At 73.4% G+C, this 52,499-nt stretch carries 51 protein-coding genes and 1 riboswitch (1 of these 52 cut by a window edge); of the genes, 29 read left to right on the top strand and 22 right to left on the bottom strand.

Going from position 1 to position 52,499, the window contains the following annotated elements:
• The 5 genes from cobN to ABZ861_RS04370 form a co-directional block, all read right to left on the bottom strand.
• Positions 1 to 413 carry the 5' end (the start) of a cobaltochelatase subunit CobN gene (gene cobN, locus ABZ861_RS04350; RefSeq protein WP_361623425.1) on the bottom strand. 3,253 nt of this gene lie to the left of the window's left edge, so only the first 413 of its 3,666 coding nucleotides appear in the window; its start codon is at positions 411 to 413; its stop codon lies beyond the left edge, outside the window.
• Positions 410 to 1,933 carry a cobyric acid synthase gene (locus tag ABZ861_RS04355; RefSeq protein ID WP_361623428.1) on the bottom strand — a complete coding sequence of 508 codons (1,524 nt, stop codon included), beginning with the start codon at positions 1,931 to 1,933 and terminating at the stop codon, positions 410 to 412. Before ABZ861_RS04355 ends, cobN begins: the two co-directional genes overlap by 4 nt.
• Entirely contained in the window at positions 1,930 to 2,907 is a 978-nt protein-coding gene (locus ABZ861_RS04360; RefSeq protein WP_361623431.1) for a cobalamin biosynthesis protein, read from the bottom strand. Before ABZ861_RS04360 ends, ABZ861_RS04355 begins: the two co-directional genes overlap by 4 nt.
• 120 nt (positions 2,908 to 3,027) lie before the next feature.
• Positions 3,028 to 3,101, bottom strand: a riboswitch (cobalamin riboswitch).
• A 204-nt stretch (positions 3,102 to 3,305) separates the two neighbouring features.
• Entirely contained in the window at positions 3,306 to 3,533 is a 228-nt protein-coding gene (locus tag ABZ861_RS04365; protein WP_361623434.1) for a hypothetical protein, read from the bottom strand.
• Positions 3,534 to 3,574: 41 nt separating this feature from the next.
• Positions 3,575 to 4,879, bottom strand: coding sequence for an inorganic phosphate transporter (locus ABZ861_RS04370; RefSeq protein ID WP_361623437.1), 1,305 nt, complete (start codon positions 4,877 to 4,879; stop codon positions 3,575 to 3,577).
• 378 nt (positions 4,880 to 5,257) lie between these two features.
• Here ABZ861_RS04370 and ABZ861_RS04375 point away from each other — a divergent pair, with 378 nt between their 5' ends.
• The 3 genes from ABZ861_RS04375 to ABZ861_RS04385 all read left to right on the top strand — a co-directional run bounded on the left by ABZ861_RS04375 (position 5,258) and on the right by ABZ861_RS04385 (position 9,179).
• Positions 5,258 to 5,890, top strand: coding sequence for a class II aldolase/adducin family protein (locus tag ABZ861_RS04375; protein ID WP_361623631.1), 633 nt, complete (start codon positions 5,258 to 5,260; stop codon positions 5,888 to 5,890).
• A gap of 89 nt (positions 5,891 to 5,979) precedes the next feature.
• Positions 5,980 to 7,107, top strand: a complete 1,128-nt coding sequence (locus ABZ861_RS04380) for an alpha/beta fold hydrolase (protein ID WP_361623440.1) — start codon at positions 5,980 to 5,982, stop codon at positions 7,105 to 7,107.
• A gap of 629 nt (positions 7,108 to 7,736) precedes the next feature.
• On the top strand, positions 7,737 to 9,179 hold the full coding sequence (locus ABZ861_RS04385) for a hypothetical protein (RefSeq protein WP_361623443.1): 1,443 nt from the start codon (positions 7,737 to 7,739) through the stop codon (positions 9,177 to 9,179).
• A 149-nt stretch (positions 9,180 to 9,328) separates the two neighbouring features.
• Here ABZ861_RS04385 and ABZ861_RS04390 read toward each other — a convergent pair whose 3' ends face one another.
• Positions 9,329 to 9,742 carry a VOC family protein gene (locus ABZ861_RS04390; RefSeq protein ID WP_361623446.1) on the bottom strand — a complete coding sequence of 138 codons (414 nt, stop codon included), beginning with the start codon at positions 9,740 to 9,742 and terminating at the stop codon, positions 9,329 to 9,331.
• A gap of 238 nt (positions 9,743 to 9,980) precedes the next feature.
• Between ABZ861_RS04390 and abc-f the strand changes: the two genes are divergently transcribed.
• The 8 genes from abc-f (at position 9,981) to amaP (ending at position 15,728) form a co-directional block, all read left to right on the top strand.
• Positions 9,981 to 11,579 carry a ribosomal protection-like ABC-F family protein gene (gene abc-f / locus ABZ861_RS04395; protein ID WP_361623449.1) on the top strand — a complete coding sequence of 533 codons (1,599 nt, stop codon included), beginning with the start codon at positions 9,981 to 9,983 and terminating at the stop codon, positions 11,577 to 11,579.
• Positions 11,580 to 11,970: 391 nt separating this feature from the next.
• Positions 11,971 to 12,192, top strand: coding sequence for a helix-turn-helix domain-containing protein (locus ABZ861_RS04400; protein WP_009337982.1), 222 nt, complete (start codon positions 11,971 to 11,973; stop codon positions 12,190 to 12,192).
• Between the two features lie 129 nt (positions 12,193 to 12,321).
• Positions 12,322 to 13,146: an enoyl-CoA hydratase/isomerase family protein gene (locus ABZ861_RS04405; RefSeq protein ID WP_361623452.1), complete on the top strand. Its 825-nt coding sequence runs from the start codon at positions 12,322 to 12,324 to the stop codon at positions 13,144 to 13,146.
• A gap of 112 nt (positions 13,147 to 13,258) precedes the next feature.
• The gene (locus ABZ861_RS04410) at positions 13,259 to 13,756 is read left to right on the top strand and encodes an Asp23/Gls24 family envelope stress response protein (RefSeq protein WP_361623455.1); all 498 of its coding nucleotides are present in this window, start codon (positions 13,259 to 13,261) and stop codon (positions 13,754 to 13,756) included.
• A gap of 48 nt (positions 13,757 to 13,804) precedes the next feature.
• Positions 13,805 to 14,008 (top strand): hypothetical protein, encoded by a 204-nt coding sequence (locus tag ABZ861_RS04415; protein ID WP_361623458.1) that lies wholly within the window; start codon positions 13,805 to 13,807, stop codon positions 14,006 to 14,008.
• Between the two features lie 6 nt (positions 14,009 to 14,014).
• A complete protein-coding gene (locus tag ABZ861_RS04420) occupies positions 14,015 to 14,398 on the top strand; it encodes a hypothetical protein (RefSeq protein ID WP_361623461.1) in 384 nt (127 codons plus the stop codon).
• The gene (locus ABZ861_RS04425) at positions 14,395 to 15,144 is read left to right on the top strand and encodes a DUF6286 domain-containing protein (protein ID WP_361623464.1); all 750 of its coding nucleotides are present in this window, start codon (positions 14,395 to 14,397) and stop codon (positions 15,142 to 15,144) included. Before ABZ861_RS04420 ends, ABZ861_RS04425 begins: the two co-directional genes overlap by 4 nt.
• 5 nt (positions 15,145 to 15,149) lie before the next feature.
• On the top strand, positions 15,150 to 15,728 hold the full coding sequence (gene amaP / locus ABZ861_RS04430) for an alkaline shock response membrane anchor protein AmaP (protein WP_361623467.1): 579 nt from the start codon (positions 15,150 to 15,152) through the stop codon (positions 15,726 to 15,728).
• Positions 15,729 to 16,342: 614 nt separating this feature from the next.
• Here the strand turns inward: amaP and ABZ861_RS04435 are convergent.
• Both ABZ861_RS04435 and ABZ861_RS04440 read right to left on the bottom strand, forming a co-directional pair.
• A complete protein-coding gene (locus tag ABZ861_RS04435) occupies positions 16,343 to 17,098 on the bottom strand; it encodes an SDR family oxidoreductase (protein ID WP_361623470.1) in 756 nt (251 codons plus the stop codon).
• A 137-nt stretch (positions 17,099 to 17,235) separates the two neighbouring features.
• On the bottom strand, positions 17,236 to 18,063 hold the full coding sequence (locus ABZ861_RS04440) for an SURF1 family protein (RefSeq protein WP_361623473.1): 828 nt from the start codon (positions 18,061 to 18,063) through the stop codon (positions 17,236 to 17,238).
• Between the two features lie 201 nt (positions 18,064 to 18,264).
• Between ABZ861_RS04440 and ABZ861_RS04445 the strand changes: the two genes are divergently transcribed.
• Positions 18,265 to 18,513 (top strand): hypothetical protein, encoded by a 249-nt coding sequence (locus ABZ861_RS04445; protein WP_361623476.1) that lies wholly within the window; start codon positions 18,265 to 18,267, stop codon positions 18,511 to 18,513.
• Positions 18,514 to 18,791: 278 nt separating this feature from the next.
• Here ABZ861_RS04445 and ABZ861_RS04450 read toward each other — a convergent pair whose 3' ends face one another.
• The gene (locus tag ABZ861_RS04450) at positions 18,792 to 19,781 is read right to left on the bottom strand and encodes a DEDDh family exonuclease (RefSeq protein ID WP_361623479.1); all 990 of its coding nucleotides are present in this window, start codon (positions 19,779 to 19,781) and stop codon (positions 18,792 to 18,794) included.
• 795 nt (positions 19,782 to 20,576) lie between these two features.
• Entirely contained in the window at positions 20,577 to 22,052 is a 1,476-nt protein-coding gene (locus ABZ861_RS04455; RefSeq protein ID WP_361623481.1) for a CoA transferase, read from the bottom strand.
• Positions 22,053 to 22,269: 217 nt separating this feature from the next.
• Here ABZ861_RS04455 and ABZ861_RS04460 point away from each other — a divergent pair, with 217 nt between their 5' ends.
• From ABZ861_RS04460 to moaA, 3 genes are all read left to right on the top strand, one after another.
• Entirely contained in the window at positions 22,270 to 22,626 is a 357-nt protein-coding gene (locus ABZ861_RS04460) for a DUF485 domain-containing protein (protein ID WP_361623484.1), read from the top strand.
• Positions 22,623 to 24,245, top strand: coding sequence for a cation acetate symporter (locus ABZ861_RS04465; protein WP_361623487.1), 1,623 nt, complete (start codon positions 22,623 to 22,625; stop codon positions 24,243 to 24,245). The genes ABZ861_RS04460 and ABZ861_RS04465 overlap by 4 nt, the downstream gene beginning before the upstream one ends.
• A gap of 284 nt (positions 24,246 to 24,529) precedes the next feature.
• Entirely contained in the window at positions 24,530 to 25,519 is a 990-nt protein-coding gene (gene moaA, locus ABZ861_RS04470) for a GTP 3',8-cyclase MoaA (protein WP_361623490.1), read from the top strand.
• Between the two features lie 72 nt (positions 25,520 to 25,591).
• Here moaA and ABZ861_RS04475 read toward each other — a convergent pair whose 3' ends face one another.
• A complete protein-coding gene (locus tag ABZ861_RS04475; RefSeq protein ID WP_361623493.1) occupies positions 25,592 to 25,813 on the bottom strand; it encodes a hypothetical protein in 222 nt (73 codons plus the stop codon).
• 268 nt (positions 25,814 to 26,081) lie between these two features.
• Entirely contained in the window at positions 26,082 to 26,501 is a 420-nt protein-coding gene (locus ABZ861_RS04480) for a DUF3099 domain-containing protein (RefSeq protein ID WP_361623496.1), read from the bottom strand.
• A 263-nt stretch (positions 26,502 to 26,764) separates the two neighbouring features.
• On the opposite strand from ABZ861_RS04480, the gene ABZ861_RS04485 reads away from it, so the two are divergent.
• The gene (locus ABZ861_RS04485) at positions 26,765 to 27,052 is read left to right on the top strand and encodes a GlsB/YeaQ/YmgE family stress response membrane protein (RefSeq protein WP_361623634.1); all 288 of its coding nucleotides are present in this window, start codon (positions 26,765 to 26,767) and stop codon (positions 27,050 to 27,052) included.
• A gap of 256 nt (positions 27,053 to 27,308) precedes the next feature.
• On the opposite strand, the gene tyrS is transcribed toward ABZ861_RS04485, so the two are convergent.
• From tyrS to ABZ861_RS04500, 3 genes are all read right to left on the bottom strand, one after another.
• Positions 27,309 to 28,577 carry a tyrosine--tRNA ligase gene (gene tyrS / locus ABZ861_RS04490; protein ID WP_361623499.1) on the bottom strand — a complete coding sequence of 423 codons (1,269 nt, stop codon included), beginning with the start codon at positions 28,575 to 28,577 and terminating at the stop codon, positions 27,309 to 27,311.
• Between the two features lie 134 nt (positions 28,578 to 28,711).
• On the bottom strand, positions 28,712 to 30,106 hold the full coding sequence (locus ABZ861_RS04495) for a metallopeptidase TldD-related protein (RefSeq protein WP_361623502.1): 1,395 nt from the start codon (positions 30,104 to 30,106) through the stop codon (positions 28,712 to 28,714).
• Positions 30,103 to 31,626, bottom strand: coding sequence for a TldD/PmbA family protein (locus ABZ861_RS04500; protein WP_361623505.1), 1,524 nt, complete (start codon positions 31,624 to 31,626; stop codon positions 30,103 to 30,105). The genes ABZ861_RS04495 and ABZ861_RS04500 overlap by 4 nt, the downstream gene beginning before the upstream one ends.
• Before the next feature lie 454 nt (positions 31,627 to 32,080).
• Here ABZ861_RS04500 and fabG point away from each other — a divergent pair, with 454 nt between their 5' ends.
• Positions 32,081 to 32,785, top strand: coding sequence for a 3-oxoacyl-[acyl-carrier-protein] reductase (fabG, locus tag ABZ861_RS04505; RefSeq protein ID WP_361623508.1), 705 nt, complete (start codon positions 32,081 to 32,083; stop codon positions 32,783 to 32,785).
• Positions 32,786 to 32,790: 5 nt separating this feature from the next.
• Entirely contained in the window at positions 32,791 to 33,558 is a 768-nt protein-coding gene (gene fabI, locus ABZ861_RS04510) for an enoyl-ACP reductase FabI (protein WP_361623511.1), read from the top strand.
• A 255-nt stretch (positions 33,559 to 33,813) separates the two neighbouring features.
• On the opposite strand, the gene ABZ861_RS04515 is transcribed toward fabI, so the two are convergent.
• A complete protein-coding gene (locus ABZ861_RS04515; protein WP_361623514.1) occupies positions 33,814 to 34,512 on the bottom strand; it encodes an FCD domain-containing protein in 699 nt (232 codons plus the stop codon).
• Positions 34,513 to 34,582: 70 nt separating this feature from the next.
• On the opposite strand from ABZ861_RS04515, the gene ABZ861_RS04520 reads away from it, so the two are divergent.
• From ABZ861_RS04520 to ABZ861_RS04535, 4 genes are all read left to right on the top strand, one after another.
• Positions 34,583 to 35,941, top strand: a complete 1,359-nt coding sequence (locus tag ABZ861_RS04520) for a CynX/NimT family MFS transporter (RefSeq protein ID WP_361623517.1) — start codon at positions 34,583 to 34,585, stop codon at positions 35,939 to 35,941.
• A 146-nt stretch (positions 35,942 to 36,087) separates the two neighbouring features.
• The gene (locus tag ABZ861_RS04525) at positions 36,088 to 36,207 is read left to right on the top strand and encodes an SGM_5486 family transporter-associated protein (RefSeq protein WP_361623520.1); all 120 of its coding nucleotides are present in this window, start codon (positions 36,088 to 36,090) and stop codon (positions 36,205 to 36,207) included.
• A gap of 359 nt (positions 36,208 to 36,566) precedes the next feature.
• On the top strand, positions 36,567 to 36,776 hold the full coding sequence (locus tag ABZ861_RS04530) for a hypothetical protein (protein ID WP_361623523.1): 210 nt from the start codon (positions 36,567 to 36,569) through the stop codon (positions 36,774 to 36,776).
• 75 nt (positions 36,777 to 36,851) lie between these two features.
• Positions 36,852 to 37,370 carry a histidine phosphatase family protein gene (locus tag ABZ861_RS04535; protein WP_361623526.1) on the top strand — a complete coding sequence of 173 codons (519 nt, stop codon included), beginning with the start codon at positions 36,852 to 36,854 and terminating at the stop codon, positions 37,368 to 37,370.
• 108 nt (positions 37,371 to 37,478) lie between these two features.
• Here ABZ861_RS04535 and serB read toward each other — a convergent pair whose 3' ends face one another.
• On the bottom strand, positions 37,479 to 38,687 hold the full coding sequence (serB, locus tag ABZ861_RS04540; RefSeq protein ID WP_361623529.1) for a phosphoserine phosphatase SerB: 1,209 nt from the start codon (positions 38,685 to 38,687) through the stop codon (positions 37,479 to 37,481).
• A 647-nt stretch (positions 38,688 to 39,334) separates the two neighbouring features.
• On the opposite strand from serB, the gene ABZ861_RS04545 reads away from it, so the two are divergent.
• Positions 39,335 to 41,947: an FHA domain-containing protein gene (locus ABZ861_RS04545; RefSeq protein WP_361623532.1), complete on the top strand. Its 2,613-nt coding sequence runs from the start codon at positions 39,335 to 39,337 to the stop codon at positions 41,945 to 41,947.
• A gap of 141 nt (positions 41,948 to 42,088) precedes the next feature.
• Here the strand turns inward: ABZ861_RS04545 and ABZ861_RS04550 are convergent, their stop codons facing one another.
• Positions 42,089 to 42,793: a transglycosylase SLT domain-containing protein gene (locus ABZ861_RS04550; RefSeq protein WP_361623535.1), complete on the bottom strand. Its 705-nt coding sequence runs from the start codon at positions 42,791 to 42,793 to the stop codon at positions 42,089 to 42,091.
• A gap of 579 nt (positions 42,794 to 43,372) precedes the next feature.
• Between ABZ861_RS04550 and ABZ861_RS04555 the strand changes: the two genes are divergently transcribed.
• Both ABZ861_RS04555 and ABZ861_RS04560 read left to right on the top strand, forming a co-directional pair.
• A complete protein-coding gene (locus ABZ861_RS04555) occupies positions 43,373 to 44,518 on the top strand; it encodes a GAF domain-containing sensor histidine kinase (protein WP_361623538.1) in 1,146 nt (381 codons plus the stop codon).
• The gene (locus ABZ861_RS04560; protein WP_361623541.1) at positions 44,511 to 45,152 is read left to right on the top strand and encodes a response regulator transcription factor; all 642 of its coding nucleotides are present in this window, start codon (positions 44,511 to 44,513) and stop codon (positions 45,150 to 45,152) included. Before ABZ861_RS04555 ends, ABZ861_RS04560 begins: the two co-directional genes overlap by 8 nt.
• A 272-nt stretch (positions 45,153 to 45,424) precedes the next feature.
• Here the strand turns inward: ABZ861_RS04560 and ABZ861_RS04565 are convergent, their stop codons facing one another.
• Entirely contained in the window at positions 45,425 to 46,213 is a 789-nt protein-coding gene (locus ABZ861_RS04565) for a hypothetical protein (RefSeq protein WP_361623544.1), read from the bottom strand.
• Positions 46,214 to 46,364: 151 nt separating this feature from the next.
• On the opposite strand from ABZ861_RS04565, the gene ABZ861_RS04570 reads away from it, so the two are divergent.
• The 3 genes from ABZ861_RS04570 to ABZ861_RS04580 all read left to right on the top strand — a co-directional run bounded on the left by ABZ861_RS04570 (position 46,365) and on the right by ABZ861_RS04580 (position 48,986).
• A complete protein-coding gene (locus ABZ861_RS04570) occupies positions 46,365 to 47,162 on the top strand; it encodes an ABC transporter ATP-binding protein (protein WP_361623547.1) in 798 nt (265 codons plus the stop codon).
• Positions 47,163 to 47,471: 309 nt separating this feature from the next.
• The gene (locus ABZ861_RS04575) at positions 47,472 to 47,906 is read left to right on the top strand and encodes an NfeD family protein (protein WP_361623550.1); all 435 of its coding nucleotides are present in this window, start codon (positions 47,472 to 47,474) and stop codon (positions 47,904 to 47,906) included.
• 135 nt (positions 47,907 to 48,041) lie between these two features.
• Complete coding sequence (locus tag ABZ861_RS04580) at positions 48,042 to 48,986, top strand: SPFH domain-containing protein (RefSeq protein WP_361623553.1); 945 nt, start codon at positions 48,042 to 48,044, stop codon at positions 48,984 to 48,986.
• Between the two features lie 67 nt (positions 48,987 to 49,053).
• Here the strand turns inward: ABZ861_RS04580 and ABZ861_RS04585 are convergent, their stop codons facing one another.
• The 3 genes from ABZ861_RS04585 to ABZ861_RS04595 all read right to left on the bottom strand — a co-directional run bounded on the left by ABZ861_RS04585 (position 49,054) and on the right by ABZ861_RS04595 (position 51,132).
• Positions 49,054 to 49,560, bottom strand: a complete 507-nt coding sequence (locus ABZ861_RS04585; RefSeq protein ID WP_361623556.1) for an HNH endonuclease — start codon at positions 49,558 to 49,560, stop codon at positions 49,054 to 49,056.
• 196 nt (positions 49,561 to 49,756) lie between these two features.
• Positions 49,757 to 50,296 (bottom strand): YbhB/YbcL family Raf kinase inhibitor-like protein, encoded by a 540-nt coding sequence (locus tag ABZ861_RS04590; RefSeq protein ID WP_361623559.1) that lies wholly within the window; start codon positions 50,294 to 50,296, stop codon positions 49,757 to 49,759.
• 53 nt (positions 50,297 to 50,349) lie between these two features.
• A complete protein-coding gene (locus ABZ861_RS04595) occupies positions 50,350 to 51,132 on the bottom strand; it encodes a sporulation protein (RefSeq protein ID WP_361623562.1) in 783 nt (260 codons plus the stop codon).
• A 145-nt stretch (positions 51,133 to 51,277) separates the two neighbouring features.
• On the opposite strand from ABZ861_RS04595, the gene ABZ861_RS04600 reads away from it, so the two are divergent.
• Complete coding sequence (locus tag ABZ861_RS04600) at positions 51,278 to 51,928, top strand: DNA-3-methyladenine glycosylase (RefSeq protein WP_361623637.1); 651 nt, start codon at positions 51,278 to 51,280, stop codon at positions 51,926 to 51,928.
• The last annotated feature ends 571 nt before the right edge of the window (positions 51,929 to 52,499 follow it).

Below are 52,499 nucleotides of genomic sequence, written 5' to 3' on the forward strand. Positions count from 1 at the left end.
TCCGGCATACGGCGCGGCTCCTCGAAGCCCTCGCCGGTCAGCAGCACCGTGTCGGACAGGAACCGGGCGAGTTCGGCGAGGTTGCCGGGGCCGCCCTCGACCAGGTAGCGCAGCGCCTCGGCCACCACGCCGGCCGGCACGGACGACTCGGCCATCAGCTCCGCGTCCGGCACGCTCTCGCCGCCCAGCAGCACCGTCGGCACGCCGGACGCCTTCAGCGCGGCGAGCCCGTCCTCCCAGGCCCGCTTGCCGCCGAGCAGCCGGACGACGGCGACGTCGGCGCCGTCGAGCAGCGCGGGCAGCTCGCCGGCGACGTCCACCCGGGCCGGGTTGCCGATCCGGTAGGCGCCGCCGCAGGCGCGGGCCGCCAGCAGATCGGTGTCGGCGGTCGACAACAACAACACTGTGCTCATGCGGGTGCTCCCGGTGGAAGGAAAGGCAGTCCTCGCGGCGCGCCCGACTCAATGAGCCGCCACAGCGCGTCCGTGTCCGCGTGCTGTTCGATCAGGTCGCCGAGCCGGTCCAACTGCTCCTCGCGCAGCGCGGCGAAGGAGGTGCCCGGCGCGGGCGTGAACCGGCGGCCCGCGGCGGCGGCCACCTCGCGCAGGAAGGCCCGCCGGAAGGCGTCCGACTCCAGCGAGCCGTGCCAGTGCGTGCCCCACACGCCGCCGACCCGGCAGCCGTCCAGGAAGGGCTCCCCGCCGGTCACCTCGGCGACCCCGTGGTGGATCTCGTAGCCCTCGACGCGCTCGCCCAGCGCCTCGCCGACCGGCCTGCCGAGGGTCTTCTCCCGCGCGAAGCGGACGCGCACCGGCAGCAGGCCGAGCCCGTCGACCTGCCCGCGCCGGCTCTCCACGTCGTCCTCGATGCGCTCGCCCAGGAGCTGGAAGCCGCCGCAGACGCCGAGCACCGGCCGCCCCTCGGCGGCCCGCCGCCGCAGCGCCGCCGCGAGCCCCCGCTCGTGCAGCCAGTCCAGCGCCCGGACGGTGCCCCGGGTGCCGGGGACCACGACGAGGTCGGCGTCGGCCAGTTCCTCGGGCCGGTCCGCGAACCGCACGACGACGCCTGGCTCGGCGGCCAGCGCGTCCAGGTCGGTGAAGTTCGACGTCAGCGGGACCGCGCAGACGGCGACCCGCAGCACGTCCTGCCCGTCCGGCGGCGGGACGGACCCCTGGCGGCCCGCGCCGTGCGCGAACGCCCGGCCCGAGGAGAGGCCCATCCCGTCCTCCTCGTCGATGCCCAGGCCGCCCTGGAACGGCAGCACGCCGTAGGACCGCCGGCCGGTGAGTCCGCGCAGCATGTCGAGCCCGGGTTCCAGCAGGGAGACGTCCCCCCGGAACTTGTTCACCAGGAACCCGGCGACCAGCTCCTGGTCCTCGGGCGACAGCAGGGCGACGGTGCCGAAGAAGGAGGCGAAGACGCCGCCGCGGTCGATGTCGCCCACGACGAGCACCGGCAGCCGCGCCCCGCGCGCGACGCTCATGTTGACGATGTCGGTCCGGCGCAGGTTGATCTCCGCCGGGCTCCCCGCCCCCTCGCAGATCACCGCGTCGTGGCTGTCCCGCAGTGCGGCGAGGCAGTCCAGGACGGTGCCGAGCAGCTTCCGCTGCCGCCCGCCGTGGTAGCCGCGCGCGCTCAGCTCGCCCACCGGGCGGCCCAGCAGGACCACCTGGCTGCTCTGCTCGCCGCCCGGCTTGAGCAGCACCGGGTTCATCAGCGCGGTCGGCTCGATCCGGCACGCCTGGGCCTGCATGGCCTGCGCCCGTCCGATCTCGGCGCCCTCGCGCGTGACGAACGAGTTCAGCGACATGTTCTGCGCCTTGAACGGCGCGACCTTGACGCCCTGGCGCACCAGCCACCGGCAGATCCCGGCGGTGACGACGCTCTTCCCGGCGTCGGAGGTCGTGCCCGCGACCAGCAGACCGCCGCTCATGAGCCGCACCCCTTCGCCCGGCCGGTCCGGCCCGCGCGGCGCGTCCGGCCTACGAGTGCCCTGCCCGCGACGCAGACGCCGAGCGCGAGCCAGCTCACCCGCCGGGAGAGCCGCACCGCCCGCTCGACGTCGGCCGCCCGCACCGGCCGCCCGGAGGAGTTGAGCACCGGCCGGTGCTCTACCCGCCCCCCGTACGACAGCGTGCCGCCCAGCCGCACCCCGAGCGCTCCGGCGAACGAGGCTTCGACCGGGCCGGCGTTGGGGCTCGGGTGCGCGGCGGCGTCGGCCCGCCAGGCGCGCAGCGCGCCGCGCGGATCGGGGCCGGCCGCGGCGGCCAGCACGGCGGTGAGCCGCGCCCCGGGCCAGCCGGCCAGGTCGTCCAGACGCGCCGAGGCCCAGCCGTAGCGCCGGTAGCGGGCGGAGCGGTGCCCGACCATGGCGTCCAGGGTGTTGACGGCCCGGAACCCCGCGAGTCCCGGCACACCGGCGGCGGCGCCCCAGACCAGGGCGCCCACCACCGCGTCGGAGGTGTTCTCGGCGACCGACTCCACGACCGCGCGGGCGATCCTGTCGGCGTCCAGAGCCTGCGGGTCGCGCCCGCACAGGTGCGGCAGCCGCGCCCTGGCCCCCGCCACGTCCCCGGCCTCCAGCGCTCGGGCGACGGCACGCGCCTCGCGGGCGAGGGAGGTCCCGCCGACCGCGGACCAGGTGACTGCGGCGGTCAGGGCGGCGCGGGCGGCGGGGGAGCGGCGGACGGCGCGCGCGGCGGCGGCGCCCAGCGCGGCGGCGCCTCCGGCGCAGACGGCCGCGTGGAGCGCGCCCCAGCCGCGGTGGTCCCGCCACAGCACGTGTTCCACGGCGCCCGCGGCCCGCCCGAACGCGGCGACCGGATGCCCGCGGCGAGGGTCGCCGAGGAACAGGTCGCTCAGGAGGCCGGCGGCGGCGCCGTACGCGAAGTCGCGATCGGCACCCACGGGGTCAGCCGGTGTGACGGTCAGTCAGAGCGTCGTGGGTGCACCTGGGTCGGCAGCCGCGCATGGCGATAGGTCCTCACTCAGGGTGTCCACGCCCTGGGTCGACGAGACCGGCGGCGAGAGTTCCTGGCTCCCGGGGGTTTCCTCCCCGGTGACAGTGGCGGGACCGCGCCGGATTCGCACCGGCTTCCTCTCCATGCCGCCGTACTTGGCCTGGGCAGTCCACCACGGTCCGCGAACACCCGTCAACTAGCCGTTGACCTGCGGAGGGAGACTGAGATGAGGCCCACACCGCCCGCGACGGGCGTGGGGCCTGTCCGTCGCCTTCCCGTCGTCGCCCGAAGGGCAGAGGGAAAGTCGACGGACAGGCCCCAGGGCGCCGACGGTGTGAGAGGTCGTCAGCTCTTGACGACGATCAGGAAGATGCCGTACGCGACGGCGGCCGCGCAGGCGGCGAAGCAGACGCAGGCGCCGGTGAGGGCGACGCCTCCGCCGCCGCCCTGGGCGAGGGCCCGCTCGCGCCGGGACAGACCGGCGGTGCCGAGGGTGAACAGGGCGACCAGGCCCACGGTGACCGCGAGGCTGACGCCGAAGACGGAGCCGAGCGCCGCCCAGTCGATCTTCATGGTGGATGCTTCCTTGAGAGGCGGGGTGCCGGGTGGGGGGCTCAGACGGTGGCGTTCGGGGAGGTCGCCGAGGAGGAGGCGGCCGCCTCGTCGCGGGCGGGCTCGGCCGACTGCGCCGGGAACGCCGGCGGCAGGTCCCCGGCCGGCGGGACGGGCGCCGCCGGGGGCGGGGCCACGGCGGCGATGGCCTGGGTCACCACGCCCGGAGGCTCCTCGGCCTGCGCCGGGGCCACGTGGGTGTGGTCGACGACCTGGCGGCGGGAGATCTTCCAGATCGCGGCGCTGGAGGCCACCAGGAACACGGCGACCAGCGCGGTGCCCCAGTCGCCCAGCTCCGTCACCGCTTCCGCGCCCGCGCCGACCAGGGCCGCGGCCGGCAGCGTGAGCACCCAGGCGAGGGCCATCCGGCGCGCGGTGGACCAGCGCACGACGCCGCCCTTGCGGCCCAGCCCCGCGCCCATCACGGAGCCGGAGACGACGTGCGTGGTGGAGAGCGAGAAGCCGAGGTGCGAGGAGGCCAGGATGGCCGTGGCCGCGCTGGTCTGGGCGGCGAAGCCCTGCTGCGGACGGAGGTCGGTCAGGCCCGTGCCCATGGTGCGGATGATGCGCCAGCCGCCGATGTAGGTGCCGAGCGCGATGGCCAGGCCCGCGCAGAGGATGACCCACACGGGAGGGTTGGCGCCGGGCGCGAGGGCGCCGCCGGCGATCAGGGCGAGGGTGATGACGCCCATCGTCTTCTGGGCGTCGTTGGTGCCATGGGCCAGCGAGACCAGGCCCGCGGAGGCGATCTGCCCGGCGCGGTGGCCCTTCGCGGCGGCCCGGCCGCCGTCCGTGCCGCCCGGCGCGCCCTCGGCGGCGGACCCCTCGATCGCGAACGACAGCCGGGTGGCGAGCAGCGCGGCGGCACCCGCCACGAGCGGCGCGGCCACCGCCGGGATCACGACCTTGGTGACCAGCGCGTCCACGTGCACCGCGCCGACGCCGGCCGAGGCGACCGCGGCGCCCACCAGACCGCCCATCAGGGCGTGCGAGGAACTGGACGGCAGGCCGACCAGCCAGGTCAGCAGATTCCAGAGGATCGCGCCGACCAGGGCGGCGAAGATGACCTCGGGGCGGATGCCCGTCTCGTCGACGAGCCCCTTGGAGATCGTGTTGGCGACCTCCACGGAGAGGAAAGCGCCCACCAGGTTCAGCGCGGCGGACAGGGCCACCGCGACCTTGGGCTTGAGCGCGCCGGTGGAGATGGTGGTGGCCATCGCGTTGGCGGTGTCGTGGAAACCGTTCGTGAAATCGAACGCGAGTGCGGTTATTACCACGATCGCGAGGATCAGCGAGAAGCTTTCCATTTACCCAGGCATTCGTTCGAGCGTCATTGGCTGGATGAACGTACGTAACGTGGGTGAACGGAAGATGAACTGAGACGGTCGGTGGAGTGTCCGAGTCCGCCTTTCACCGGTCAGGTCTGGTGCCCGGGACCGGCGAGCTGGCACGATCGCCCGCATGGCTGAGCTGCGTCGTGACGAAGGACACCTGAAGCACGCCCCAGGGGCACGCGGGTGACGGGGGGCGCGGAAGGCGCAGAGGGCCCAGGGGGCGTAGGGGGCGTAGGGGGCTCTCGGGAGGCGGAGGGCGCGGCGGGCTCGCGGGAGGCGGGTGACGCGGCGGCGGCGGGCGCGAGGGGTCCACGGGAGGCGGGGGAGCGGGAGCGGCGCGCCTGGGCGGACCTGGTGGCGGCGGCCCGCCGCACCGTGGCCGACGGGCTGGTCGTGGGCACCTCCGGCAACGTGTCCGTGCGGGTGGGCGACACCGTCCTGGTCACCCCGACCGGCGTGCCCTACGACCGGCTCACCCCGGACGACGTCACCGGCGTGGACCTTGACGGCCGGCAGGTGCTCGGCACGCTGCTCCCCACCAGCGAGCTGCCCATGCACCTCGCGCTCTACCGCACTGCCGGCGCAGGCGCCGTCGTCCACACCCACGCCGTGCACGCGACGGCCGTCTCCACCCTCGTCTCCGAGCTGCCGCCGATCCACTACATGGCCGCCGCGCTCGGCGGCACGGTGCGCGTCGCCCCGTACGCCGCCTACGGCACCGAGGAACTGGCCGAGAACATGCTGCGCGCCCTCGCCGACCGCTCGGGCTGCCTGCTGCGCAACCACGGGACCATGACCTACGGCGCCACCCTCGATCAGGCGTACGACCGCACGGCCCAGTTGGAGTGGATGTGCCGGCTGTGGCTGACCGCGTCCTCGGTGCCCGGCCTGACGCCGTCCCTCCTCTCCCCGGAGCAGATGGCACAGGCGCGGCAGCGGCTGCGCGGCTACGGACAGACCGGTCCGGGGCGGGGGGAGGGATGAAGCGGCCCGATCCTGGAACTCGGCCGGACGTGTCTTCCCGACTTCTTCCCCCGCTGGCCGGGGACCGGCTACCCACGGACACTGGATCCGTGCGCACAGTCAAAGCGGCGGCAGCGGCCGCCACCGCGGCCCTGGCGGCCGGCGCGGCGAGCGTCGCCGCCGGACGGCTCGCCAGCGACGCCGCGCTCAAGGCGCCCTCGGGCCGGCCCCTGCCCACCGACCCCCGGCTCACCGTGCACGGCACGGCCGCCGGCCAGATCACCCTCACCCGGCGCCTGGCCTCGCTGCGCCCCGGCGTGTACGGCCTGGCGGGCGACGGCTCCCACGCGGTCGTCGGCCAGGTCCTGAGCGAGGCCCCGCACCGGCCCGACGCCGCCGTGCGCCGCCTGGACCGCGTCACCCACGGCGCCGTGCGGCCCGGCGACAAGGTGTGGCTCACCCCGAACCTGTACGTCGGCGACCCCCGCTCCGCCCTCGGCCTCGACTGCGCCGACGTCGACGTGCCGGGCGAACTCGGCCCGCTGCCCGCCTGGCTCGTGCCCGGCGTCCGCGACACCTGGGTGATCACCGTGCACGGCCTGGGGACCACCCGGGAACTCCCCCTGAACATCATGCGGTTCTTGCACAGCAGGCACTTCCCGGTGCTGGACCTCGCCTACCGCGGCGACCCCGGCGCGCCCCGCTCCCCGGACGGCCTCAACCACCTCGGCCGCAGCGAGTGGCGCGACCTGGACGCGGCGATCCGCTACGCCGTCCGCAACGGCGCCGAGCGGGTCGTGCTCTACGGCTGGTCCACCGGGGCCACGATGGCGCTGCTCGCCGCTCTGCGCTCAGGACTGCGCGACCGCGTCTCCGGGCTGATCCTGGACTCGCCCGTGCTCGACTGGGAGGCCACGCTGCGCGCCCTGGCCCGCGCCCGGCACACTCCCGGCGTCCTGCTGCCGCTCGCGGTGCGCGCCGCCCAGGGGCGCGCGGGGCTGTCCGGCGGCCCGCTCGACGAGCCGGGCGACGCCGACGCGCTCCTGGCGCCCACCCTGATCTTCCACGGTCCGGGCGACCGGGTGGCCCCTTGGCGCTTCTCCCGCCGCCTGGCCGAACTGCGCCCCAACCTCATCGCCCTGCACACGGTCCCCGACGCCTCGCACAGCGCGATGTGGAACGCCGACCCCCAGCCGTACGAAGAGGCCCTGCGCCGCTTCCTCACCCCGCTGATGTGAGGCGGCGGGCGGGTGGCGCGAGGGGGTGAGTCGGTGCCTGGTGCCTGGCGCCTTGTACCGGGTGCCTGCCGCCTTGTACCGGGTGCCTGTCGCCTGATGCCTTGCGAGCCGGTGACCCGGGGTTGCGGTGCGGTGCTGGTGCGTCTGCTCGTCCACGACTACCCCGGACCGCGGTTTCGTGCGGGTACGGGCGCGTCTGCCGTTCACGCCGACGCGGGTCTCGGTCCGGTGCCGGTGCCAGGCGGGTGCGGGTGCGGGTGCGTGGGAGCTGGCCCGCAGGACACGACCGCGGTCCGCCTGGGCGACAGCGTGCGGCCGCGGGCCGGGCGGCGCCCGCAGCCGGGGCCCCGGGCCGCGGTCGCCTGCGGGTGCGGTCCGGGGCGACGGGACGCGACCGTGGTCCGCCTCGGCGACGGCGTGCACCCGCGAGCCAGGTACCCGCACCCGGCCAGACGCGGCGGTTCCGTTTCCCCGGCGTGCGCGGGGTGCGGCGCGGCGCGCGGGCCTGGGACGACGCGCCCCTGTCCGGGGCGCATCGCGCGCCCCCGCACCCGTTGCATTGGCCTTCTCCGTCGCCGCCCGTGACGTTCCGTTTGGGTTTTCGGTCCGTCAAACGCGAGACTGCACCTGTGACGTCCCGTATCCCGCGCGACTCCAGGCTTCGACTCGTCCGCCCGCGACCCCTGGCCGCCGCCCCCCGAGCCGTGAACCAGCGGCCCCCGCGCCGCCCCGCACCGCGCCCCCCGGAGGGCACCCCGGCGCCCGCGGAGCTGGCCGGAATGGCGCGCTCCGGACTTGCGGGGGCGGCCCGCGTCGCCCGCTGGGCCGACGCCACCCTCGGACCCGGCCGCGGCAGGGCGACCGCCGACGGCCTGGCCACCCTCTCCCGCGCCACCGCCGAACGGGCGGCCCGCGAACTCGGCCTGACCCCCGCCCGGGTCCGCGCGGACTGGGACACCGCCCGCCTGGCCGGGCTCGTCGAGGTGCACGGCGACCGCGCCCGGCCGGGCTGGCGGCTGCGCGCCTGGGACCGCGACGACAGCGCCGTGCTGCGCGGCTGGGTGGCCCTCTTCGACGCCTGGTCGCTGGCCTCGCCGGAGCCCCGGGGCCACGACGCCGCCGCCGTGGCCGAGGTGGTCTCGGCCATGCCCCAGGTGCTCTCCTTCCTCCAGCTCTCCGCCGGGCCCGTGCCCGTCGAGCAGCTTCTGGACCTCCTCCAGCAGCGCGTCACCGAGCTGCGCACCGAGCGCTGCGAGGTCGCCTACGCCCCCGACCCCGAGCACGGCGGGCGCCCCGCCGCCAGCCCCGCCTCCGCCGCCCCGGTCCAGCCCGCCGCGCCGGCCGAGGACGCCGCGCCGGCGCCCCTGCTCGACTGGGCCCTGCGGGCGCTCGCCAAGGTCGGCGCGCTGACCTACGGCGACGAGCAGGCCACGCTCACCCCGCTGGGCAACTGGGCGGTCTGGGTCAAGCTGGAGCAGATCTGCGTCGCCGCCCAGAGCCCGGCCGGGAACATCGAGCAGGCGGCCGAGGACATGCTGCGCGGCTGCGCCCAGTTGCGCCCGAACGCGGCCCGCGCCGAGTACCGGGCCTGGCTTGCCGCCCGCCCGGTCGGCAGCGCCGTCGCCCAGCTCCTCGGCGCCGCCCGCGGCGAGGACGCCCTGCTGCGCGGGCTCGCCTTCGAGGCCCTGCGGGTCGTCGGCGCCCCCGCCGAACCCGACGTGCGGGCCGTGCGGGAGGAGGCCGCGCTGCGCCCGTACGCGCTGCTGTGGCTCGCCGAGCACGACGGAGTGGACCCGGAGGACGCGCACGAGGTGCTCACCCGCGAGGAGGCCACCTGGCTGTGGGTGGACACCGCCGCCGCCGTCGCCGACCACGGCGAGGCGCCGATGCTCGTCCGGCACCTGGAGGCGGCCGTGCAGCCCACCGTGCCCGCCCTGCTCGACGAGGTGCGGGCGGTGGGCCACCCGCGCACCGTGCAGGTCCTGGTCGCGCTCGCCGCCGCACACCCCGACCCCGCCCTGGCCAAGGCCGTCCGCCGGGCCGCCTTCCAGGTCCACACCGGGGGCAGCTAGGTCGTTGGGCCCCGGCTGCCCGGCTGCCCGGCTGCCCGGCTGCCCGGCTGCCCGGCTGCCCGGCTGCCCGGCTGCCCGGCTGCCCGGCTCCCGGCCGTCCGGCTGCCCGGCTCCCGGCCGTCCGGGCCGCCCAGCCGCCGTCGCGGCGCTCAGCCCTCCAGGCGCGGGGCGTAGACGCCGAAGCTCCAGACGTTGCCTTCGAGGTCCCGGGCCATGTAGTCCCGGGACCCGTAGTCCTGGTCGGTCGGGGGCATCAGGATCTCCACCCCGTGCTCCACGGCGCGCTGGTAGTGGCCGTCCACGTCGTCCACCACTACGTACACGCCCGCCGGACCCGCGCCGCGCATCGCGTCGTCGAAGCGTCCGCCGCTCCCCTTCGAGCCGAGCATCACCACGCCCCCGCCCTGCGTCAGCTCGGCGTGGTGCACGAGACCGTCCTCGCCCTCGTACACCACCAGCTCGGCGAAGCCCAGGGCTCCGGTGAGCTGCTCGATGGCCGCCTTCGCGTCCGCGTACAGCAGGCTGGGGCAGACGCTGGGACGCCCGCCGGCCGGATCCGCCATGCCGATCACACCCTCACGCTCCGGACTGAGCCGGGACGCCCCGGCGCACCGCCCAGTCTGGCGCCGCACCCCCGAAGCCCCCCGGCGAGCGGGGCGCGCACGCGGGAAACGCGCGGGAAAAGTGCTTGCACGCCCCCGTTAGACTGTCTCCCATGGCCATTCTCCTCGCGCATTAGACGGGTACGCCGGTACCTCCCCAGCCGTCCCTCCCGCCCCTCACCCGCCCTGGAGTCTGTCCGTGATCTCCGCTTCCGGCATCGAGCTGCGCGCCGGCGCCCGCGTCCTGATCGAGAACGCCACCTTCCGCATCGCCAAGGGCGACCGCATCGGCCTGGTCGGCCGCAACGGCGCCGGCAAGACCACCCTGACCAAGGTCCTGGCCGGCGAGGGCATCCCCGCCGCCGGCGCCGTCGCCCGCTCCGGCGAGGTCGGCTACCTCCCGCAGGACCCGCGCACCGGCGACCTCGACGTGCTGGCCCGCGACCGCATCCTCTCCGCGCGCGGTCTGGACGTGCTGATCCGCAAGATGCGCGACAACGAACAGCGCATCGCCGTCGGCCAGGGCGCCACCCGCGACAAGGCGCTCAGGCAGTACGAGCGTCAGGAGACCGAGTTCCTCACCAAGGGCGGATACGCCGCAGAGGCCGAGGCCGCCACCATCGCCGCCGCGCTCAACCTGCCCGACCGGGTGCTCGGCCAGCCCCTGCACACGCTCTCCGGCGGTCAGCGCCGACGGATCGAGCTGGCGCGGATCCTGTTCTCCGACGCGGACACCCTGCTGCTCGACGAGCCGACCAACCACCTGGACGCCGACTCGATCACCTGGCTGCGCGACTACCTGAAGACCTACCGCGGCGGCTTCATCGTCATCTCCCACGACGTCGACCTGGTCGAGACGGTCGTCAACAAGGTCTTCTACCTGGACGCCAACCGCGCCCAGATCGACGTCTACAACATGGGCTGGAAGCTCTACCAGCAGCAGCGCGAGGCGGACGAGAAGCGGCGCAGGCGCGAGCGGCAGAACGCGGAGAAGAAGGCCGCCGCGCTCAACGCGCAGGCGGACAAGATGCGCGCCAAGGCCACCAAGACGGTCGCCGCGCAGAACATGGCCAAGCGCGCCGACAGGCTGCTGGCGGGCCTGGAGGCGGTCCGCGCCTCCGACAAGGTCGCCAAGCTCCGCTTCCCCCAGCCCTCGCCCTGCGGCAAGACGCCGCTGATGGCCGAGGGCCTGTCGAAGTCCTACGGCTCCCTGGAGATCTTCACCGACGTCGACCTGGCCATCGACAAGGGCTCCCGGGTCGTCATCCTCGGTCTCAACGGCGCGGGCAAGACCACCCTGCTGCGGCTGCTCGGCGGCGTGGAGCAGCCCGACACCGGCGCCGTCGTCCCCGGCCACGGCCTCAAGCTCGGCTACTACGCGCAGGAGCACGAGACCCTGGACCCCGACCGCACGGTGCTGGAGAACATGCGCTCGGCCGCCCCCGACATGGACCTCGTCGAGGTCCGCAAGGTGCTGGGCTCCTTCCTGTTCTCCGGCGACGACGTCGACAAGCCGGCCGGGGTCCTCTCCGGCGGTGAGAAGACCCGCCTGGCGCTCGCGACCCTGGTCGTCTCCTCCGCCAACGTCCTGCTGCTCGACGAGCCCACCAACAACCTCGACCCGGCCAGCCGCGAGGAGATCCTCGGCGCGCTGCGCACGTACCAGGGCGCCGTCGTCCTGGTCACGCACGACGAGGGCGCGGTCGAGGCGCTCCAGCCCGAGCGGATCATCCTGCTGCCCGACGGCGTCGAGGACCTGTGGGGCGCCGGCTACGCGGACCTGGTGAGCCTGGCCTGACCGGCGCCGCGTCCGGGGTCGGCCGTTTCGCACCGCAGGGCCGGTGCGGGGCCGGTCCCAGGCCCGCACCGACGCGGCGTATAGATCATTCGGCCTATCGGTGATCCACCATTCGTGTGAGATCTCCTCGTATCGCGGTGTGTCCTACACGGATTTCACCGCGAAGCCCTTACGCGCCAAGGGGCGGCGGCGACTCGCCGCTGACCTGCGGCTTCGTGAGACAACCCGTTCGGCGGTACGAACGGCGCCCCCCGGAACAGCGAATTCCTCTTGTGCGGACGCGCTCCTGTCGTCATATCCCTGTCCCACGGACCTTGCCGAATGGGTGGCCATCGGGCTCCGGAGGGGTGATCATGAGGAGACAGAGCGCACTTCCCATGAGGAGGCACGGGTGGCCGAGACTCTGAAGAAGGGCAGCCGGGTGACCGGCGCCGCGCGCGACAAGCTCGCGGCAGACCTGAAGAAGAAGTACGACTCCGGTGCGAGCATCCGGGCGTTGGCCGAGGAGACCGGCCGCTCGTATGGCTTCGTGCACCGGATGCTCAGCGAGTCGGGCGTCACGCTCCGTGGGCGTGGCGGGGCGACCCGGGGAAAGAAGGCCACGTCGGCCTGATCCCGGGTGCCTCATCGCCTTCGACGGTGACCACCCGGTCGGCCGCTTGACCGACCGTGTGGTTACTGTGCAGTCACTTACGCTGCCCGTGCGGGCAGTGCGGACGACCGCACTTTTCGGAGGCGCCCCATGGCCACGCCCGAGCACGACCTCAAGCCGGTACGTGACTCAGTATCCGACGTATTCGACAAAGACGGCGTGCGACTCACCGTAGACGACGAGATCGCCACGGTGACCTTGACCCATCCGGCCAAGCGCAACGCGCAGAGCCCCGCCCTGTGGCGGGCGCTCGCCGAGGCCGGGCGGTCGCTGCCGGGCTCCGTGCGCGTCGTGCTGCTGCGCGCCGAGGGCAAGTCCTTCTCCGCCGGCCTGGACCGGCAGGCGTTCACGCCCGAGGGCTTCGACGGCGAGCCGTCGTTCCTCGACATGGCGCGGGGCGACGACGCGGAGCTGGACGCGACCATCGCCGAGTACCAGGAGGCGTTCACCTGGTGGCGGCGCAGCGACATCGTGTCCATCGCCGCGGTGCAGGGACACGCCATCGGGGCCGGCTTCCAGCTCGCCCTCGCCTGTGACCTGCGCGTCGTCGCCGACGACGTGCAGTTCGCGATGCGCGAGACCAGCCTCGGCCTGGTCCCGGACCTCACCGGCACGCATCCGCTGACCGGCCTCGTCGGCTACGGCCGCGCGCTGGAGATCTGCCTCACCGGGCGGTTCGTGACCGCCGAGGAGGCCGTCGGCAGCGGGCTGGCCAACGTCGCCGTGCCCCGCGACCAGCTCGACGCGACGACCCGCGACCTGGCGTCCGCGATCCTCGCCGCGCCGCGCAGCGCGGTGATCGAGACCAAGGCGCTGCTGCGGAGCGCCGGAACGCACTCCTATGAGGAGCAGCGCGCCGCCGAACGCCAGGCCCAGGGCCGTCGGCTGCGCGACCTCGCCGGTCTCGGCGAGTAGCTCCCGCCCGTCCCGGCCGCGCATCGCTCGAACCGGCGCCGTCCGCTCGGGGGCGCGATCCGTCCGATCCGCCTACCGTGGGTCCTGGAGCGCGACAGAAGGGACGCAGGCGATGAGCGACATGACGGAACCGGGTCCCGTCCGGACCCCGGTGAGCGAGCGGGAGGCGCCGGAGTCTCCCGCGACGCGCAAGACACAGGCGACCCGGCGCGGTCTGGGCGATCCCGCGACCCGGGGGCGCACCACGATCGCCGACGGCGTCGTGGAGAAGATCGCCGGACTCGCCGCGCGCGAGGTACCGGGCGTCTACGCGCTGGGCAGCGGCCTGTCCCGGACGTTCGGGGCCGTGCGGGACCGGGTCCCCGGCGGCTCGAAGGCCGTCACCCGCGGGGTGAAGGCCGAGGTCGGCGAGGTGCAGACCGCGCTCGACCTGGAGATCGTCGTCGAGTACGGCGTGTCCATCACCGAGGTGGCCGGCTCCGTGCGGGAGAACGTGATCGCGGCCGTCGAGCGGATGGCCGGACTGGAGGTCGTCGAGGTCAACATCGCGGTCAGCGACGTGAACCTGCCCGAGGACGAGGAAGAGGAGCCGCAGTCGCGGCTCCAGTAGGGATGAGCCCGGACGCCGGTCCGGCGACCCGGGCAGGAGGAGTGCACGATGAGCATGGCCGTGGTCGGCGTGATCGCAGGCATGGCGCTCGGCTTCGCCGGGTATTTCGGCGGATTCGGCGCGTTCTTGGTGGTGGCGGCCCTCGGCGTCGCCGGTTTCTTCGCGGGCCGGTTCCTGGACGGAGACTACGGGCCCCGTGAGCGCGGCGAGCGCGGCGACTTCTTCCGCTCCCGTGACGACCGCGGGCGGTGACCCGCGGTGAGCGGCGGGGCTTACGGACTGCGCGGAGCGGCGTCCGGCGTCCCGCCGGCCGAGCGCGGGGCGACGGAGGTCGCCGACCGGGTGGTGGCGAAGATCGCCGCGCGGGCGGCCCGGGAGGCGGTCGGCCTGCTGCCGCCCGGCGCCGCGGCGCCGGACGCGGCGGTCGTCGTCCGAGCCGGTTCCGCGGTCGTCGAGGTCCGCCTCGACCTCCCCTTTCCCGGCGACGTCGGCGCCTGGTGCGCCCGGGTGCGTCGCCATGTGGTCGAGCGGGTAGGCGCGTTGGTGGGCATGCGGGTGCCGGAGGTGGTCATCCGGGTGGAACGACTGCTTCCGCTCCCGGCGCACGGCGCGCCGCCCACGGCACAGGGGAGGGTCCTATGAGCGAGCCCCCGTATTCGGAGCACAGCACGCAGCCGCTCCCGGTCCTCCGGGTCGGCGACCCGTCCCATCCGGCGGACGGCGACATGTTCCACAAGCCGGGCGCCGGCATGCCCGGTGAACCGGCCGACGGGCCGCCGGAGCACTTCGACGGTCCGCCCGAACAGGCCGACGGTCCGCCGGAACACCCGGCCGCCCGCGGCCGGCGCGGCCATCGCTTCTGGTCGGCGCGCAGAGCGCCCGCCGTCGTCGTCGCCCTGCTCGTCCTCGTCGTCGCGGGCGCGTTCCTCTACGACATCGCCTCCGTCCGGACCGGCCGGACCGGACTGCGCTGGCGCCGCGAGCTGGCCCGGCAACTGGCCACCCGGCCCCTGGACGACTCCTGGGTGCTGGTCGGCGCCGTCATCGCCGCGCTCCTCGGCCTGTGGCTGGTCGTGCTCGCCCTCACCCCCGGCCAGCGCGGTCTGCTGCCGATGCGGCGCCCCCACCCGGGCGTCCGGGCGGCGCTGCGCCGGGACGCCGCCGCTCTCCTGCTGCGCGACCGGGCCATGGAGATCTCCGGGGTCCGCTCGGTCCGCGTCCGGCTGCGCCGCGCCAGGGCGCACGTGCGCGCGGTCGCGCACTTCCGGGAGGTCGACGCGGTGCGCGCCGATCTCGACCTCGCGCTCTCCGACGCCGTACGAGGACTCGGGCTGACCCGGCCGCCCGCTCTCTCGGTCCGGGTCCAGCGGCCGCGGAACAAGGGGTGACGCCGATGCTGACGATCGTGAACCGCCTGCTGACGGGTCTGGTGGGGCTGGTGCTGCTCGGTCTGGGCGGCTCGGTGCTCGCCGTCGGCTTCGGCGCGCCGCCGCCCTCCTGGTGGATCCACTCCGGACGGCATGACGTGCTGCTGAGCACCGCCGAGCGGACTCACTGGCGGGACGCCGGGTGGTGGTGGCCCGCGGTCCTGGGCGCGCTGGCCCTGCTCATGCTGTTCGCCCTGTGCTGGCTGTTCGCCCTGCTGCGCCGCAAGCGGCTCGGCGAGGTGCTGGTCGACACCGGCGACGGCGAGGGCGCGCTGCTGCGCGGCCGGGCCCTGGAGGACGTCCTGGCCTCCGACGCGGAGCAGTTGGACGGCGTGCAGCGGGCCCAGGTCCGGCTGACCGGCCGCCGCGCCGCCCCCGCGGCCCGGGTACGGCTGCTGCTGCGGCCGCAGGCGGAACCGGGGACCGCCCTGGACGAACTCGCCACCGGATCCTTGGCCAGGGCCCGCGACTCGGCCGCCCTGCACCGCCTCCCGGCAGAGGTCCGTCTCGGCGTGGCCCGGCACCGCGCGGAACGACTGAGCTGACTCAGGCCGCCCGCACCCGCCCCGCCGCCCGGTCTTTCCGCGGCGCGCCCCTCCTACGGCGCGGCGCGCCCCGCGGCACCGCACGCCGGCGCGCTCGGGCAGGTGAGGCGGGCGGGGCGGGGCGGCCGGTCGGGGCGGACCGGGGCGGTCTGGGTGAGCCGGGCGCGGCCCGGAGGCCCGCCGGGGGGGGCGGGGCGGGCGGGTCCGGGGGAGGGCACGGAGTCGGAGAATCTGCCGCGCGCCGCCAACGGACGCGCGCCCCTCCCCGTAGCCGCCTCGGGCGCCGCCGGTCCGAAGCGCGCACCTGGTCAGCGACCGTGCCGCGCGCCGTCCAGCGGATGCGCCTCCTCGAACGGTGGCCGCGCCGTGTGCCGCCGGTCCGAAACGCGTCCCCGGTCTGTGACCGTGTCGCGCGCCGCCAACGGACGTGCGCCCCTCCCCGTAGCCGCCTCGCGCGCCGCCGGTCTGAAGCGCGCCTCTGGTCAGTGACCGTGCTGTGCGCCGCCCAGCGGACGCGCCTCCCCGAACGGTGGCCGGGCCACGCGCCGCCGGTCCGAAGCGCGCACCTGGTCAGCGACCGTGCCGCGCGCCGCCCAGTGGACGCGTGCTCCCGGTCAGAAGCCGTGCCGTGCGCCGCCGTCGACCGGCAGCATGATGCCGGTGAGGTAGGAGGCGGCCGGGGAGAGCAGGAACGCCGCCGCGCGCCCGAACTCCTGCGGCGTGCCGTACCGGCGCAGCGGGATGCGGGACTCGTTGGCCGCCCGGGTCGCCTCCGGGTCCGCCGACAGCCCGTCCAGCTCGCGCACGCGGTCGGTGTCGACCCGCGCCGGGAGCAGGCCGACGACCCGGATGCCGCGAGGCCCCAGCTCGTCCGCGAGGGACTTGGCGAACCCGGCGAGACCGGGCCGCAGGCCGTTGGAGATCGTCAGCCCCGGGATCGGCTCGTGCACCGAGCCGGACAGCACGAAACCGATGACGCCGCCCGCGTCCAGCTCCGCGGCCGCCGCACGGGCCAGCCGCACGGCGCCCAGGAACACCGACTCGAACGCCGACTGCCACTGCTCGTCGGTGGTGTCCGCGGCGAACCCGGGCGGCGGCCCGCCGACGCTGATGAGGATGCCGTCGAAGCCGCCGAAGCGCTCCCGAGCGGCCTCGATGAGCCGCTGTGGGGCGTCGGCGTCGGCGTTGTCCACGGCCACGCCGACCGCGTTCGGGCCCAGCGCGGCCGCCGCGTCGGCGACCGCCTGCTCGTCCCGTCCGCTGATGAGCACCTTCGCCCCGTCGGCGACCAGTTCCCGCGCGGCGGCGTTGCCGAGCCCGCGGCTGGCCCCGGTGACGACGTACATCCGGTCCTTCAGTCCAAGATCCATGGACCCATCCTGCCCGGTCGCCGCCGCGCGAGGCGAGGCCGATCCCAGCCTCGCGGCGGTCCACCCGCTGAGGCCGGTCCGCCGCCCCCGCCCCGGCGTCCGCCTATGCCGAGGCGCCGCCTACGCGGGGACACCGCCTACGCCGGGGCGGGCTCCGTCTCCTGCGCGGCGGGCTCCCGCGTCGCCGCGGAGCGCTCGCGCAGCTCGCGGCGGACCAGGACCAGCCAGCCCACGGGGACGCCCGCGGCGAACAGCCACCACTGGACCGCGTACGGCAGGTTGATGTCGCCCACGCCGATCCAGCTCGTGTCCTCCTGGGGCGTCGGGAGGAGCTGGGGGCTGCCGCCCTGGGGCGCGGGCGAGGTCATCTCGATGTAGCCGCCGAGCACCGCGCGCGCGGAGGCGTCGCCGGAGCCCCGCAGCAGTGCGCCGACCTGTTCACTGTTGATCAACATGACCTGGCGGTCCGGCAGACCCTTGAGGTTCTTGATGCCGCTCGCGGCCGTCGTCTCGTCCTGCATCAGCCGGCCGGTGACGGTGACGTCGCCCGAGGCGGGCGCGGGGATCTTCGGAAACGCGGTCTGGGACACCGGCGCGGGGATCCAGCCGCGGTTGACCAGCAGCGTGGCGCCGTCGTCCAGGGTGAACGGGGTCAGCACGTGGTAGCCGACCTGCTCGTCCGTGTTCGTCCGCCGGCGCACCACCAGCTCGTGCGCCGTGTCGAAGCGGCCCTTGGCGGTCACCCGCCGGTAGACGTCGTGGTGTGCGACCGAGCCGCCGACCGCGGTGAGCGACCGCACGGGCACGGGCCGGGCCGCCAGGGAGGTGCTCATGAGCTGGTTCAGCCGCTGCCGGTGGTCATGGCGGTGAAGCTGCCAGAAACCCAGCCAGATCATCGTCGGGATGAGCAGCAGAGCCACGAGGGTGATGATCGCCCACTGGCGGGTCAACAGGAAGCGGTACACCCCACGACGGTACCTCCCGCCCTGCGCGATCTTCCCCGCAGGGGGGTATGCCGGTGTCCGCAGAAATGTTCGGGATCCGGGATCGTCGCAGGACGACGGGGCCGCTGTGCCGACCGGGTCGCACGCAGGTCAGGCCGTACGCCGGGCGGGCGGCACACCGTCGGCTTGCGGAGGTCCGTTTCGCCCCTCACGATGCGGTATATGACACGTTGCGAAGTGTGCGGAAACGACTACGAACTGGCGTTCACCGTGGAGACCAAGGACGGCGCGCGCCACGTCTTCGACTCGTTCGCCTGCGCGATCCACCGCATGGCCCCCATCTGCGAGCACTGCCGGGTGCAGATCATCGGCCAGGGCGTCGAGGCCGACGGCCACTTCTACTGCGGGGCCCACTGCGCCCGCGCGGAGGGCAAGACGGGGATCGTCGACAAGGTGGTCTCTCACGCGTAGAGGGTGGGCTCCGACGCGTAGAGCGGTGTGACGCGGCCGCCCCGGGGCTGGTCGGCTTCTCCAGCCTCGGTCGGTTTTTCAGGCGCCGGTCGCCTTACGCGGCGCCGGTCGGCCTCCCCGGCCCGGCTAGGCGGACGGCGGCCGTCGCCCGGGGGGCCCGCTCGTCGTCCACGGCACCCCGGTGCGCTTTCCGGCCGCCGCGTCGCGTGCCCGGACCCCACGCGTAATGCCCGGCGGCCCGCCCCGGTGCGCTTCCGGGCTCCGCGTCGCGGGCCGGATCAGGCGCCGTCCGCGGGATCCACGTCCCGCAGCAACTGCCCGAACGCCGCTTCGTCCACCACCGGCGTGCCGTACTGGCGCGCCTTGGCCGTCTTCGCCGTGCCCGACTCCGGATCGTTGGTGACGAGCAGGCTGGTCAGCCGGGAGAGGCTGGTGGCGACGTGCAGCCCGGCCTCGATCGCGCGGTCCTCCAGCAGGTCGCGGTCGGTCGAGGTGTCGCCGGAGAAGGCGATCCGCATGCCTTGTTTGAGGCGCTTGCCGTCCTCATAGCGCCCCGGGTTCGGGTAGGGGCAGGCCGGCCTCTTGCGCGCCGGGCGCCAACTGCTTGCCCCCGCGCCGCCGTAGCCCCCGCCTGACGCCTGCCGCGGCACCTGCCGGTCCGACCACTCCGTCAGCGGGCGGCACTCCAGCAGCGGCAGCCGGACCCCGCCCGCCGCGGCCGCGCGCAGGCTCGGCCGGAACGTCTCCGCCAGCACCCGCGCGTCGTCCAGCGCGTGGTGCGCGCGCCGCTGCACGACGCCGAAATGCGCCGCCAGCGACTCCAGCTTGTGGTTGGGCAGCGGCAGATCCAGCTCCTTGGAGAGCGCGATGGTGCACAGCCGCTGCCGCACCGGCGCCTCGCGCCGCGCACGGGCGTACTCCCGGGCGATCATCTGCCAGTCGAACACCGCGTTGTGCGCGACCAGCACCCGTCCCGCCAGCCGGGCCGAGAACTCCTCGGCGACGTCCGCGAAGAGCGGAGCGCCCTCCAGCGCCTCACTCGTCAACCCGTGGATCCACACTGGACCCGGGTCCCGCTCGGGATTGACCAGTGTGTACCAGTAGTCCTCCACCTCGCCGCGCCCGTCCAGCCGGTAGACCGCCGCGGAGATGATGCGGTCGTCCCGGGCCAGGCCGGTGGTCTCCACGTCGACGACCGCGTATCCCTCCGGATAGGCGGCCGGCCACGGGCTGGGGGAGGCCCCTGCGAGCGTACGGTCTTCGAGCATGGTCATTGAGGATACGGGCCCCGACCGACAGTCCGGCCCCGCAGGCGCCCGCCGAGCCGCCCGCGCACTCGCCCCGCCTGCACGCCAGTTCGGCCCCCGACCCGGTGCGCGTCCTCGCGAAACGGGCGAAAAGCTCCAGAGTTCGCGCCCGGACCGCCGAATGGTCCAGGCGCGCCGGGACGCAGTGGGCACGGGCCCGGCAATGGAGGCTCTGCGTTGGTGCTGCCGACAAGTTCGGGTGTGCGGCGCGGTGTTGGTGCAGTGCGTGCCCCTACGGCGTGTCCGGCGACCGGCGGCGCCTCGTGCGGTGCGTCAGTGCGGCGGCTTCCGCGGCTGACGATGCGTTCGGACGGTGGTCCTGCGGCGCGTCCGCGTAGCCGGTTCGCTCAACGCGAAGGGGGCGTGCCCGAGCGGGCGCCCAGGGCGGGAAGGCGGGGGATCGGACGCCGAGGCTCGGGCGGGCGCGCCCCAGCGGACGCCCAGGGCGGCCCTGCGGACGGCTACGGCCGGGGCTGGCTGCCTGACCCCGCCTCAACTCGGCTCTATCGCCCCGGGCCTGTCGTCCGGGCCTCGTCGTTCCGGCCTCGTCGTTCCGATCCCGTCGCCCCGGCCCCGTACGGCCGCGTGGCGGGTGGCGGGTGGCGCGGCGGCCCGCGCCCGTGCGGCCGACGGGAGGCCGCGTTCCCCGCCGCATCGCGCGGGCGCATCCGGCGGCCACCGGCGTCGGCGTCGGTCACGCGGGCTGTGCGCCGCATCGCGCGGCCGCGCCCGGCGGGAGCGTCCGCGGCTCGCCGCTCAGCTCCAGCGGGCCGGGTCCGTCCCCCAGGGACCCGGCGGGCGCGTCCAGTCGGTGGGGCCGCCGGTGAAGGCGACGGGCGGCAAGGCGTACCGCAGCCGTCCGACGCGGCTGTCCGCCTCGGAGAGCCACGGCGCCGGCCCGTCATACGGCGCACCCGTCTCACGCACCCCCACGACACCCGGCGGCCCTCCGCCCGCTGGCGCGGCGGCGCCCGTGAGCCAGGCCGCCGTCCGGGCCAGCGCCAGTCGCACGACGCGGCTGCCGCCCTCATACGACTGCTCCGTCAGCGTCCGCAGCACGGCCGCCGCCAGCAGGTAGCCCGTGCCGTGGTCCAGCGCCTGCGCGGGCAGCGCGCCGGGCGCCTGCGCCGACCCCTCGGCCGCGGCGATGCCCGTGGCGGCCTGGACCAGGCTGTCGAACCCGCGCCGCCCGCCCCACGGCCCGTAACCGCCCCACGCCGACAACTGCGCCACGACCACTCCGGGTCGCCGCTCGGCCAGCGCTTCGGGGCTGAGACCGAACCGGTCCAGGGCGCCCGGTCGGTACCCCGTGATCACCACGTCCGCCGAGGCGAGCAACTCCTCGAACGCGCCCGTGTCGGCGGCGAGATCCAGGGTCGTCGACCGCTTCCCGAACCCCGTGTCCGTGTGCTGGTCGGCGAGTTCGGGCCGCCGGGGCGCGTCCACGCGCAGCACGTCCGCGCCCAGCAGGGCCAGCGTGCGGGTGGCGACGGGCCCCGCGATGACTCGGGTCAGGTCCAGGACGCGCAGCCCGGCGGCGGGCAGCAGCGGGGCGCCCGAGGCGTCCGGGCCGCCCAGCGGCGGCAGCACGCGCGCGGGCGCCTCGTCCAGCCGTCCGCGCTCCACCAGCGGCCGGGCGGCCGCCGCCGAGCCCTGCGGATGCGCGGCCCACTCCTCGGCGGTGCGCAGCGCGACGGCGAGGCCGCCTGCGGCGCAGACCGCCTCCTCCGTCTCCAGGGCGCCGCGCGCGCTGAGCCGCCGGGCCACGTCGTCCTCGGTCGCGTCCTCCGGCGCGCCCAGGGCGGCCAGCAGACGTGCCCGGTGATGGGGGTAGTTGGCGTGGGTGCGCACCCAGCCGTCCGCCGTCCGCCAGAAGCGGGACAGCGGGGCGAAGGAAGCGGCCGCGCGCCCGTCGACGCGCAGATGCCGTTCGCTGGCGAAGGCCGCGGCCACGGCGCCGTCGTCCACGCGCACCCCGGGCGCCGCGGACAGCCCGGCCCGCCGCGCCGCCAGTTCGGCGGCGGCCAGCGCGCAGGCGCCCGTACACGCGCGGGCCAGCGACCGTACGGGAAGACGCGCGGCGAGCGCGCCCTCCCGCTCCACGACGGCGACGTGCGACAAGAGGGCGGGATCGCCGCCCAGGGCGGACCACGCGAACGCGACGTTGATCGGGTCTACGCGGTCCGCACTGCCTGCACTGACCGTCCGGACTGCACTGCCCTCACGATTCATGGCAGAACTATGCAGTGTCGTGCAGTATTGATTCAATGTTGATTAGATCAATATCTACATGCCGATCGCGAAAGAACCCAGTGCATGTGAACCGGTTTCCCCCTGCGGCCGTGGACCTCGGGGGTGCTCCAGTACGACCCGGGGGCCCCGAGGCAGTCCTGATCCCCAACGCCCTGTCCGCACCCAGCCACCCAGCCGTCAACGCGAGGAGACCGACGTGGCCGCCGAGACAACGCCACCCTCGAAGACGCAGGCGCCCCTCCCCACCGCCGAGGAGTTCGCCGCCGTGCAGGCGGGCGCCGAATTCGGCGAACTGCGCCGCACCCACCGCTCCTTCGCCTTCCCGCTGACCGTCGCCTTCATCGCCTGGTACCTGTTCTACGTGCTGCTGTCCAACTACGCGGGCGGCTTCATGGGCGCCAAGCTCATCGGCAACGTCAACGTCGCCCTCGTGATGGGCCTCGCCCAGTTCCTCACCACGTTCCTCATCGCCTGGTGGTACGCGCGGCACGCCGCCGCCCGGCTCGACCCCAAGGCGCAGGCCGTCAAGTCCCGGATGGAGGGCGGCGCATGAACCGCGCGCACACGCTGCTGGCGGCCGGACCGGCCGGCGAGCACCGGACGCTGATCGTCATCCTGTTCGCGGTCCTCGTCGCCGCGACCCTCGTCATCACGGTCTGGGCCGGCCGGCAGACCAAGGACGCCGCCGACTTCTACGCCGGGGGACGGCAGTTCACCGGCTTCCAGAACGGCCTCGCCGTCTCCGGCGACTACATGTCCGCCGCGTCCTTCCTCGGCATCGCCGGCGCCATCGCCCTGTTCGGCTACGACGGCTTCCTGTACTCCATCGGCTTCCTGGTCGCCTGGCTGGTCGCCCTGCTCCTGGTCGCCGAGCCGCTGCGCAACGCCGGCCGCTACACCATGGGCGACGTCCTCGCCTACCGCATGCGCCAGCGCCCCGTCCGCACCGCCGCCGGCGTCTCCACCATCGTCGTGTCGATCTTCTACCTGCTGGCCCAGATGGCGGGCGCGGGCGTGCTGGTCTCCCTGCTGCTCGGCATCACCAGCGACGGCGGCAAGATCGGCATCGTCGCGCTGGTCGGCGTGCTGATGATCGTGTACGTCACCGTCGGCGGGATGAAGGGCACCACCTGGGTGCAGATGGTCAAGGCCGTGCTGCTGATAGCGGGCGCCCTGCTGCTGACCTTCCTGGTGCTGCTGAAGTTCGACTTCAACGTGTCCGACCTGCTCGGCAGGGCCGCCGAGACCAGCGGCAAGGGCTCGGCCTTCCTCAAGCCGGGACTGAAGTACGGCGCCACCGGCACGACCAAGCTGGACTTCCTCTCGCTCGGCCTCGCCCTGGTGCTCGGCACCGCCGGCCTGCCGCACATCCTGATCCGCTTCTACACGGTGCCGACCGCCAAGGCCGCCCGCACCTCGGTGATCTGGGCGATCGGCCTGATCGGCGCCTTCTACCTGATGACCCTCGCCCTCGGCTTCGGCGCCGCCGCCCTGATCAAGCCGACGGAGATCACCGCCTCCAACAAGGCGGGCAACACGGCCGCGCCCCTGCTCGCCCTGCATCTCGGCGGCGTGCACTCCGACTGGGGCGCCCTGCTGCTCGCGGGCGTCTCGGCGGTCGCCTTCGCCACCATCCTGGCCGTGGTGGCGGGCCTGACCCTCGCCTCATCCTCCTCCTTCGCCCACGACATCTACGCCAACGTCATCAAGAAAGGCGCCGCCACCGAGAGACAGGAACTGGGGGCCGCCCGCTGGGCCACCGTCGGCATCGGCGCCGTCTCCATCCTGCTGGGCGCCCTCGCCCGGGACCTGAACGTGGCCGGCCTGGTCGCCCTCGCCTTCGCGGTCGCCGCCTCCGCCAACCTGCCCACCCTCCTCTACAGCCTGTTCTGGAAGCGGTTCACCACCTCGGGCGCCCTGTGGTCGATCTACGGGGGCCTGGTCACCGCCGTCGGCCTGGTGCTGTTCTCGCCGGTGGTGTCGGGCACGCCCGCGTCGATGTTCCCGGACGTCGACTTCCACTGGTTCCCGCTGGAGAACCCCGGCCTGATCTCCATCCCGGTCGGCTTCCTCCTGGGCGTCGCGGGCACCCTCCTGTCCAAGGAGACCCCGGACGCCGGGAAGTACGCGGAACTGGAGGTGCGGTCCCTGACCGGCACCGGCGCGCACTGACCGACACTGCCGCACTGACCGGCACTGCCGCACTGACCAGCACTTCCGCGCACTGACCGGCGCCGGAGCGCACCGACCCGCCCCAGGCCCCCGCGACCGGCCCCGCCCAGGGCCCAAGCGGGGGCCTGACGTGTGCGCCGGGGGCGGCCGCAGCACGGCGAGCGGGGCCTACGCGACGCAGCCGCCCCCGCCTCGTGGGATCGGGCCGCTGGCGCTGTCGGCGCCGTCGCGTAGGCTCACAAGTGACGGCAGACGACGGAGCATCCACGAGGGAGGGGGCCCACGTGCTCATCGACACCTACGGCCGGGTGGCCACCGACCTGCGGGTCTCGGTCACCGACCGGTGCAATCTGCGCTGTGCTTACTGCATGCCCGAGGAGGGCCTGCAATGGCTGTCCAAGCCCGACTTGCTCACCGACGACGAGATCGTCCGTCTGATCGGCGTCGCGGTCGCCTCGCTGGGCATCACCGAGGTGCGCTTCACCGGCGGTGAGCCGCTGCTGCGCCCCGGGCTGGTCGGCATCGTGGAGCGCGTCGCGGCCATGACGCCCCGCCCCGAGACCTCCCTCACCACCAACGGCATCGGCCTGAAGCGCACCGCGAGCGCGCTGAAGGCGGCCGGCCTGGACCGGGTCAACGTCTCGCTCGACACCCTGCGCCCGGACGTCTTCAAGACCCTGGCCCGCCGGGACCGCCACAAGGACGTCATGGAGGGCCTGCGCGCCGCCCACGACGCCGGACTGACCCCGGTGAAGGTCAACTCGGTGCTGATGCCGGGCCTGAACGCCGACGAGGCCCCCGACCTGCTGGCCTGGGCCGTGGAGCACGACTACGAACTGCGCTTCATCGAGCAGATGCCCCTGGACGCCCAGCACGGCTGGAAGCGCGAGGGCATGGTCGCCGCCGCCGACATCCTGGCCTCCCTGCGCACCCGCTTCGAGCTGACCGCCGAGGGCGCCGAGGAGCGCGGCTCCGCCCCGGCCGAACGCTGGATCGTCGACGGCGGCCCGCACCGCGTCGGCGTCATCGCCTCCGTCACCCGCCCGTTCTGCGCGGCCTGCGACCGCACCCGCCTCACCGCCGACGGCCAGATCCGCACCTGCCTGTTCGCCACAGAGGAGACCGACCTGCGGGCCGCCCTGCGCTCGGGCGCGTCCGACGAGGACATAGCCGACATGTGGCGGCGGGCGATGTGGGGCAAGAAGGCGGGCTCGGGCCTGGACGACCCGTCGTTCCTCCAGCCGCAGCGGCCGATGTCGGCGATCGGCGGCTGAACCGGGCGGACCGCCGGGCACGGGACCGCTGGGTGCGCCGTCCAGCCGAACAGTCGTAGAACCGGGCGGCCGTCAGGCCCCGTCAGGCGCCTGCCACTGCGCGAACGGGACCACGTCCTTGAGCAACCCCCGCACCCCCAGGAACTGCGACAGATGCTCGCGGTGCTCCTCGCACGCCAGCCACGTCTTGCGCCGCTCCGGTGTGTGGATCTTGGGGTTGTTCCAGGCCAGCACCCAGACGGCGGCGGCGCGGCAGCCCTTGGCGGAGCAGATCGGGGCGGTCTCGTCAGTCACGGGTCTTCCGTCTCACAGCCACGGCACGCTATGTCACCGCACGCCTTTCGCGCGCACCGGCGGCGCGGCGCACAAGGCGACGCCGAGCAGCCACGGGGGGAGCTGCCCGGCGTCGGTCTGTCGCTCCGACGGGGGATGCGGAGCGCGTAGGCAGTATGTCACGGGACACCCGCCGCCCGGCACTGGAACTTCATGATTGATCTGAGCATTATCTGAGGTTCCGCCCAGCCGCCGCATGGGGTACGCGACCGGAACCTCGCACCAGCGGTCAGACGCCCTCGCGCGGCTCGCGCGCCCCACCAGCCGCGCCCGCGGCGCCCTGCGCCGGACCGCCCGTCGCGTCCTGCGGCGCGGCGCCGGCGAAACCGTCCTCCGCGGCCTGCGGCCCGCTGATCATCGGCTTGGTCGGCACGGTGACGAACGTCGAGGGCAGCTTCGGCGCGTTCTCCCGGCCCGCGTTGGCGATCACCACCGCGATGTACGGGAGTGCCGCGCCGAGCACCAGCGCGACGATCGCCACGTACCGTTCGACGTTCCACAGCAGCACCGCGAGCAGCACCGACACCGTGCGGATCGCCATCGAGATCACGTAACGGCGCTGCCGCGTGCGGACGTCGTCCTGGAGACCGGTCCGGGCGCCGGTGATATGGAACACCTGGACGTTTTTGCCGCCATGCTGCTTCCGCATCGCACTTCCACCGTTCGCCCTCGGGAGAGAAGTCTCCGTACCGCCGCCGCCTCACCCGGCCCGCATCACCACGGTACGCCGCGCCCCCCGCGCCGACGAGACCGGGGCACCGCCCGCCCGCGGGCCCGGAGCGCCCCCGCCTGCGCGGACGAATCGCCCGCTGCCGGGGCGCGGCGGCATCCGCCGGTCGTCCGACGTGCGGCGCCCGCCCGCCCGGCCGAGACTGTCTGATAATGCTCACGTCGTCGGACGAGGAGGCCGCCATGGGCTGGTTGTGGGCGATCATCGTGGGTCTCGTCCTCGGCCTGATCGCCAAGGCCGTCGTTCCCGGCAAACAGCACAGCCCCTTGTGGCTGACCACGGTCTTCGGCATCCTCGGCGCCCTCGTCGGCAACGCGGCCGCGCGGGCGGCGGGCGTCGCGGAGACGCGCGGCATCGACTGGACCCGGCACGCCTTCCAGCTCGTGGCCGCGCTCATCATCGTGTTCCTCGGCGACATGACCTACACGGCGCTGCGAGGCGACAAGCGGAGACTCCGGGAACGCGCCTGACGGATGCGACGGACGCGGGGGATACACCCTCAGCACACCCTCCGAACGAACAGCGGGGCCTCCCCGGAATATCCCGGGAAGGCCCCGCGGCACGTGCTGCTACGGCGGCTCAGCCGCAGGCGCCCGGCTGGCACGCGGGCGCCCGGCCGGTCGGCACCCGGCAGGCAGGCGCGCGGCCGGTCGGCCCCCGGCAGGCAGGCGCCCGGCCACACGGTGCCCTGCCGGACAGGACCCGGTCACACAGCGCCCAGCCGGTTCAGCCCCCGGTGACCTCGACGGCGGCCAGGTTCTTCTTGCCCCGGCGCAGCACCAGCCAGCGGCCGTGCAGCAGCTCCTCCGCGGCGGGGACGGCGTCCTCGGCGGTGACCTTGACGTTGTTCACGTAGGCGCCGCCCTCCTTGACCGTGCGGCGGGCCGCCGACTTGCTGGGCGCCAGGCCGACCTCGGCGAACAGGTCGACCACCGAGGCGGCCGCGTCGACCGTGACGTGCGGGACCTCGGCCAGGGCCGCGGCCAGAGTCCGCTCGTCCAGCGCGGCCAGGTCGCCCTGGCCGAACAGCGCCCGGGACGCCTCGACCACCGCGTCGGTCTGGCCGGCGCCGTGCACCAGGGTCGTCAGCTCCTCCGCCAGTGCGCGCTGCGCGGCCCTGGCCTGCGGCCGCTGGAGGGTCTGCTCCTCCAGCTCCTCCAGCTCCTCGCGGGACTTGAAGGACAGGATCCGCAGGTAGCGCGAGATGTCCCGGTCGTCCACGTTCAGCCAGAACTGGTAGAACGCGTACGGCGTCGTCATCTCCGGGTCGAGCCAGACGGCGCCGCCCTCGGTCTTGCCGAACTTGGTGCCGTCCGCCTTGGTCATCAGCGGCGTCGCCAGCGCGTGCACGCCCGCGTCCGGCTCCAGGCGGTGGATCAGGTCGAGCCCGGCCGTGAGGTTGCCCCACTGGTCGCTGCCGCCCTGCTGGAGCGTGCAGCCGTGGCGCCGGTAGAGCTGGAGGAAGTCCATGCCCTGGAGGATCTGGTAGCTGAACTCGGTGTAGCTGATGCCCTGGTCGGACTCCAGACGGCGGGCCACCGAGTCCTTGGTGAGCATCTTGTTGACGCGGAAGTGCTTGCCGATGTCGCGCAGGAACTCGATCGCGGAGAGGTTCTGCGTCCAGTCCAGGTTGTTCACCATGACCGCGGCGTTCTCGCCCTCGAAGGACAGGAACGGCTCGATCTGCGCCCGCAGCCGGTCCACCCAGCCCGCCACCGTCTCCGGGGCGTTCAGCGTGCGCTCGGCGGTCGGGCGGGGGTCGCCGATCAGCCCCGTCGCGCCGCCGACCAGCGCCAGCGGCCGGTGGCCGGCCTGCTGGAGGCGGCGCACCGTGAGCACCTGCACCAGGTGTCCGACGTGCAGGGACGGCGCCGTCGGGTCGAAGCCGCAATAGAACGTGACGGGACCGTCCGCGAGCGCCTTGCGCAAAGCGTCCTCGTCAGTGGACAGGGCGAACAGCCCCCGCCACTTCAGCTCGTCGACGATGTCCGTCACGGTTCTCGCGTCTCCTAGATGATCTCGTCTGATCCGACCTGACCGCACCGCCTCCGACGCGGCCCGGTCCGGTCCGCGGTCCCGTCGGCGCCGCCGGCGGTTCCGGGCCAGTCGGGTGACAGCCGCCTACGAGGTTATACGCCCTGGCTGACAGAGCTCATATTGAAATCCGGGACCCGCAGCGGGGGCATCGCGGCCCGGGTGAACCAGTCGCTCCACTCCCTGGGCAGCGTCCTCTCGGTCCGTCCGGCCTCGGCGGCCCGGCCCAGCAGGCCCACGGGCGACTCGTTGAACCGGAAGTTGTTGACCTCGCCCGTCACCTCGCCGTTCTCCACCAGGTACACCCCGTCCCGGGTCAGCCCGGTCAGCAGCAGCGTCGCCGGGTCCACCTCGCGGATGTACCACAGGCAGGTCAGCAGCAGCCCGCGTTCGGTGGCGGACACCATGTCGGCCAGCGACCGGTCGCCGCCGCCGTCCAGGACGAGGTTCCCCGCCGAGGGGGCGAGCGGCAGCCCGGTCAGGGCCGCGGTGTGCCGGGTGGTCTGAAGACGGCGCAGCTCGCCGCCGCCGATCCACTCCGTGGCCCGCACCGGCAGCCCGTTGTCGAACACCGACTCGTCGCCGCCGGAGGAGTGCGCGACCACGAACGGGGCGCACTCCAGGCCCGGCTCGTCCGGGTCGCTGCGCAGGGTCAGCGGCAGCCCGCTCAGCCGTTCGCCGACGCGCGTGCCGCCGCCCGGCCGGGAGAAGACCGTCCGCCCCTCGGCCGCGTCCCGCGCCGAGGCGTTCCACGTCTGGTAGATCAGCAGGTCCGCGACCGCGGAGGGCGGCAGCAGCGTCTCGTACCGGCCCGCGGGCAGCTCCACCCGCCGCCGCGCCCAGCCGAGCCGCACGGCCAGCTCCTCGTCCAGGGCCGCCGGGTCGACGTCCTTGAAGTCCCGGGTCGCCCGCCCCGCCCACGCCGAGCGGGCGCGGTCGGCGGACTTGGCGTTCAGCTCCAGCGTGCCGTCCGGCTGGTCGTGGCGCAGCCGCAGACCCGTCGACGTGCCGACATAGGTCGACACCATCTCGTGGTGGGCGAAGCCATACAGTTCGCGCCCGCCCGCTCGGGCGCGGGCGAACGACTCGCCGAGGGCCGGGGCGAAGTCCGCGAACACCGCCGAGGAGGTCTCGGCCGGCGCGTCGGCGAAGTCCGGGGACTCCGGCACGCCCGTGACCAGCGGCTGCGCGTCCTCGGCCGGTCCCGCGCCGCGCGCGGCGGCCTCGGCGGCCCGCACCAGCGGCTCCACCTCGTCGGCGGTCACCGCCGAGCGCGACACCACGCCGGACGCGGCGCCCTCGCGGCCGTCCACGGTGGCGATCACCGTCAGGGTCCGCCCGCGCGTGACCCCGTTCGTGGTCAGCGCGTTGCCCGCCCAGCGCAGGTTCGCGGTGGACCGCTCGTCGGCGATCACCACGCAGCCGTCGGCGCGGGACAGTGCGAGGGCGCGCTCGACGATCTCGTGCGGCTTGTTCGTACGCGCGGTCATCGACCCGCCTCCTGCGTGGTGTTGAGGATGTTCACGCCCCGGAAGAGGGCCGACGGGCAGCCGTGCGAGACCGCCGCGATCTGGCCCGGCTGGGCCTTGCCGCAGTTGAACGCGCCGCCCAGGACGTACGTCTGCGGGCCGCCGACGGCCGCCATCGAACCCCAGAAGTCGGTCGTGGTCGCCTGGTAGGCGACGTCCCGGAGCTGCCCGGCCAGCCGGCCGTTCTCGATCCGGAAGAACCGCTGCCCGGTGAACTGGAAGTTGTAGCGCTGCATGTCGATGGACCAGGAGCGGTCCCCGACGACGTAGATCCCCCGCTCCACGCCCCCGATGAGATCCTCGGTGGACATCCCGGCCGGGTCCGGGCGCAGCGACACGTTCGCCATGCGCTGCACCGGGACATGGCCGGGGGAGTCCGCGAAGGCGCACCCGTTGGACCGCTCGAAACCGGTCAGCCGGGCGATCCTGCGGTCGAGCTGGTAGCCGACCAGCGTGCCGTCCTTGACCAGGTCCCAGGACTGCGCGGCCACGCCCTCGTCGTCGTAGCCCACGGTGGCCAGGCCGTGCTCGGCGGTACGGTCGCCGGTGACGTTCATCAGCTCCGAGCCGTACTTCAGCGAGCCGAGCCCGTCGAACGTGGCGAACGAGGTGCCCGCGTAGGCGGCCTCGTAGCCCAGCGCCCGGTCCAGCTCGGTGGCGTGCCCGACGGACTCGTGGATGGTCAGCCACAGGTTGGACGGGTCGATCACCAGGTCGTAGACGCCCGCCTCGACGCTGGGCGCCCGCATCTTCTCCGCCAGCAGGCCGGGGATCCGCTCCAGCTCGCCGTCCCAGTCCCAGCCGGTCCCGGTCAGGTACTCCCAGCCGCGCCCGGCCGGCGGCGCGAGGGTGCGCATGGAGTCGAACTCCCCGCTCGACTCGTCCACCGACACGGCGGTGAGCTGCGGGTGCAGCCGCACCCGCTGCTGCGTCGTCACGGTCCCGGCGGTGTCGGCGTAGAACTTGTTCTCGTGCACGGTGAGCAGGGAGGCGTCGACGTGGCTGACGCCGTCGGCCGCCAGCAGCCGCGCGCTCCAGTCCGCGAGCAGCGCCGACTTCTCCTCGTCCGGCACGGAGAACGGGTCGGTCTCGTACGACGACACCCAGGTCTTCTCGTCGTGCACCGGCTCGTCGGCCAGCTCCACCCGCTCGTCGGACCCGGCCGCCGCGATCACCTTCGCGGACAGCTTGGCCATCGCCACGGCCTGCGAGGCCACCCGGGCCGCCGCGTCCATGGTCATGTCCACTCCGGAGGCGAAGCCCCACGTCCCCCCGTGCACGACCCGCACGGCGTACCCGAGGTCGGTGGTGTCCGACGACCCGGCCGGGCGGGCGTCCCGCAGCCGCCAGGAGGCGCTGCGCACCCGCTCGAACCGGAAGTCCGCGTGCGCGGCGCCGAGCGCCCGCGCGCGGGCGAGAGCGGCGTCGGCGAGCGCGCGCAGGGGGAGCGCCTGGAACGATGGATCGATCTCTTGGGGCACGGGCGGAATCCCTTCGGCAGTTGACCACGCAGCGGACGGGCACGAGATCGACACCCGCACCCGCCCGTGAGTATCAGTTCAACGCCCCTTCCGTCACCCGAGTTCCGCGCCGCGACACCGGTGAACGCGGCCCGGACGCCGAGGGAGGCCGGGGGCTGCTCCTCGTCGCGGCCACGGCCGACCGCTCGGGCGTCCAGGAGCGCACCGGTCCGGGTGAAACGGTCTGGGCCGAATGCGCCGCACGACAGTCCCCGGCGGACGAGCGGTCGCGCGGGCAAGCCACCTGTTCTGTAGGAACTCGACAGCGCGCGCGGGGAGCCACTGTCGGTGCCCGATTCTCCGCCGTCGCGGCCGGACCGATAGGTTTTCGGGGAAAGCCGCCTGTTCACCGGCCGTCGCCGAGGCGTCCGGGCGTGCTGTGGAACGCTTGATACCGCTACGAAAGGGTGATCCGTTGAGCCGCTCGGTTCTCGTCACCGGAGGCAACCGGGGCATCGGCCTCGCCATCGCCCGCGCGTTCGCCGACGCCGGCGACCAGGTCGCGATCACGTACAGGTCGGGTGAGCCGCCGGCCGGTTTCCTCGCCGTCAAGTGCGACATCACCGACCTCGAGCAGGTGGAGCAGGCCTACAAGGAGATCGAGGCCGAGCACGGCCCGGTCGAGATCCTGGTCGCCAACGCCGGCGTCACCCGGGACCAGCTCCTGATGCGCATGTCGGAGGAGGACTTCACCGCCGTCCTCGACACCAACCTCACGGGTACCTTCCGTGTCGTCAAGCGCGCAAACCGCGGGATGCTCCGCGCCAAGAAGGGCCGCGTCGTCCTGATCTCCTCGGTCGTCGGCCTGCTCGGCTCGGCGGGGCAGGCGAACTACGCCGCCTCCAAGGCCGGCCTCGTCGGCTTCGCGCGCTCCCTCGCCCGTGAGCTGGGCTCGCGCAACATCACCTTCAACGTCGTCGCCCCGGGCTTCGTCGACACCGACATGACCCGGGCGCTCAACGACGAGCAGCGCGAGGCGATCATGGCGCAGGTGCCGCTCGGCCGGTACGCGCAGGCGGAGGAGGTCGCCGCCGCGGTGCGCTTCCTCGCCTCGGACGACGCCGCGTACATCACTGGAGCCGTCATCCCCGTTGACGGCGGACTGGGAATGGGTCACTGATCACCATGAGTGGAATCCTCGAGGGCAAGCGCGTCCTGATCACCGGTGTGCTGACGGAGGCGTCCATCGCCTTCCACACCGCCAAGCTGGCCCAGGAGCAGGGCGCCGAGGTCATCCTCACCGCGTTCCCGCGGCCCACGCTGACCGAGCGCATCGCCAAGAAGCTCCCCAAGCCCGTCAAGGTCGTCGAACTCGACGTGACCGACGACGAGCACCTGGGACGCCTGGCCGACATCGTCGGCGAGGAGCTGGGCGGCCTCGACGGCGTCGTGCACTCCATCGGCTTCGCCCCGCAGGACGCGCTCGGCGGCAACTTCCTGAACACGCCGTTCGAATCGGTCGCCACCGCCATGCACGTCTCGGCGTACTCCCTGAAGTCGCTGACCATGGCCTGCCTGCCGCTGATGCAGAACGGCGGCTCGGTCGTCGGCCTCACCTTCGACGCGTCCTTCGCCTGGCCGCAGTACGACTGGATGGGCCCGGCCAAGGCCGCCCTGGAGGCCACCAGCCGCTACATCGCCCGCGACCTGGGCAAGCAGAACATCCGGTGCAACCTCGTCTCGGCGGGCCCGCTCGGCTCCATGGCCGCCAAGTCCATCCCGGGCTTCAGCGAGCTGGCCTCCGTGTGGGACACCCGCTCCCCGCTGGAGTGGGATGTGAAGGACCCCGAGCCGGCCGGGCGCGGCGTCGTCGCCCTGCTGAGCGACTGGTTCCCGAAGACCACCGGTGAGATCGTCCACGTGGACGGCGGCCTGCACGCCATCGGCGCCTGAGCGCGGCGGCCGCCCCGCGGCCGCTCTGCGAGGCCCGCGTCCCGCCGCGCCGGGGTGCGGGCCTTTCGCGTGCGCATGGGCGTCGCCCGGCCCGTGTGCGGGCCCCACGTGTGCGGGCTCCACGTGTGCGGGCCCCACACACGTCCGGCGAGAGGGCTTGTAGGGGCGGATGCCATACGACCGTCTCGCTCGGCGCTCGCCCCCCCCGTCGAGCGCGGCCGCCGCCGGGACGGGGGCCGCGCTCGGCCGGGCGGGTCAGTCCCGCGCGGGCGGGCCGAACCCCGACCGGGCCGCACGGCACAGGAACGGGTAGCTCGCGGCCTCGGCGCCGGCCGCCTCCGCGTCGCCCGCCCGGATGGCGTCGACCAGGCGCGTGTGGTCCATGTGCGTGTCCGGGGTCAGCCCCGCGCTGACGTCGGCGCGCAGCCAGTCCCGCAGCACCTCGCCCAGGTCCGCGTGCATCGCGGTCATCACGTCGTTGTGCGAGGCGGCCACCACCGCCAGGTGGAGGGTCGCGTCCGCGGTCACGAACGCCTCCGCGTCCCCGGTCTCCCACGCGTCCTCGCGCCGCGCCAGAAGCGCGTCGAGCTGCTTGAGGTCCTTCTCCGTGCGCCGCTCGGCGGCCAGTCGCGCCGCCGCCGACTCCAGCGTGGAGCGCAGCTCGGCGATGTGCCGCGGGTCCGCCCCGGCGAACCGGCGGTGCATCACGCCCGCCAGCTCGCTGGTCGCCCTGACGTAGGTGCCGGAGCCCTGGCGGATGTCCAGCAGGCCGTTGTGGGCGAGCGCGCGGACCGCCTCGCGGACGGTGTTGCGGGCGACGCCGAGCTGCTCCACCAGCTCGGTCTCCGTCGGGATACGGGCGCCGACCGGCCACTCACCCGACGTGATCTGGTTCCGCAGCGCCGCGATGACCTGCTCGGACAACGCCGACCGGCGGGTTCGACTCAAGGGCATGGCACACCTTCGCACGCGTGACCCGGGAGCCGCCTTCCGGGCCGTAGGCCGTCAATCATCCCATCATTCTATGATGGGTCTCATGGCACGCGAGGAAACCACCCGGACGACGACGCCCCCGATCCAGCAGCGCCCCCCGGTCGCGACCGCCACCCCTGGGGACCGGCAGGAGGCGCGGACGCCCGGCGAGACCGCCCCGCGCGCGTGGGTCACGCGCCTGGTCGTGGTCGGCATCGTGCTGGCCGCCCTGAACCTGCGGCCCGCCATCGCCAGCCTCGGCGCCCTCCTGGAGGAGGTCCGGGACGGGCTGGGGATGAGCGGCGGCGTGGCCGGACTGCTGACCTCGGTGCCCCCGCTGTGCTTCGCGGTCTTCGGCGTCGCGGCGCCCCGGCTGGCCCGCCGCTTCGGCCCCGGCGCGGTGGTGTGCGCGGGCATGGTCGCCATCGCCGCCGGCCTCCTCGTGCGTCCGTACGTCGGGAACACGGCGGGCTTCCTGGCGGCCAGCGCGCTCGCCCTCATGGGCATCGCCGTCAGCAACGTCCTGATGCCGGTGATCGTCAAGCGCTGGTTCCCCGACCGGGTCGGCCCCGTGACCGGCCTGTACTCGATGGCCCTCGCCCTCGGCACCTCCGTCGCCGCCGCGGTGACCGTGCCGCTGACCGACGCGCTCGGCGGCTGGCGGCCGGGCCTGGCCGTGTGGGCGGCGCCGGCGGTCGTGGCCGTCCTGCCGTGGCTGCCGCTGATACGCGAGCGCGGCACGTCCGCCGCGCCCGCCGACCGGGCGCCGGACGGCCCGCGCGGCCCGCGGCCTGCGGAACCGCAGGCGCAGGCGTCGGCGCCCGCGCTGCGGATCACCCGGAGCCGTACCGCGTGGGCGCTGGCCGTCTTCTTCGGGCTCCAGGCCACCGCCGCCTACATCACCATGGGCTGGATGCCGCAGATCTTCCGGGACGCGGGCGTCTCCGCCGGGACCGCCGGGGTGCTGCTCGCCGTCACCATGGCGATGGGCGTGCCGCTGGCGTTCGTCATCCCGCGCGTGGCCAGTCGGCTGCCCCACCAGGGGCCCATCGTGCTCGCGCTCGGCCTGTGCGGCCTCGCCGGATACGCCGGCCTGGCCTTCGCCCCGGCCGCCGGCGCCTGGGCCTGGGCGCTGCTCCTCGGCGTGTCGAACTGCGCGTTCCCGCTGTCGCTGACCATGGTCGGCATGCGGGCCCGCACCAGCGCGGGCGTCGCCCAGCTCTCGGCGTTCGCCCAGAGCACCGGCTACCTGATCTCCATCCCGGGACCGCTGCTGGTCGGTGTGCTGTACCAGAGCAGCGGGGGCTGGGACCTGCCCATCGGGCTCATGGCCTGCCTGATGATCCCGCAGATGGCGGTGGGCTGCCTGGCGGGCCGCGACCGCACCGTGGAGGACGAGGCGGCCCGCTGAGCGCGGTCGGCCGTGTTCGGCCGCGTGCGGGCGGCAGGGGCGGCGGGGGCCGTGTGCGCGACGGCGGTCACGTGGGCGGCGGGGCGCGGCGCGCGGCGGGGAGCCCCCTGGCGTCCGCCGCCCTCGGAGGGTGCGAGACTTGACCCATGCAGCCTGTGCTCGATCCGAACCCGCCGAACGGCCAGAAGAAGATGCTGATCGTCTTCGGCGCGTTCCTCGCCATCTTCGTGGTCATCGCCATCGTCGCGACGATCATCTCGCCCTGATCGCTCCGCGGACCTGAGCGCTCCGTCGGCCTGGGCGTTCCGCTGGCCGGGGCGTCCTGCCGACCTGAGCGTACGGGGGCCCGAGCCTACGGGGACCGGAGCGTACGGGGACCTGGACGTACCCGGGTCGCTCGACCTTCGCCGGGCTCTGGCGTTCTGGGCCTGTGCTCCGTGTTCTGGGGTGCGCTGGGGTGCTCCGGGGTAGGGACATCCCCCCATCCCCTAGGGGGCGAGGGTCAGGGTTCAGTGGGTGGATCACCGGATGGGCGGGAGGCCGCCGGTTCCGTAATTTCGAGGTGTGACCGCGAGCGGCGGTCGCAGGACCTGTCCAGGATCCTCGAAGACCCACGGAGGCGAGCATGTCGGTCCCCGCGCACCCCCGGTCCTGCCCGGCGACCCCGGGCGGCCTCGACTTCCGGCTGCCCTGGTGGGCGCTGACCCTCCCGGCCCTCGCCTTCGCCGCACTGCTCGCGCTGATACTGAACCCGTCGGGCGCCCATACGGCGGCCGGCGACCCCGCGCTCACACAGGTTCTCCAGCACGTCCGGGATCTGGTCGCACGCGCCTGACCACGCCTGACCTCCCCGGAACACCCCTGTCAACTCCCTGCGCCTCGTGGCCTGTTTCGTGCGAAGCTGGGAGCCATGAGCGTCGCAGAACCCCGCAGGATTGTCCTCTTCCGGCATGCGAAGGCCGACTGGCCCCAGGTGACCGATCACGAGCGACCGCTCGCCGAGCGTGGCCGCTCGGACGCGGCGGTCGCCGGCCGCAGACTGGCCGACGCCGGCGTCCCCTTCGACCTCGCCCTGTGCTCGACGGCGGTCCGCACGCGGGAGACCTGGAAGCTCGCCGTCCACGAGCTGCCGCACCGGCCGAAAACCGTCTACGAGGAGCGGATCTACGAGGCGTCGCCCGGCGAGCTGATCGCGCTGCTCAACGAGACGCCGGACGATGTGCACACCCTCGTCCTGATCGGCCACAACCCGGGCGTGCAGGGGCTCGTCGAAGTGCTGTCCGGGGCGGCTGAGGGCGACGTGCGCGAGCGGTTGGACCGCCGCGGCTTCCCGGCCGCCGCGTTCGCCGTCCTGACGTTCGACGGCTCCTGGAAGACCCTGGAGCCGGGCGCGGCCACCCTGAGCGACTACTGGGCGCCGTCGGAGTGACCCCGCCGTCCGAGCGGCGAGACCCTGCGCCCGCCCAGACGCGGGGCCTCGCCGCGGACCCCCCGGCACAGCACCAGTGCTAGGGACGGCGCCTGGCTGGTGGCCCGGTCAGTCCTCCACGTGCGCGTCGGCGGCCTCTACCTCTTCACGGGTGACCCCGAGCAGATACAGCACCGTGTCGAGGAAGGGGACGTTCACCGCGGCGTGCGCGGCCTCGCGGACCATGGGCTTGGCGTTGAAGGCGACTCCGAGACCGGCCGCGTTCAGCATGTCCAGGTCGTTCGCGCCGTCCCCGACGGCCACCGTCTGCGCCAGCGGGACGCCCGCCTCGGCGGCGAACCGGCGCAGCAGCCGCGCCTTGCCCGCCCGGTCGACGATCTCACCGGTGACCCGCCCGGTCAGCTTGCCGTCCTCTATCTCCAACGTGTTGGCCTGGGCGAAGTCCAGCCCGAGCCGTTCCTTCAGGTCGTCGGTGACCTGGGTGAAGCCGCCCGAGACGACGCCGACCTGGTAGCCGAGCCGCTTCAGCGTGCGAATCAGGGTGCGCGCCCCCGGGGTCAGCCGGACCTCGCTGCGTACCTTGTCCACCACCGAGGCGTCCAGACCGGCCAGCAACGCCACGCGCGCGTGCAGCGACTGCTCGAAGTCCAGCTCCCCGCGCATCGCCGCCGCGGTCACCTCGGCGACCTCGTCCTCGCACCCGGCGTGCGCGGCGAACAGCTCGATCACCTCGTCCTGGATGAGCGTGGAGTCCACGTCCATCACGACCAGGCGCTGCGCCCGCCGGTGCAGACCCGCCGAGACGACCGCGATGTCGACGCCCAGTGCGGCGGCCTTCGTCGCCAGCGCGGTGCGCAGCGGCTCCGTCTCCACTCCGGACACCGCGAACTCCACCGCCGTGACCGGGTACTTGGCCAGCCGGAAGATACGGTCGATGTTGCCGCCCGCTGCGGTGATGCGGGCGGCGATCTGGGCGGTGGCCGCCGCGGTGAGCGGCTGGCCGAGCACGGTGACCAGGGAGCGCCCGAGGCCCCGCGGCCGGTTGTCGCCCCGGCCGGAGATGATCTCCGCCTGCATCTTCATCGACTCGGCCCAGCTATGCACCGTGGCCCGCAGGTCGCCCTCCAGGTCGGCGGCCGGCTGGGTGACGAGCGCGCACAGCACCATCCGGCCGCGGGTGACGACCTGCTCGATGTCGACCACGTCGACGGAGAAGGCGGCGAGGGTGTCGAAGAATCCGGCTGTGACGCCCGGCCTGTCCTTCCCGAAGATCTTGACGAGGACGGTGAGGTCATCAGAACTCTGCGAAGCGCTCATGGTGTGCCCACCGTATCCGGCACCCCGCGCGGACCGCCCCTCACGTCCGCCTGACGGACGGCGAATCCCACCCGCGCGCGGGGCCGTGAACGGCGGCGCTCCGGGCGCCGCGGGAGCCACGGCGCCCGCGCCGCCCCGGCGGCTCCGGAGAGGCGACGGCCTTGGGGAGACCGCGGCGGGTGGCCTCGGCGGCTTCGAGGCATCGGGGGAGCACGGTGGCCTCGGGGACCCGGCAACCCTGGGGAGGCGGCGGCCTCACGTGTCCTTGACGGCTTCGGGACCTGGGGGGAGCGCCATCGCTCCGGCGGCCTCAGCGGCCTCGCGGGCCTCGGGGGAGGCGGCACCACCCCGACGACCCTCGGCGGCCTGGCGACATCGGGGCGCCCCGGCGGCCCCGGCGGCCCCGGCGGCCCCGGCGAATCTCGGGAGCCTCCGGACTCCGGGAAGGCGTGCTCGCACGGAAATACCCCCCTCCGCCCAGGTTTCCACCACCGTCAACACACCCTGTAACAGCATGCGTTACGCACTCATGACAAGGCCCGGCTTTCGGTCGTGCTGCGGGGCCTGGAATAGTTCCCCACGATGTTCGCCATCCCTAGACTCCCTGCGACAGGGGCTATTCGGGGGACAACTCAGTGGGGCATGGAGTGCCGGAACTCGTACTGGAAACCAACGGACGGACCTGGACGCTCGATCCGTCCCGGACGTACACCCTGGGGCGCGATCCCCAGGGGGACATCGTGTTCGACGACGCCAGGGTCTCCTGGCGGCACGCGACGGTCAGCTTCGACGGCCGCGGTTGGGTCATCGAGGACCACGGCAGCACCAACGGCACGTATGTGCAGGGCCTCAAGGTCCAGCAGACGGACCTCGGCGCCGGCACGGCGGTCTTCCTCGGCAACGCCGTCGACGGCCCGCGGCTGAACGTCTCGGCAGGCGCGTCGGAGGCGGCCCCGGCGCAGGCCGGGAGCCAGCCCCAGCCTCAGCAGCAGCCGTACGCGGCGCAAGGCGCCAGTCCCGGCTGGGGCCACCAGACGCCGCAGCCCTCCGCCGCCCGGCAGCAGCCCGCCGCCCAGGCGCAGTCCGCGCAGTCCGCGCAGTCCGGCTGGGCGGAGCAGCAGGCCCCGGCCCCGCAGTCCGCGCCGTCGATCCCGCAGCAGGGCCAGGGCCAGGGTCAGGGCCGAGACCAGGGCCAGGGCCCCGGTGAGGGCGCGGGGGCGCCACCGGCGCACGGCGACCGCAGCCCCACCACGTTCCACCAGTTCTCCCTGGGCCGCGTGATGCGCATCGGCCGCGCCCTGGAGAACGACCTGGTGGTCTCCGACCTCCAGGTCTCCCGCCAGCACGCGGAGTTCCACGTCACGCCCGAGGGCTTCGAGATCCGGGATCTCGGCTCGCACAACGGCACCTATGTCAACGGTCAGCCGATCGCCAAGGGCGGTTCGGCGGTGCTCGGCCCGACGGACATCGTCGGCGTCGGCCACTCGACGTTCCGGATCGTCGGCGACCGGCTGGAGGAGTTCGTCGACACCGGCGAGGTGTCCTTCTCCGCCCGCCATCTGACCGTCACGGTCGACGGCGGCAAGCAGATCCTGAAGGACGTCTCCTTCGGCGTGCCGGAGAAGTCGCTGATCGCGGTCATCGGGCCGTCCGGCTCCGGAAAGTCCACCCTGCTCAAGGCGCTCACCGGCTACCGGCCCGCCGACCAGGGCGAAGTCCTCTACGACAACAGGAACCTCTACAAGCAGTTCGCCGAGCTGCGTCAGCGCATCGGACTGGTCCCGCAGGACGACATCCTGCACAAGGAGCTGACGGTCAAGAAGGCCCTGAAGTACGCGGCCAAGCTGCGCTTCCCGGCCGACACCACGGCCGCCGAGCGCGACGCCCGGATCGAGGAGGTGCTGCGCGAGCTGAAGCTGGACGTCCACAAGGACAAGAAGGTCACGTCCCTCTCCGGCGGCCAGCGCAAGCGCGTCTCGGTGGCCCTGGAACTGCTCACCAAGCCGTCGCTGATCTTCCTGGACGAGCCGACCTCCGGCCTCGACCCGGGCATGGACCGCGATGTGATGCAACTGCTGCGCGGTCTCGCCGACGACGGCCGCACGGTGCTGGTCGTCACCCACTCCGTGGCCGAGCTGGCGCTGTGCGACAAGCTGCTCGTGATGGCGCCGGGCGGCGCCGTCGCCTACTTCGGCCCGCCGGAGGAGGCGCTGAACTTCTTCGGCTACACGACCTGGGCCGACGTCTTCTCCGCCTTCGAGAACTACCGCGACTACGACTGGGCGGGCCGCTGGAAGGGCTCGCAGCACTACGAGATGTACGCCGCGGACTTCGACGCCGTCGCGCCGCAGTCCGCGCACATGCCGCCGCCACAGGCGGTCAAGCCGCCCAAGCCGCAGGGCTGGGGCTCGCAGTTGCTGACCCTGGTCCGACGGTATGTGTCGGTGATCGTCTCCGACCGCGGCTTCCTGGCGCTGACGGTGATCCTGCCGGCGGTGCTCGGCGCGGTCAGCCTGCTCATCGACCATGACCGGGGCCTGCTGGTCAACCAGCAGATCAACCCGAGGACGGGACTGCACGTCCCGAACGGCACGGCCACCACGGTGCTGCTGATCCTGGCGGTCGGCGCGTGCTTCGCGGGCGCCGCGAACTCCGTCCGCGAGCTGATCAAGGAACGGGTCATCTACGAACGGGAGCGGGCGACCGGCCTGTCCCGCTCGGCGTACCTGATGTCCAAGGTGGTGGTGCTGGGCCTGGTGACCGTGGCCCAGGGCCTGCTGGTCGGCTTGATCGGCTTCTCCAGCCGCAGGATCCCGGCCAAGGGGCTGATCCTGGGCGGCGCGACGCTGTTCGAGCTGTGCCTGCCGATCATGGCGCTCGGCTTCACGGCGATGATGGTCGGCCTGGTCATCTCCTCGCTGGTGAAGACGGCGGAGAAGACCATGCCGCTGCTGGTGATGTTCGCGATCGTCCAGGTGGTGTTCACCGGCTGCCTGTTCACGCTGCACGGCGCCGTCGGCGTCAACGAGTTCTCGTATTTGATGCCGTCGCGCTGGGCGGTGGCCGCCGCCGGCGCCACGTTGAACTTCAACGACATCGCGCCCAACACGGACGATCCGGGCAGCACCGACCCGCTGTGGAACCACGCGGCCTCGGCCTGGGGCCTGGACATGGCCGCGCTGATCGTCCTGGGCGTCCTCTGCGGCTTCCTGGTGGCGCGCTTCCTGCGCCGCCACGAGCCGGAGGTCATGCGCAAGTGACGTCCCCGCGCCCGACGGCGACGTCCTGCGCGCGGCGCGGACGGTGACGCGGCGGCTGAGCGGAGAGAAGAAGGGCGGTACCCCGTTGCGGGGTACCGCCCTTCCGCGTCCGTCAGAGGTCCGCGCTGGCCTCGAGGGCGATCAGTAGGCGCTGTTCACGTTGTCGATCGTGCCGTACCGGTGCGCCGCGTAGTTGGCGGCGGCGGTGATGTTGGCGACCGGGTCGTAGATGTTCCTCGACGTGCCCGACACGTGGTACGTGTTGAACGTCGGCTGGATGACCTGGAGCAGCCCCTTGGACGGGATGCCGTTGATGGCGTTGATGTCCCAGTTGTTGATGGCCATCGGGTTGCCCGAGGACTCCCGCATGATGTTGCGGTGCAGACCGCTGTAGGAGCCGGGGATGTGGTGCTGCCGCATGATGGCCAGCGACTGGCGGATCCAGCCGTCCAGGTTGTGGCCCACGCTGGTGGTGGCGGCGACCGTCTGCATCTGCGGACGCTGCGCGGACCGGCTCGCGGCCTCCTTGGCGTGGTGGGCGGCCTCGTGCCTTGCGGCGGCCTGCTGCCGGGCCTCTATGGCCTGGATCTTGACGCTGTCGCCGGCGAACTGGTTGGTGACGCTGGCCTTGACGTCCTTCAGGTCCTTGGCGTCCTTGGCGGGCTGCGCGCCGACCTTGACCGGAGCGTGGACGGGCGTGACGGACGAGACGTTCGTGTGACCGTCGCCGGGGACGGCGGCGAAGGCCACCGCGGCGGCGCCGAGCGTGGCGACGCCGGCGACGGCGATCTTGTGGGTCTTCGTCAGGGAACGACTATGGCGAAGGAAGCTGATGTGAGCGGGCATGCTGAATGGACCTCTTCGGGTAGCGCGGAGGTCGCTCTCCGGACTGCGGGAGGGGGTCCTTCCCGTACAAACGCCGCGAGCGGAGAACTCGCGGCGCTGAGCGACGAGAGCAATTCTTAGCGACCGCAAAATCTGCTGGCAATGGTGTGACGTACGAAGGACCATAGTGGATCAGGAACTAACAAAACGGGACAGACCGGTATGTCCGGGCCGTTCGTTACGGGCGAAGTGTCTCCTATGCCCGGTCGTACGTGACGTGCGCCCTATGCGCGTCCTCACATCGCGAAAGCCCCGAACTCACTGGAAGTTGCCCTCGCAACGCTCTGTGTGAGCGTCTCGGCACGGCAGAAGCAGGTGCACGTCGCCGAACTCGCGCCAGAGGCACGCCGCCACGGCAGGAACGCGCCCGGCCCCGCCGCCTCGGGCGCGGTCCCCGGACCCAGCCGGCGCGTCACCATGGGGCGACCGGCGGGGGACGGCGACCCGGGCCTGCGGGCCCGACGGCCTAGGTCCATCGCCCCAGGCGCCTCCGTCGCCAGGGCCGATCCGGGTGTCACACCCCGCCGGTACCGTGAGGACATGAGTCAAGGTCCCCGGTCCGGCCTCGCCGCCGTGAGCGCCGCCCTGCTGGCCATGAGCCGGCACTTGGAGGTGCGCGACGTCCTGAAGACGATCGTCGCCTCGGCCCGGGAGCTGCTCGGCGCGCGGTACGCCGCCCTCGGGGTCCCAGACGACCACGGCGGCTTCGCGCAGTTCGTGGTGGACGGGGTCAGCGACGAGCAGTGGCGCGCCATAGGCCCCCTCCCGCGCCAGCACGGCATCCTCGCCGCGATGCTCCACCAGGCCGAGACCGAGCGTCTGGCGGACGTGCGCGAGGACCCCCGCTTCGGGGGCTGGCCGGCCGCCCACCCCGAGATGTCCGACTTCCTCGGCCTGCCCATCCGCGACGGCGACGAGGTGATCGGCGCCCTGTTCCTGGCCGACAAGCGCTGCCCCGAGTCGCAGGGCGGCTGCGCCTTCACCGAGGAGGACGAGGAACTGCTGTCGATCCTCGCCCAGCACGCCGCCATCGCCCTCGCCAACGCCCGCCTCCACGAGCGCAGCCGCGAACTCACCATCGCCGAGGAGCGCTCCCGCCTCGCCCACGAGCTGCACGACGCCGTCAGCCAGAAGCTGTTCTCGCTGCGCCTGACCGCCCAGGCCGCCGCCGCCCTGATCGACCGCGACCCGGGGCGCGCCAAGGGCGAACTCCAGCAGGCCGCCGCGCTCGCGGCCGAGGCCGCCGACGAACTGCGCGCCGCCGTGGTGGAGCTGCGCCCCGCCGCCCTCGATGAAGACGGACTGGTCGCCACCCTCCGCACCCACACACAGGTCCTCGACCGCGCCCACACCGCGCGCGTCACCTTCACCGCGCACGGCTGCCGCGCCCTGCCCGCCGCCCAGGAGGAGGCCCTGCTCCGGGTCGCCCAGGAGGCCCTGCACAACGCGCTGCGGCACTCCGGCGCCGAGCACGTCGACGTCACCCTGGAGCGCCGGGGCCGCGGCGCCGTCCTGCGCGTCGCGGACGACGGCGCGGGCTTCGACCCGGGGACTGTCCGCCGCGCGGGCCGCCACCTGGGGCTGGTCTCCATGCGCGACCGGGCCTCCGGCGCCGGCGGCACGCTGACCGTGGAATCGGCGCCCGGCAAGGGCACCGTGATCGAGATGGAGGCCCCCGGTGGCTGACGCAATCAAGGTGCTGGTCGTCGACGACCACCAGGTGGTCCGCCGGGGCCTGCGCACCTTCCTGGAAGTCCAGGAGGACATCGAGGTCGTCGGCGAGGCGGCGGACGGCGCCGAAGGGGTCGCCCACGCCGAGGAACTGCGGCCCGACGTCGTCCTGATGGACGTCAAGATGCCGGTCATGGACGGCGTCGACGCGCTGCGCCGCCTGCGCGAACTCGGCAACCCCGCGCGGGTGCTGATCGTGACCAGCTTCACCGAGCAGCGCACCGTGGTCCCCGCCCTGCGCGCGGGCGCCGCAGGCTACGTGTACAAGGACGTGGACCCCGACGCGCTCGCCGGCGCCATCCGCTCCGTGCACGCTGGGCACATCCTGCTCCAGCCCGAGGTCGCCGGCGCCCTGCTGGCCCAGGACGAGGGCGCCTTCGGCCAGGGCCGCGGGACCTCGCTGACCGAGCGCGAGCGGGAGGTGCTCGGCCTCATAGCCGACGGCCGCTCCAACCGGGAGATCGCCCGCGCCCTGGTGCTGTCAGAGAAGACCGTCAAGACGCACGTGTCCAACATCCTGATGAAGCTCGACCTGGCCGACCGCACCCAGGCCGCGCTGTGGGCCGTACGCCACGGGATGACCGACTGACTCGCCGCCCTGATCCGCTGAGCTGATCCATCCACCGACCGTGCGGCGCCCGGCGTCAGCGACGGCTCCGGACCGCCCGCCCCGCACGCCGGACTCAAGCCCCCCGCCTCGCACGCCGGACCCGAGCCGCCCCGCCCCGCGCGCTGGACCCGAGCCGACCTCCCCGCACGCCGGACCCGAGCCCCCCGCGCGACCGGGCAAGTCCCCGCGCCCCGCACACCTGCTCCGACCAGCGCCCAGGACACCTGGTACGGCCCCCACGCGCCCGGCCCTCAGCGCGTCCCCTTCTCCCGCTCCTCCACCACGGAGTTGTACGCCGCCACCTGCGCCCGCCGGGCCGTCCGCTCCACCGGGCGCAGCGCCTCCTGACGCGCCGCCATCTCCGACGCGCTCACCGCGCCGCCGTGACCGTTCTCATACGCCAGCGAGACCAGCAGGCCCACGCGCTGCGCCAGCTCCAGCACCCGCGCCGCCCGCGCCGGATACCCCGGCGCCAGCACCTCCCGGCCGTGCTCGGCCCGCGCCCGGTACGCGGCGACCGCCGCCTCCGCCACCGGCCCGGACCCGGCGACGTCCAGCCGGGACAGCACCCCCGTCGCCTCCCGCAACGCCTCCGCCAGCTCCCGCTCGGCCTCGCCCAGCGAGGGCACGTCGGCCGGCGGCGCCTCCCGCACGGCGAGCACCCGCCACACCACCTCGGCGTGCACGTCCCCCACGGGGCCGGCCTCGTGCACCTCCGGCACCAGTCCGAACGCGGCGCCGTGGCAGACCACCGCCTCCCCGGCCTCCAGCGCTCGCGCGTTGAAGTCCGGCGGGCCGCTCAGCCCCAGTGGATGCCCCGGCGCGGGCAGCGCCACCCGCAGCGCGCCCGCGCCCAGCGAGCGCAGCCGCCCCAGCGCGAGGGTGAGCCCGACGGGGACGCCCTCGCCGGGCAGCCCCTCCACCCGGTGCACGGCGTCCTCGCCCACGATGGCGAGCACGGCGTCGTCCGGTGAGACGAATCCGGCCAGAAGGGCGTTTCCCCAAGCGGCGAGGCGTCCAGCGCGTGGTTCCGAGAGCATGCCCCCACCCTAGGACCGGACCGATGGAACGCCCCGCCCGGCCGGTGGCGTAGATTCGGTGAGGGCTGCGCCCACCGGCGCGGCGGACCGAGCCACACGCGTACGCGACAGCCGAGACCGGCGGCACACTGCAAGGGGAGACAACGCGCTCATGAGCGATGTTCTGGAGCTTCAGGACGTATCCGTGGTCCGTGAGAGCCGGGCTCTGGTGGACCAGGTCTCCTGGTCGGTCAAAGAAGGCGAGCGCTGGGTCATCCTCGGCCCGAACGGCGCCGGCAAGACCACCCTTCTGAACGTCGCCTCCAGCTACCTCTACCCCAGCACCGGCACCGCCTCCATCCTCGGCGAGACCCTCGGCAAGCCCGGCGCCGACGTCTTCGAGCTGCGCCCGCGCATCGGCGTGGCCGGCATCGCCCTGGCCGAGAAGCTCCCCCAGCGCCAGACCGTCCTCCAGACCGTGCTCACCGCCGCCTACGGCATGACCGCCGGCTGGCAGGAGGAATACGAGGACGTCGACGAGCGGCGCGCCCGCGCCTTCCTCGACCGCCTCGGCATGACCGACTACCTCGACCGCCGCTTCGGCACCCTGTCCGAGGGCGAGCGCAAGCGCACCCTGATCGCCCGCGCCCTGATGACCGACCCCGAGCTGCTGCTCCTGGACGAGCCCGCCGCGGGCCTCGACCTCGGCGGACGCGAGGACCTGGTGCGCCGCCTCGGCCGGCTGGCCCGCGACCCGATCGCGCCCTCCATGATCATGGTCACCCACCACGTCGAGGAGATCGCCCCCGGCTTCACCCACGTCCTGATGATCCGTCAGGGCAAAGTGCTCACCGCGGGACCCCTGGAGCTGGAGCTGACCTCCCGCAACCTCTCCCGCTGCTTCGGCCTCCCGCTCGTCGTCGAGCAGGTCGGCGACCGCTGGACCGCCCAGGGCCTCCCGCTGTCCTGAACCCCGGCCGCACAACGCGCGGCAGCCGCATCGCGGCAGACGCCGGACAGCGGCGGTCAGCGGCAGACGCCGGACAGCGGCGGACCCCGGACCCCGGACCGCGGCTAGACGCCGAACCGAGGGCGCGGACCGCACCGTACGCCTCGCACACCCCGGCCCCCTCCAACGCCCCGGCTCTCCTCCGACGCCCCAGCCGCATCGGGCCGCTGAACGCCGCCGGCCGGACGTCACGCCCCGCGCCGAACTCCCGCACGCGCCCTCTCCCTTCGCGCCCTGTCCGGCCGCCGACCCCGGCCCTACCATGACCACGTGAACGACATCGACGCATGGGTGTGGTGGCTCGTCGGCGCGGCGGCGCTCGGAATCCCGCTCGTGGTGACCGCCATGCCGGAGTTCGGCATGTTCGCGGTCGGCGCCGTCGCGGCAGCGATCGTCGCCGCAGTCGGCTTCGGCGCCGTGCTCCAGGTGATCGCCTTCGTCGCCGTCTCGGTCGCCCTCATCGCCGTGGTCCGGCCCATCGCGGCCCGGCACAGCCGGCAGAGCCCCCGACTGGCCACCGGCATCGACGCGTTGAAGGGCGGGCAGGCCGTCGTGGTCGAACGCGTCGACGGCGGCGGAGGCGGTCGCATCAAGCTCGCCGGGGAGATCTGGTCGGCCCGCGCGCTCGACCCCGGCCACGCCTACGACGTGGGCGCCGAGGTCGACGTCGTGGACATCGAGGGGGCCACCGCACTCGTCATGTGACCTGGGGCGAACACCCCACGGAGCGACCGGCGTTCTGACAGACTCGACCAGCAAGATCTTCAACAGTCATAAGATCGTCCGTAGTCACGAGATCTTCCGTAAGCGCCGAGGCGGAGAAAGGTACGGGGAGCAGCGATGGCACCGGTCATCATCGTTCTGATCGTTCTGGTGGTGTTGGTCTTCATCGCCCTGATCAAGACGATCCAGGTCATCCCACAGGCCAGCGCCGCCATCGTGGAGCGCTTCGGCCGCTACACGCGGACGCTCAACGCGGGACTCAACATCGTCGTCCCGTTCATCGACACCATCCGCAACCGCATCGACCTGCGCGAACAGGTCGTGCCCTTCCCGCCGCAGCCGGTGATCACGCAGGACAACCTGGTCGTCAACATCGATACCGTCATCTACTACCAGGTGACCGACGCCCGAGCCGCCACCTACGAGGTCGCCAGCTACATCCAGGCCATCGAGCAGCTCACCGTCACCACCCTGCGCAACATCATCGGCGGCATGGACCTGGAGCGCACCCTCACCTCCCGCGAGGAGATCAACGCGGCCCTGCGCGGCGTCCTCGACGAGGCCACCGGCAAGTGGGGCATCCGCGTCAACCGCGTCGAACTCAAGGCGATCGAGCCGCCGACCTCCATCCAGGACTCGATGGAGAAGCAGATGCGCGCCGACCGCGACAAGCGCGCGGCGATCCTCACCGCGGAGGGCACCCGCCAGGCCGCCATCCTCACCGCCGAGGGCGAGAAGCAGTCCCAGATCCTGCGCGCGGAGGGCGAGGCCAAGGCCGCCGCCCTGCGCGCGGAAGGCGAGGCCCAAGCCGTCCGCACGGTCTTCGAGGCCATCCACGCCGGCGACCCGGACCAGAAGCTCCTGTCCTACCAGTACCTCCAGATGCTCCCGAAGATCGCCGAGGGCGACGCCAACAAGCTCTGGATCGTCCCCAGCGAGATCGGCGACGCCCTCAAGGGCCTGTCCGGCGCCGTGGGCAACCTCGGCGCGTTCGGCGGCGGCTCGAACCGCGGCGGCGCGCCGGCCGACGCGGAGCGCCGCGAGAAGCCGCCCATCGACTGAGCCGTCGGCTGAGTCCACCGACTGACCACCGTGCCGAGCCTCCGTCGCCGTAGGGGCTCGGCACGCGTCAGGCCGCCGAGTCCGCCAGCCACGTCGGCAGCGCCTCGAAGTCGTCCTGCCCGAGAGCCAGCAGCATCGCGTCCGCGGGCGTCGGCTCGAACGGCTGCCGCAGCAGCGGCATCCCCGCCTGCTCCGGCGTCCGGTCCGCCTTGCGGTGGTTGTCCTCCGCGCACGACGCCACAGTGTTCAGCCAGGTGTCCTGCCCGCCCCGCGACCGCGGTACCACATGGTCCACGGTCGTGGCCCGGCGCCCGCAGTACGCGCACCGGTGCCGGTCCCGCACCAGCACACCCCGTCTCGACCACGGCGCCTGTCTTCGGAACGGCACTCTCACGTATCTGCACAGGCGGATCACCCGGGGCGCCGGTATGTCCACCTCGGCTCCCCGCATCCGCAGCTCGGGGTGGGCCTGCTCCACGACCGCCTTGGCCTGGAGCACCAGGACGACGGCCCGGTTGAGCGTGACCGTCGACAGCGGCTCGAAACTCGCGTTCAGCACCAGCGTGTCCCGCATCGGGCCCACCTCCCGTGTGCACCGGCCCACCGCCCGGCGGGCTCGGATCAACTCTGTACGGGCACGCCGGGATGGACAACGCAATAAAAATGCCCGCCCCCGATCACTTCCAAGTCCGGGGGCGGGCAAACGTTCGGTGAACGCGGACTTCGCAGGCGAACGCGGACTTCGTGACCGAAAGGCCGCGACGGCCAGGTCAGTTTCCGGCGGGAATCTCGCACTCGCCGATGAGCTGGGCGCGCGCCAGCGTGTGGAACCGCAGATTGAAGCCCACCACGGCGGGCGAGGCGTCCGCGTCCGGGCCGAGCTTCTCCTGGTCGACGGCGTACACGGTGAAGACGTACCGGTGCGGGCCGTCCCCGGGCGGCGGCGCGGCGCCTCCGAAGTCCTTCGTGCCGTAGTCGTTGCGCGCGTGCACCGCGCCCTCGGGCAGCCCCTCGAACCGGCCGCCGCCGGCGCCCGCCGGCAGCTCCGTCACCGAGGCCGGGACGTCGAACAGCACCCAGTGCCAGAACCCGCTGCCCGTCGGCGCGTCCGGGTCGTAGCAGGTCACCGCGAAGCTCTTGGTCTCCGCCGGGAACCCCTCCCAGCGCAACTGCGGCGACTCGTTCCCGGCCGAATGAACCTGCGCGTCCTTGAGTTCCGCCCCCTCGCGCACGTCGTCGCTCGTCACCGTGAAAGACGGCACGGGCGGATGGAAGTCGTGGGGGAGCGGTCGCCTCTTCAGCTCGGACACCTGGGCACCTTCCTGATCGTTCCTGTCGTCGGCGCCGACCCTAGGTCCGTCGCCTAGAACCAGCTCCGCCGGCTGCCGACCTCGGCGATCCACTGGTGCAGATACGCCGACCAGTCGGTCTCCTGGTATCCGTGCAGCCCCACCTGAAACGACCGAAAGGTGTCACTGCCCTCGCTGAACAGGCCCGGCTTCTTGTCCATCTCCAGCACCACGTCCATCGCGTGCTCGTCCGCGACGAAACTCAGCTCGACCTGGTTCAGGCCCCGATACTGCGACGGCGGGCAGAACTCGATCTCCTGGTAGAAGGGGAGCCGCTGCCGGGTGCCGCGGATCTGCCCGCGCTCCATGTCCGCGCTCTTGAACCGGAAGCCCAACGAGACGAACGCGTCCAGGATCGCCTGCTGGGCCGGCAGCGGGTGCACGTTGACCGGGTCGAGGTCGCCGGAGTCCACGGCCCGCGCGATGGCCAGCTCGGTGCTCACCCCGATGTGCATGCCCCGCAGCGCCTGCCCGTCGATCATCGTCACCGGCGTCTCCCACGGGATCTCCAGGCCGAACGGCACCGCGTGCACCGCGCCCGCCCGCAGCCCGAAGGCGCCGCCGAGCCGCACCCTGGTGAACTCGACGTCCTGCTTGTACTCCTGGTCGCCGCTCTCCACCTCGACCTTCGCCTGAAGACCGACCGACAGCCCCTCGACGTCCTGGTCCACCGACCCGCCCTGGATCCGGACCTCGCCCTGGACGACCCCGCCAGGCACCACGTTCACCTCGCCCAGCACCGTCTCCACCGACGCTCCACCGGCCCCGAGGCTCGCGAGCAGCTTCTTGAACGCCATGACTCTCCCTCTTACGCGTGGACGCCTGGTCCCTACCTACGCGATCCGGCCGCGACCGGTTCCCCGCCCCCGCCCTGGCAACGGCCGACGACCTTGACCACCCCCGGTCGCCCACCCGACCGGACTACGCTCGGACGCCATGGCCATGATCGCGCTCTCGGACGCTACGCCCCTGCCCCGGACCTTCTTCGACCGCCCGGTCCTGGAGGTCGCCCCCGACCTCCTGGGCCGCACCCTGCTCCGCACGACCCCGGAGGGACAGATCGCAGTGCGCCTGACCGAGGTCGAGGCCTACGACGGCCCCGCCGACCCCGGCTCCCACGCCTACCGCGGCCGCACCGCCCGCAACAGCGTGATGTTCGGTCCCCCCGGACACGTGTACGTCTACTTCACCTACGGCATGTGGCACTGCATGAACCTGGTGTGCGGGCCGGAGGGGCGGGCGAGCGCGGTGTTGCTGCGGGCCGGGGAGATCGTCGAGGGCGCCGAGCTGGCGCGCACCCGTCGGCTCTCGGCCCGGGGTGACAAGGAACTGGCCAAAGGACCGGCCCGGCTCGCCACCGCCCTGAACGTCGACCGTTCACTCGACGGCGCCGACGTCTGCGCCTCCGGCGATATCCCGATGCGCATGCTGAACGGCGCCCCGACCCCCGCCGACCAGGTACGCAACGGCCCGCGCACCGGTGTCGCGGGGGAGGGCGGCGACGGCGACGTCCACCCGTGGCGGTTCTGGATCGCCGACGACCCCACGGTGAGCCCCTACCGGTCGCACACGCCGAGGCGGCGCCGGGGTTGACACCGCCCAGCGGCATGCGTAATGTCTTCCGAGCCGCTGAACCGGGTACGGTGATCACCTGCAGCCGGGGCGGCCACTCCACTACTCAGCAGAATCCCTTCGCGAGGGTGTTCGACGCGTGCTCGCACGCTCGAATGCGCACCTGCGGAAGCCCGATTAGGAATCGGGACGGGAATCCGCTAACGTAGTGAATGTCGAAAGGCCGACAGGGCAAAAGCCCGAAAGCCCGAGACAAAACCCGAGGAAATCGGATCGGAAACGGTCTGATAGAGTCGGAGACACCGAAGGGAAGCGCCCGGAGGAAAGCCCGAGAGGGTGAGTACGAAGGAAGCGTCCGTTCCTTGAGAACTCAACAGCGTGCCAAAAGTCAACGCCAGATATGTTGATACCCCGTCTCCGGTCGTCATGACCGGGACGAGGTTCCTTTGAAGTAAACACAGCGAGGACGCTGTGGACCGGGGGGACTATTCCTCTCTCCGGTTCCGCTCTCGTGTGTGCGCACCGGATCACCGGTAAACATTCACGGAGAGTTTGATCCTGGCTCAGGACGAACGCTGGCGGCGTGCTTAAC

This window comes from Streptomyces sp. NPDC046985 (assembly GCF_040644415.1).
Taxonomy (GTDB): domain Bacteria; phylum Actinomycetota; class Actinomycetes; order Streptomycetales; family Streptomycetaceae; genus Streptomyces.

What these genes read in the sequence shown, in the direction of transcription:
- ABZ861_RS04355 (WP_361623428.1), bottom strand. Translation starts at nt 1,933, where the DNA reads ATGAGCGGCGGTCTGCTGGTCGCGGGCACGACCTCCGACGCCGGGAAG.
- ABZ861_RS04365 (WP_361623434.1), bottom strand. Translation starts at nt 3,533, where the DNA reads ATGAAGATCGACTGGGCGGCGCTCGGCTCCGTCTTCGGCGTCAGCCTC.
- ABZ861_RS04370 (WP_361623437.1), bottom strand. Translation starts at nt 4,879, where the DNA reads ATGGAAAGCTTCTCGCTGATCCTCGCGATCGTGGTAATAACCGCACTC.
- ABZ861_RS04390 (WP_361623446.1), bottom strand. Translation starts at nt 9,742, where the DNA reads ATGGCGGATCCGGCCGGCGGGCGTCCCAGCGTCTGCCCCAGCCTGCTG.
- ABZ861_RS04405 (WP_361623452.1), top strand. Translation starts at nt 12,322, where the DNA reads ATGGCCACGCCCGAGCACGACCTCAAGCCGGTACGTGACTCAGTATCC.
- ABZ861_RS04410 (WP_361623455.1), top strand. Translation starts at nt 13,259, where the DNA reads ATGAGCGACATGACGGAACCGGGTCCCGTCCGGACCCCGGTGAGCGAG.
- ABZ861_RS04415 (WP_361623458.1), top strand. Translation starts at nt 13,805, where the DNA reads ATGAGCATGGCCGTGGTCGGCGTGATCGCAGGCATGGCGCTCGGCTTC.
- ABZ861_RS04425 (WP_361623464.1), top strand. Translation starts at nt 14,395, where the DNA reads ATGAGCGAGCCCCCGTATTCGGAGCACAGCACGCAGCCGCTCCCGGTC.
- amaP (WP_361623467.1), top strand. Translation starts at nt 15,150, where the DNA reads ATGCTGACGATCGTGAACCGCCTGCTGACGGGTCTGGTGGGGCTGGTG.
- ABZ861_RS04435 (WP_361623470.1), bottom strand. Translation starts at nt 17,098, where the DNA reads ATGGATCTTGGACTGAAGGACCGGATGTACGTCGTCACCGGGGCCAGC.
- ABZ861_RS04445 (WP_361623476.1), top strand. Translation starts at nt 18,265, where the DNA reads ATGACACGTTGCGAAGTGTGCGGAAACGACTACGAACTGGCGTTCACC.
- ABZ861_RS04450 (WP_361623479.1), bottom strand. Translation starts at nt 19,781, where the DNA reads ATGCTCGAAGACCGTACGCTCGCAGGGGCCTCCCCCAGCCCGTGGCCG.
- ABZ861_RS04455 (WP_361623481.1), bottom strand. Translation starts at nt 22,052, where the DNA reads ATGAATCGTGAGGGCAGTGCAGTCCGGACGGTCAGTGCAGGCAGTGCG.
- ABZ861_RS04465 (WP_361623487.1), top strand. Translation starts at nt 22,623, where the DNA reads ATGAACCGCGCGCACACGCTGCTGGCGGCCGGACCGGCCGGCGAGCAC.
- ABZ861_RS04480 (WP_361623496.1), bottom strand. Translation starts at nt 26,501, where the DNA reads ATGCGGAAGCAGCATGGCGGCAAAAACGTCCAGGTGTTCCATATCACC.
- ABZ861_RS04485 (WP_361623634.1), top strand. Translation starts at nt 26,765, where the DNA reads ATGGGCTGGTTGTGGGCGATCATCGTGGGTCTCGTCCTCGGCCTGATC.
- ABZ861_RS04495 (WP_361623502.1), bottom strand. Translation starts at nt 30,106, where the DNA reads ATGACCGCGCGTACGAACAAGCCGCACGAGATCGTCGAGCGCGCCCTC.
- fabI (WP_361623511.1), top strand. Translation starts at nt 32,791, where the DNA reads ATGAGTGGAATCCTCGAGGGCAAGCGCGTCCTGATCACCGGTGTGCTG.
- ABZ861_RS04515 (WP_361623514.1), bottom strand. Translation starts at nt 34,512, where the DNA reads ATGCCCTTGAGTCGAACCCGCCGGTCGGCGTTGTCCGAGCAGGTCATC.
- ABZ861_RS04520 (WP_361623517.1), top strand. Translation starts at nt 34,583, where the DNA reads ATGATGGGTCTCATGGCACGCGAGGAAACCACCCGGACGACGACGCCC.
- ABZ861_RS04525 (WP_361623520.1), top strand. Translation starts at nt 36,088, where the DNA reads ATGCAGCCTGTGCTCGATCCGAACCCGCCGAACGGCCAGAAGAAGATG.
- ABZ861_RS04530 (WP_361623523.1), top strand. Translation starts at nt 36,567, where the DNA reads ATGTCGGTCCCCGCGCACCCCCGGTCCTGCCCGGCGACCCCGGGCGGC.
- ABZ861_RS04535 (WP_361623526.1), top strand. Translation starts at nt 36,852, where the DNA reads ATGAGCGTCGCAGAACCCCGCAGGATTGTCCTCTTCCGGCATGCGAAG.
- serB (WP_361623529.1), bottom strand. Translation starts at nt 38,687, where the DNA reads ATGAGCGCTTCGCAGAGTTCTGATGACCTCACCGTCCTCGTCAAGATC.
- ABZ861_RS04550 (WP_361623535.1), bottom strand. Translation starts at nt 42,793, where the DNA reads ATGCCCGCTCACATCAGCTTCCTTCGCCATAGTCGTTCCCTGACGAAG.
- ABZ861_RS04555 (WP_361623538.1), top strand. Translation starts at nt 43,373, where the DNA reads ATGAGTCAAGGTCCCCGGTCCGGCCTCGCCGCCGTGAGCGCCGCCCTG.
- ABZ861_RS04565 (WP_361623544.1), bottom strand. Translation starts at nt 46,213, where the DNA reads ATGCTCTCGGAACCACGCGCTGGACGCCTCGCCGCTTGGGGAAACGCC.
- ABZ861_RS04570 (WP_361623547.1), top strand. Translation starts at nt 46,365, where the DNA reads ATGAGCGATGTTCTGGAGCTTCAGGACGTATCCGTGGTCCGTGAGAGC.
- ABZ861_RS04580 (WP_361623553.1), top strand. Translation starts at nt 48,042, where the DNA reads ATGGCACCGGTCATCATCGTTCTGATCGTTCTGGTGGTGTTGGTCTTC.
- ABZ861_RS04585 (WP_361623556.1), bottom strand. Translation starts at nt 49,560, where the DNA reads ATGCGGGACACGCTGGTGCTGAACGCGAGTTTCGAGCCGCTGTCGACG.
- ABZ861_RS04595 (WP_361623562.1), bottom strand. Translation starts at nt 51,132, where the DNA reads ATGGCGTTCAAGAAGCTGCTCGCGAGCCTCGGGGCCGGTGGAGCGTCG.
- ABZ861_RS04600 (WP_361623637.1), top strand. Translation starts at nt 51,278, where the DNA reads ATGATCGCGCTCTCGGACGCTACGCCCCTGCCCCGGACCTTCTTCGAC.